The following is a 55,645-nucleotide window of genomic DNA, read 5'->3' on the forward strand; positions in this document are numbered from 1 at the left end:
CTCAAGGCTGGACGCACTGCCAAGCTGAAGCCGGTGGCGGTGACTGCGCAGGATCTCGCTTTCCTGCAATATACCGGCGGCACAACGGGCATTTCGAAGGGCGCGATGCTCAGCCATGCCAATGTGCTTTCCAATATCGCGCAGAACGCGGCCTGGCTGGAAAGCGCTTACATCAAGCGGCAACGGCCGGAAAAGCCGGTCTTCGTTTGCGCGCTGCCGCTGTATCATATCTACGCGCTGACGGTGAACGCGCTAATGGGCATGCAGCAGGGCGCGCAGAACGTTCTGATCACCAATCCGCGCGATATTGCAGCCTTTGCCAAGGAGTTGCGCCGTACCAAGTTCAACATCCTGCCTGGCCTCAACACGCTGTTCAACGCGCTGTTGAACAACAAGGACTTCCAGAAGCTCGACTTCTCGTCGCTGGTGCTGACCTTCGGCGGCGGCATGGCGGTGCAGCCATCCGTTGCCGAACGCTGGCAGAAGCTGACCGGATCGATGATCGCGGAGGGTTACGGCCTGTCGGAAACTTCACCGGTCGCTACCGCCAACCGCTTCGATGCCGACCAGTTTTCCGGCACGATCGGCCTGCCGCTGCCTTCGACCGAAGTCTCCATCCGCGACGAAAATGGCGTCGAGGTTGCACTCGGCGAAGTCGGCGAGATCTGCATTCGCGGACCGCAGGTCATGTCGGGCTATTGGAACCGGCCGGACGAAACCGCCAAGGTCATGACGGCGGACGGCTTCCTGAAGTCCGGCGATATCGGCTTCATGAACCCGCAGGGCTACACCAAGATCGTGGACCGCAAGAAGGACATGATCCTGGTTTCCGGCTTCAACGTTTATCCCAACGAGATCGAGGAAGTCGTCGCGCGCCATCCTAAGGTACTGGAAGTGGCTGCGATCGGCGTAACGGACGAGAAGTCCGGCGAAGTGCCGAAGCTGTTTGTGGTGAAGAAGGACGAGAGCCTCAGCGAAGAGGAGCTGCGGGAGTTCTGCCGCGAGAACCTGACGGGCTACAAGCGGCCGCGCCATTTCGAGTTCCGCCAGGACCTGCCGAAGACGGCTGTCGGCAAGATCCTGCGGCGCGATCTCAGGGATTGAAGACGCGTCCGTAGACACGAATTCCTCCGCGCCAAGATTACCCCCACCCGCGCCTGCCGCGCGACCTCCCCTCAAGGGAGAGGTTGGGCGTTTGGCTTTTTCGCCATATAGATTTGAAAAGAAATGCTGACCGCTAAGCAGCTGCCGGCCTAGGCGAGGCCTCACCGGCAGCATGAAGGCCACATTGCAGTAGAGGTTGCGAACTCGATTGCGGTTTCGGGAGCCATTCCCCTCCCCCTTGAGGGGAGGGGTTAGGGGTGGGGGTACTGAAGCGCCGAGCGTGTCATTACCCCCACCCGAACCTTCGGTTCGACCTCCCCTCAAGGGGGAGGTTGGCGGACAACCACTAGGAGTTCACGACCTTAGTCGTTTTCGCGCGCTTCCCGCTGCCGCATCGGCATGGAGTCGATCAGTTCGAACAGTGCGCCTGAGGTGACGGGCTTGGTGTCGCGCAGCTTTTCCTGGCCATCCTTGCCAAGGAGGATGACCGTGAAGCGCTCCTGATCGTCGACGCGAAAGCGACGGCGCAGGGCGTCGGCCGGCGGTAAGCCACCCTCCCCGCCATCTGAAACGATGCCGCCGACGATCGTCAGAACGGTTAGATCTCGGCTCTCCGCTTCCGCATGAACGGCGTGAAGGTCGTCCGTTTGATCGGCCACGCTCTGGTTCATCCGATCGCCGAACACCAGCACCACGCGCCGTTTCCAAAGAAACTTGCCCAACAGATCGCCGCTGTTTGCAGGCGGCGGCATGGCGGCGGCAGTTATGGCGATCGATGCGGCGGCAAGCAGATGCATCATCATGGCTGTTTGTTCCGTTCGGAGTCAGAATACTACAGCGGCTTGCCGACGCGTCACTAGGCCGGAAGGGCTAGACCAAGCCGGCTTCCAGTCCGATGCTGCCAGGCTGCTGTCAGGGATTTTCCTGCATATAGGCTGGCAGTTCGGCTACCGAACCTAGGATCACATCGGCAAGGCTGCCCAGCGTCTTACGCGACCCTGTGCCGCTGAGAACGCCAACCGCGAGACCAGCACCAGCCGCGCGCGCCATTTCCAGATCGTGACGGTTGTCGCCGACCATCGCCACTTCGCTGGGCCGCAACCCGTTCATGTCGGCAAAAGCGTGCAGCGCATCGGGCGCAGGCTTGGGGTTGGCCACCGCATCATATCCGTAAGCTGCCGCGAACATTTGCGCGATACCCAAAGCCAGCAGGGTCTTTTCCGCACCAAGTGTGGAATCGTTGGTGGCGACACCGAGCTTGATGCCGTTTTCGTGCAGGGTCGCCAGTGCTTCCTTCACGCCGTCGAGCGCGACCGCATGATTGGCGCCTTCCTGCGCCGTGAAACGGTCATAGCTGGCAACCAGCGCATGACGTTCTTCGGCGTCGGCTTCGGGATACCAAAGCTGGATGAGCTCGGCATTGGTGCCGGCGGCAAACACGGAGTCAGCCTTGAAGCAGCGATTTTCCGCGTCATAGCCGGCGACAGCCAGCAGGCGGTCGGCTTCCGCGCGATCACTGTCAGCGGCTTTCATCGCCATGTTTTCGGCAATTGCGCGCCACGTCGCTTCGAAGTCGATGAGGGTTCCGTCCTTGTCGAACAGGATCGCCTTGATTGCCATTCCCGAAGTCCTCAGCCGCGCAAGGCAGCGATAGCGGCAACGAGGCCGGCCGTGGAGGAGTCTCGATCGCCCGTATCCGCCTTGCCCTCGATTACCGGCTGCAAGGCGGTGGCGAGTTCCTTGCCAAGTTCCACGCCCCATTGGTCGAAGGCGTTAATGCAGAACAAAGCGGCTTCCACGAAGACGCGGTGCTCGTAAAGCGCGATCAGGCGACCGAGCGCATAGGGATCGAGAACCTTATGCACGATGGTGAGCGACGGCCGGTTGCCGGGGAAAACGCGGTGTGGCGCGAGCTTGGCGACCTCGGCAGCCGACACGCCCTTGGCGGTCAGCTGTGCCGTGGCTTCTTCCAGCGTGCGGCCGCGCATCAGAGCTTCCGACTGCGCCAGGCAGTTGGCGATCAACAGGTCCTGATGGGTCTTGAGATCCGGCTCGTGCGACTGGGCGGCGATGATGAACTCGACCGGAATGACATCCGTGCCCTGATGCAGCAGCTGGAAGAAAGCGTGCTGACCGTTGGTGCCGGGCTCGCCCCAGACCAGCGGCCCGGTCGGCGTTTCCACCGGCTCGCCGTCGCGGGTCACCTGCTTGCCGTTGGATTCCATATCGAGCTGCTGGAGATAGGCCGGCAGACGAAGCAGGCGCTGCTCGTAGGGGATCACCGCGCGGGCCGGGTATTCGCAGATCACGCGATGCCAATAGCCGATCAGGCCGAGCAGCATCGGCAGATTGCTTTCCACCGGCGCGTCGCGGAAATGCGTATCAAGCGCATAAGCGCCATCGAGAAAGCGGCGGAAGTTCTGCGGGCCGACGGCGATCATGATCGGCAGGCCGATTGCCGACCACAGGGAATAGCGGCCGCCGACCCAGTCCCAGAAGCCAAACACCCGGTTTTCCGGAATGCCGAAGCTCGCCACTTTGTCGAGCGCGGTGGACACGGCTGCGAAATGATCCGGCACGGCGTCTTCGCCGAGCGCCCCGGCGATCCAGCGCCGCGCGGTGGCGGCATTGGTCATGGTTTCGATCGTGGTGAAGGTTTTCGACGCCACGATCACCAGCGTGGAAGCGGGATCGAGGGTCTTCAGCGTGTCGTGAATATGCGCGCCATCGACATTGGACACGAAGTGAGCGCGCGGGCCGTCATGGTAAGGTGCCAGCGCCAACGTTGCCATGACCGGGCCAAGATCGGAACCGCCGATGCCGATATTGACGATGTCGGTGATCGGCTTGCCCGTCGCACCCTTGGCTGCGCCGCTACGAATTTGGTCGGCGAAGGCGCCCATGGCGTCCAGGACGGCGTTGACGTCCGGCAGCACATTCTTGCCATCGACGGTCACGGGATCGCTGCCGCCGTTGCGCAGGGCGGTATGGAGAACCGCGCGGCCTTCCGTTGTGTTGATGATGTCGCCGGCAAACATCGCATCGCGGCGCTCAGTCACGCCCGCAGCATCGGCCAGGTTGCGCAGAAGCTGCATCGTTTCCGTGGTCACGCCGCATTTGGACCAGTCGAGCAGCAGGTCTTCGAAGGATGCGGACAGGTCGGTGAAGCGGTTGGCGTCGTCGCCAAACAGCGCGCGCATGTCGGTAGGCAGGGTTTCGCGATGGCTGCGCAGGGCGGCGATCGCTTCGGCAACATGCGGCTTGGACATAAAACGCTCCTTGTTCGCATCGGAATGCAACATTTTGCATAGCGCGGCCTCGTGTCTTCGCGCCAGTTTTATCGCGATGCTTAGCAACCTATTCCTGCCGTTGAAGGACGCATCAAAAGAATTGGTGGCTCAGCGCATTGGTCCAGGGTTGATCCAGATCACCCCCTCCCATAGCGTCAGGATGGAGGGAATTTTCCATGTCGCATCGCAATGACGCCGCCCTGTGGTCGGGCCTGTTTCGTATTTCGGCCGATTCAGGCCAGACGCTGCAGGCGCAAATTCGTCAGGCGATCGTGGCGGCGATTCTCGACCGGCAGATCGCGGCGTCCATGCCGCTGCCGTCCTGCCGTATCCTCGCCGACAAGCTCGGCGTCGCGCGCGGCACGGTGGTGATCGCGTTTCAGCAGCTGGTTGACCAGGGCTTTCTCGTTGCGCGCGAACGGCGCGGGCATTTTGTCAATCCGCAGGTGCTGGCCACCCCCGGCAAGCCTGCAATGAAGACCGATATCGCGCCGGCCGGCCTGGACTGGAAGGCACGGCGGCGGGTGGCGGCCAGCGACATGCCGCGTCCGGCCAAGCGCGAAGACTGGATCGCCTCGACCTATCCGTTCGTGTACGGCCAATTCGATCCGAACCTGTTCCCGACCGCGGAATGGCGCGAATGCAACCGCATGGCGCTGGCCGTGCTCGAGATCCGCAACTGGGCGTCAGATGTTGTGGATCGCGACGATCCGCTGCTGATCGAGCAGATCCAAGCGCGTTTGCTGCCGCGCAAGGGCATCTTTGCCAATCCCGACGAGATCATCGTGACGCTCGGCGCGCAGAACGCGCTCTACATGCTGGCCACGCTCCTGATGGGCAAGGGCTCGCGGGTGGCGATGGAAAATCCCGGCTATCCCGATGCGCGCGCGATCTTCACGCTGGCCGGCGCGGCGATCGATCCGGTGCCGGTGGACAAGGATGGGCTGGTTGTTTCCGACATTCCACACGACAGCGGCTTCGTGTTCACCACGCCCAGCCATCATTGCCCGACCATGGTGCCGATGACGCCGGCGCGGCGGCAGGCGCTGATCGCCAGCGCGATCGCCAACGACCAGATCATCATCGAAGACGGGTACGACAGCCAGTTGGTGGACCAGTCGCCGCAGCAGGCTCTGAAGAGCTTGGATCGCAGCGGGCGCGTGGTTTATGTCGGCTCAATGTCGAAGACCTTGGCGCCCGGCTTGCGGCTTGGCTACATCGTGGCATCCGCCGATCTGATCGCCGAGTTGCGGGCCTTGCGGCGCTTCATGATGCGCCATCCGCCGGCCAACAACCAGCGCGCGGTGGCGCTGTTCCTGTCGCTCGGCCACCATGAAGCGCTGGTGCGGCGCATGTCGCATGCCTATGAGGAGCGCCGCCGCAGGCTGGTGCAGGCGACCTCCGCCTTCCTGCCGGAATGGCAGACGCATGATCCCGCCGGCGGCACGTCGCTGTGGCTGGAAGGGCCTTCGGACATCGACACGCGTGCGCTGGCTGAAGCAGCGGCGGCCCGGTCCGTGCTGGTGGAACCGGGCGAGCGCTTCTTTGTCGGCGAAAACAAGCCGAAGCGCTTCATGCGGCTCGGCATTTCCTCGATTGGGTTGCAGCAGATCGAGCCCGGAATCCGCGAACTCGCCGCTGCCGTCGGCCGCCGCTCGGTCGCGGCCTAGCGCAGGAAGGTTTCGTCGTAGGGCAGGCTTGTTCGCGCGCCATCCTCGAAGGTGACGGCGAGCGTGCCGCTCTCCGCTTCCACGCTGCGGACGGGGTTGTGCGTGTCGGCTAGCGGCGTGACGCCGAAGACTTGGCGCACGACCACATCGCTCTCGCCGAGTGGAAAGGCGGTGGGGATGCCTTGCCTTGTCAGCGCATTTTCACCCAGCGAAACCGCATGCCCGGACGCGCTTGCGCAGGCGTCTTCGATGCCGAGAACGCCGACGTGGCGGCTGTTCCAAGGGGCATAATCGCGGCCTCCGTTGGACATCCAGAGCATGGTCACCGGCAGGATATCCGGCTGTTTCAGGACGATCAGCATGTCCCTTTCGGCGTGACGGCTGATCGTGGTCCAGCCCAGCGCTGACCCTTCCGCTTCCGCGAGGGTGAGGAAGTCTTCATGACGTTCAGCAGGCGGATAGATGCGCAGATCGGCGGTGCCGCCATCGGCCAGTGGAAAGGCGGTGAGATCGGCTTGTGCGGGATAGGCCAAGGAGTAGCGGCCGCGCGAGGGGTCCGGCTCCAGAGGCGTGTCGGGCGTCAGCGCGAAGCGTTTGGGCGAGAAGCCGAGCAGACCACCGGCCTGCATCTGCGTCATCAAGTGATGCGACACGGAAATGCCGCCCTGCCCGCCAAGAAAGCGGTGTTCCTGATAGATGAAGGGGTGGCCGTCGCGCAGGGTGATGCGCTTTTCGACGGTGGCGCCGAACACTCGGCGGCTAAGCCGGAAGGTCGCGACACGCGCGCCCTCTGTCCGCTCATCCGCAACGAACGACCATGGCGCGTTGGCGGTCCAGCCGTGGCCGGGCGCTTCTTCCACGTCGTTGCGGGAAAAAGGCGCGCAAAGGAAGTCGCCGGACAGACGCGCGAGCCCGCTCGGCGTGCCTTCGGGCATGGCTTCGCCGCTGTCGATCCAGGGCGCGCGGTGCAGCGGGGTGAGCACGCGGCCGTCCTGCTCCACCTCGAGCGAAGCGATGTGGCCGTTGACGAGGTCGAGCACCAGCCTGACACCGGCAACCTCAACGCGATGATATCCGTCCTGACGCATGGCAGTCCTCCTCCGGCTGCCTTATGTGAACACGGCCGGCGCTGGCAAGAGAGTCGCGCCAAGCCGGAACCACTCAGCCCACCCCTACCTTAACGCGCATCGTCACCGCCCGAGGACGCTCCTTGATCCGCAAGAAAGTCAGGCCGCCGCGCAACCTCGTTCTGGTGATGGGCGACCAGCTGGATGGCCAGTCTGCGGCGTTCGATGGCTTCGACCCCGTCAACGACATCATCCTGATGATGGAGCTGCGCGAGGAAGCCGATAACATCCCCCAGAACAAGCGCCGCATCGCCTTCTTCTTCGCGGCCATGCGGCACTTCTGCGAAGAGCAGCGAGCGCTCGGCAGGACGGTGCTTTACTCGGAGCTGGACGAGCCCGGAAACGTCGGCAGCTTTGCCGGCGAGGTGCAGCGGCGTTTCTCGCAGATCAAGCCTGACGGCGCGGTGATCGTGCTCGAGCCCGGCGATTACCGGGTGCGCGAAAGCCTCGAAGCGCTCGATCTGCCGATCCAATTTCGCGAAGACCGACACTTCCTGTGTTCGCGCGAAGACTTCGTCGCCATGCGCGAAGAGCAGCCGACGATGATTCTCGAAACCTTCTACCGCGCCATGCGGGTGAAGCACGATATTCTTATGAACGGCGACAAGCCGGTCGGCGGCCAGTGGAATTTCGACAAGGATAACCGCAAGAGCTTTGGCCGCAACGGCCCGCCGCTGCTGCCGCCCAAACCCACCTTCAAGCCGGATGAAATCACTGGGGATGTGCTGGCGCTGGTGGAGCGCTGCTTTCCCGACAACCCCGGCTCATTGGCGCGCTTCGACTTGCCGGTGACGCGGGAGCACGCGTTGCAAGCGCTGGACGACTTCGTGCGCTACCGCCTGCCCGAGTTCGGCCGCTATCAGGATGCGATGGCGGGCGGACAGCCCTTCTTGTTCCATTCCGTTCTGTCCGGGCCGCTCAACCTGCATCTCCTCAACCCGCGCGAGGTATTAGATGCGGTTCTGGACAATCCGTCGAACGCGCCACTGAATGCCGTCGAAGGGTTCGTGCGGCAGGTGCTCGGTTGGCGTGAATGGGTGCGCGGAATCTATTGGCACCTCATGCCGGATTATGCCGAGCGAAACGCGCTCGACGCCGATCTGCCGGTGCCGCGCTTTTACTGGACCGGCGAGACGGACATGCGCTGTCTGGCGGAAGCCATCGGCCATACGATCCACCATGCCTACGCCCATCATATCGAGCGGCTGATGGTGCTTGGCCAGTTCTGCTTGCTGCTCGGCGTGCGGCCCTATGACGTGCATCGCTGGCATATGTCGATGTTCTGGGACGCGATCGACTGGGTGTCGTTGCCCAACACGCTGGGCATGAGCCAGCATGGCGATGGCGGCGTGATGGGCACCAAGCCTTACTGCGCATCCGGCGCTTACATCGACCGCATGAGCGACCATTGCGGGCGCTGCCGCTATGATCCGCAGCAGAGCATCGGCGACCGCGCCTGCCCCTTCACCACGCTTTATTGGGACTTTCTCGCCCGCCACCAGGAACGGCTCGCCGGCAATACCCGCATGCGTGGTCCCTTCATGAACCTCGCCCGCAAGGATCCTGAAGAGATGCAGCAGATCCGCGACCGCGCCGTCATGCTGCGCGAGACGCTGACGGCGGAAACGTTCCTGCCCGAGCCAGGTCAGGCGTAGCAGCGCGGGAAGGTGGAGATCGCGCGCGCGGCCGTGGCCACGCCGCGTTCGAGCGCGGATTCGATCGTGCTGTTTTCGCTCAAGCTTGCCAGGAACGCCGCATTGAACGTGTCGCCCGCGCCGACCGTGTCGATGACCGTCACTTCCGGCGCGCGGGCATTAATCATGTCGTCCTGTGTGTAGGCGGAGGCGCCATCCGGGCCACGCTTGATGATCAGCATCTGCTCGTCTCGAAGCGTCTTCACCAGCGTTTCGGCGGCGGCATCGAGATCAGCGAGACCAGTGAAGCCCTTGGCTTCCTCGGCATTGATCAGGGCGATGTCGGCGGCTTCAAGCCAGGTCTGGAAGGCGGCGCGATTGTCATCGGTCCAGCCTTCCACGGGCCAGCCGGGATCGATGGCTGTTCGCCAGCCCTTGGCTTTCAGGGCTTGCAGCAGGGTCACGGTGTCGGCGGCAATTGCCGGCATGAGGAAGCCGCCGGACAGGATGGCATAAGCGCGGCTGTGCGGCGCATCGGAGATATGGGCGAGTAGATCGTCCAGTTGCGCGCTTTGCAGATGGCCGGGCGTGGTGAAGAAGACCCGGTCGCCGCCTTTGTGGACGATGCCGACTGTCAGCGTCGTATCGGCCACATCGTCAATCCAGACACTGCTCGCCGGATCGAACTGTGCGCGCAGCCAAAGGCCGTTCGGATCTGTGCCGGTGGAGGCAATGAAGCGATGCGGAATGCGGAGGCCGGTCAGTGCCAGCGCGGTGTTGCCGGCCGAGCCGCCGGCGCGCTGTTCCGAGCGCTTCACCACCACTTCCGTGCCGATCGCCGGCCAGCCATCGACTTCGCCGAGAACGAGATCGACATTCGCATTGCCGAGCACGAGCAGCGCCGGCGTTGTCATGGCGCCTCGCCGTCCGTAACCTTCGACGAACGAAGAGGCGCGCCGAAGCCTTTACCGATCCGGGCGGCCGCAGCTTCGATCGCCAACCGCTGCACGGCAGGCAGCAGCGTGGAAACGGCGGCTAGACCGGTTTGTTCGGGCAAGGGGATCGTTATCGCGCCTTTTACCGGAGGCTGCGCACCGAAGTCGAACAGGATCGGCGTCAGGCCGTATGAGACAGCAGCTTCCGCAACCCGCGTGATCGCTGCCGCATCGGGGCCGACGGGCCGCGCCAGGATCAGCGCCATGTCTGGCCGCAGCATCTCCATCGGCCCATGCAGGAGCTGTCCGAGTTCCAGCGCCAGCGACGGCGTGCGCGCCAGTTCGGTGAAGGTTAGGGCTGCGGCTTCCAGCGCGCTATGCGGCTGGGCGCGACCGGACAGAACCAGAAGCGAGCAGGTTCGCAGGTGCTCGATGGCTTCCTTCGGCGGCGCGACGCCAAACGGATCGGCACTTTCCAGCACGTCAAGCAGAGGCTTTGTGTCCGCGCCGAGTTCACCGAGGATCGCCACATGCAGGCTGAGCGTGATGAGAATGCTGCGGGTGGCGGCAAAGGCCCGTTCGCGACCGCCCTGCCCGATCAAACACGGCATGGCGCGGCCCAGCGTCGAATCCGCGTTGAGCGTCAGACCGAAGTGATCGGTGCGGTCGGGGTTGCGATCGAGATAGGCGGCGATCTCGCCCGAGCCGCCGGATTGTGAGGTGAGCAGGGTCACGCGCGGTCGGGCAGGCAGCGGCGCGCGCATGGTTTCGGACAGGACTTCGGCGGTCGCGTCGATGCCGGCTTCGCGATAGCTGGCGAGCGCCATGCGGTTCGCCCAATGCGAAGCGCCCATGCCGAGCATCAGGAGCCGGCCGGTTTCGCGGATGCGGGTGGCGATCTCGGCGGCCTGGGCTTGCGCGCGCGCAAGGCTTTCGAGGCCGTCACGATACTGCCGCGCCATCTCGGCGCGAAGGGTGACGAGGCCCGGCAGTTCAGTCATGGGCACGCGCGACGACAGGCACATAGTCTTCGAGTTCGGGCGCCGGGAAATGCACGGTGCGGCCGGTTTCAGCCGAGAGATAAAGGCCCATCAGCATTTCCACCACGCCCAGACCGTCCTCGAAGGTTTCGATCGGCTTTTGACCGGTGCGGAAGCATTCAACCATGTGGCGGTTTTCGTCGGTATAACCGTAGATGCCGGCTTCGTCTTCGAGCACCGGCATCAGGCCCTGTTCGGCGTTCTGTTTTTCCACGAGGTCCTCGCCTTCCGAACCCGTGACCTGGCGGGACATGAAGATCTTGAGGCCGGTCGCAAGCGAGTTGAACTCCATCGCATATTCCGGCCCGAGCAGTTCGAGCTGAATGCGTAAGCCGGCGCCGACATAGGCCCAGGACGTCGAAGCTTCCACCATCAGTTCATTGCCGTCTTCGTCCGCGAAGGTCAGCGTGCCACGCGCAAAATCCTCTGACGGCCGGTTGCGGTAATCGACGCCGAACCGCTCGCGCAGCTGGTCGGCATAATGCGGTCGCGTCCATTTGAGATTGGCGACCTGGCCGTTTGCGCTTTTCAGCGTCAGCGAGGAACGCGGCGCGCCGGGGGCCGTCAGCAGATGGCGGCCGACTTCGACGGAATGGCACATCATATCCGACAACACGCCGCCGCCCTGTTTGTCGCCCTGCCAGAACCAGGGCTCGTGCGGACCCGAATGCTCTTCCGCCGCGCGCGCGAGATAGGGACGGCCGGTGGCCGAGGCTGCGCGGCGCCAGATGATCTCCTTGCCGCGCAGAACCGGCGTGCAGAAGACCTGATTTTCGAGATAGCCGTGATTGAGCCCGGCATCCTCCGCCAGTTGCAGCATTTCGCGCGCTTCGCGCACGGTGCGCGCCAGCGGCTTTTCGCAGGCGACGGCGAAGATGTTGGAACGACCAGCGGTGACCTCGGCATGAAGCACGCGCATCACATCGAGGCGGGTGTAGTTCGGCGACAGGATCCAGATCGCGTCGACATCATCGGCCCCGAACAGCGACTCCAGGCTGTCATGGGCGCGACAAGTGCCCAGGCCGAGTTCGTCGACCGCCCTGACCAAACGCTCGCGATTGTCAGCGCTGCGGCTGTAAACGCCGGTGACATCGACGTTGCGCACGCCGACCATCGCCTTGAGGTGGAAATGCGCGATAAAGCCGGTGCCGACGAAACCGACACGCAAACGGGGCTTCGGCAGGTCGGTCATGATCAGGCGCTCCTTAAGCGAACCAGCGGGCGGGGCGCGGCGGTGGAGCCGCGGATTTGCAGGGTTGTCGGCAGGATGAGTGGCGCTTCCGGCGCGCCCTTGCCTTCCAGAATGTCGAGCAGCACGGTCATGGCGGCGCGGCCGACTTCGGCGCGCGGCTGGCTGATCGTGGTGAGCGGCGGCTGGAAGGCTTCGCTGAGATAGATGTCGTCGAAGCCAACCACCGAGAGATCGCCGGGAACGGATAAACCAAGCTCATGCGCGGCGGCGATGGTGCCGAACGCCATTTCGTCGTTCGCGGCAAAGATCGCGGTGGGCGGCTGCGGCAAGCTCATTAGCGCGCGGCACAGACGCTTGCCTGAGCCGAGCAGATAATCGCCGCGCTGTTCGTAGTCGGCGGGTATGGCTAAGCCGGCCGCCTGCATGGCATCACGATAGCCGCCGAGGCGCAGCTCGGACATCTGCTCGGGCAGCGGGCCGGCGATGTGGGCAATGCGGGTATGGCCGAGGCTGATCAGGTGCTGCACGGCATCGCGGGCGGCGGCGCGGTTGTCGATCTGGATATGCGGCAGGCCTGATTTGTCGATCATTTCCAGCGCGACAACCACCGGCAGGTTTTCGGGCAGGCCTTCGCTGTAGCGTCCGGCCTGGGGGAGTTGTCCGGTGATCAAGACCATGCCGTCGGCCTGGCCGTCGCGCAGCATGTCGAAGAAGCCGGTTTCCCGCTCGGGGTCGTTCTCGGTGTTGCCCATGAGAACGGCATAGCCGGCCTCGCGCGCAGCGGCTTCCACGCCTTTCAGGACGTCGAGATAAAAGGGATTGCCGACATCGCGCACCACCATCAGCACGGCCTTGGAGCGGCGTGTGCGCAGGTTGCGGGCGCTGACGTTCGGGCGATAGTTCAGTGCTGCGGCTTCTTCGCGGATGCGCGAGCGCGTGGGTTCGGCCACCAAGCCGCTATCCGATAAAGCCCGCGACACGGTGGCCGGCGACACGCCGAGCTTGGCGGCGATGTCGATGATCTTGACGCGGCCGTTCATGCCTGGACCACCATAGGCAATCAGGCCCGCAGCGCCTTGCCCCGGCCATAAAACAGCATGAGCAGGAGAAGTGTGGCGCCGAACACCATCTGGCGGCCGGATTCATCGATGTTGACGGTGGTGAGAATGCTTTGCAGTACGGTCAGCAGGGTCGCGCCGGCCATCGTACCGGTATAACCGCCCTTGCCGCCCGACAAAGCCGTGCCGCCGAACACCACGGCGATGATCGAGGGCAGCATGTACTGCTCGCCCACATTGGCAAAGGACGACCCGGTATAGCCGAGAAGGCAGATGCCGGCGATCGCCGCGAACATGCCGGACAGAACGAACAAGAGGATGCGAGTGGTCTTCACGGGCATGCCGGCCATGAAGGCGGCCTGTTCGTTGGAGCCGATGGCATAGATGCGGTAGCCAAGCATGGTGCGGCCGAGCAAAAAGGCCATTGCGAGGCCGATCACGATCCACAGCCAGATGATGCCAGGAAGGCCGAGGAAGACAGGTTGCGTCACGAACTGCGACAGGCCGGGTGCGGCGCGTCCCGACGGGATGCCGTTACGGATCACGACCAGCAGGCCCTGCAACACGCCGAGCATGCCAAGCGTCATCACCAAGGGGGGAATGCGCAGAAGCGTGACGCCGATGCCGTTGATGGCGCCGACGATCGCGCCGGCGGCCAGGCAGCCGAGAATGGCGAGGACAATGCCGGAGTTCTCGCCCCCCATCAGGTTGCCGGCAATGATGGCGGCGAGCGAAACCACGCCACCAACGGAGAGGTCAATGCCTTCGCGTCCGCCGAGAATCACAAGGTTCTGCCCGGCCGCGACGATGCCCATGAGGGCCGCCACGATCAGGAGGCGCAGGATTTGCTGGCCGGAGGCAAAGCCGGGCGAGAGGTATTCGCCGAGCAGCAGCAGAGCGATGATCAGGGCGATTGCGATCAGCAGCGGCGCTTTAAGGATGTCCATGAAGGAGAAGCGCTTGGTCGCAGTCGGTTCAACGGTGCTCATCGACGCGCCCTCCGTCCTACGAGGATGCCGGCCATGAGCGCCATGAGAATGGCGACGCCCTGTACGAGGTTCTGCCATTCGGAGGGTGTGCCGACGAAGAAGACAAGCGAGCCGATCAGGCCGATGATCAGCGCGCCGATGACCGAACCTGTCACAGTGCCGAATCCACCTGCCAGTGCGGTGCCGCCAAGCACGACGGCCGCGACCGAGTTCAACGTCATCTTGCCGCCAACCAGCGGGTCGCCGCTGGCGGTATCGCCGGTGATGCAGAAGGCGGCGAGTGCGGCGAACAACCCGCAGAGCGCGTAGCCCTGAAGGCGGATGCGGGTGACCGGCAGGCCGCTTTGATAGGCTGCCTGCTGATCGTCACCGACGCTAAGCAGGCGCACGGCAAGCTTGGTGCGGGCGAGTACCACCAGCAGAACAGCCAGGATGATCACCGCATAAAGCACGAAGGGGATGTCGAGGATGCGGCCGCCATAGGTGCGCCAAAAGGCGGTGGGCGCGGGTGTGCCGGCGACTGGCATGACGTAGAGCGCCAGGCCGGTGAAGAAGATGGAGGTGGCGAAGGTCGCGACGATGGCCTGCAGCCGAAGCGCCGCCACCACGATGCCGTTGACGACGCCGCAGGCGAGCCCAACCGCGAGGCCGATGCCGAGACCGGCGATCACCGCGCCCGTATCGCCGCCGAGCGCGGTCATGGCGGTGATGATCGTGACGTTGACCAAGGACACGATCGCGCCGGCCGAGAGGTCAATGTCGCCGGCATAGATGACATAGGTTTGCGCCACCGCCAGCAGCATCAGCGCGAGATAGGTCTTCACCAAGCCGGTGATGCCGACAAAGGAGACGCTGCGCGGCTGGTAGACGCCGTTCAACACCAAGAGCGCGACGAGAATGATCAGCGCCGGTAGAAAGGGGAAGCGCTCGATGGCGCGCTTGAGGCCATGCGCTTGCCGTTTGTGAGGAGCAGCGACGAGATCGGTGGTCATGCTGCCTCTCCGGCTTCGTAAGCGGCCTGGTAAAGGTTGAAGCGTGTGCGTTGCTCGCCGGTCAGTTCGCGCGTGATGCGACCGCCGTTGAACACGAGAATGCGGTCGGCATTGCCCAACAGTTCCGCGTCTTCGGAGGAATAGAGCACGATCGCCATGCCTTCGGCGGCCAGCTTGCGGATGAGCTGGAACAGGTCGGTCTTTGCCGAGAGGTCGATGCCTTTGGTGGGGTCGTCGAGCAGAAGCACGTCGGGCCGGTCGATCAGCCAGCGCGCGATCACGATCTTCTGCTGGTTGCCGCCGGACAGCGAGCTGATCGGATGGTTAAAGGTTGCGAACTTGGTGCGCAGGGCTTCGAGTGCCGGCTTTGCCTTGGCCCTGAGCGCGGAGGGCGAAGCCAGCGCCAGACGCTGCTTGACGGCATGGATCGGCGTGACGTTTTCCAGGATCGGACGCCCGGAAATGACGCCATCGCGGCGTCGGTCACCCGAAACATAAGCGAGACCCCGGCCGATCGTGGCGCGCGGGCTGGAGGGGTTGAGCGTCGCTCCATTCAGCTGGACGCTGCCGGATGTGGGCGACGGCGCGCCGAACAGCGCGCGCAACACGGTCGACTGCCCCTGCCCGTGCAAGCCGCCAAGACCGAGGATTTCGCCGGCTGCAACATTGAACGAAACGTCGCGGAAGCCGGCGCCGGACAGGCCGCTCACTGCCAGCACCGTCTTGGCCGTGGCAGCGACAACAGTGGGCTGATGCGGTTCGGCTGCAACAAGCGTTTCCTCGCCGCCCACCATCAGCCGGATGACCTCGGCAGGATCGGTCTCGGCGATGCGCTTGGTGGCCACCGTTTCGCCGTCGCGTATCACCGTAACGCGGTCGCCGAGTGCGAAGATCTCGTCCATGCGATGCGAAATAAAGACGATGGAGCGGCCGTCATCTTTGAGACGTCGCAGGATTTCGAAGAAGCGGTCGACCTGTGCGCGGTCGAGTGCCGAGGTCGGTTCGTCGAAGATCAGAACCGGCGCTTCCGAAGACAGCGCCTTCATGATTTCCACCAACTGCCGCTGGTCGGGACGCAGGGTTTCCACCGTGGCGTCGGCATGGAAGTCGTCGCCGGTCACGCCCTGAAACAGGTCGATGTAGCGCTGCGCCTTGGCGTTCAACGCCCCACGGTTGACGAACAGGCCGCCGGGCAGGTCGGAAAGCAGGATGTTTTCGGCTACGCTGCGATGGGCCGCGAGGCTAAGTTCCTGGTAGAAGATGCCGATGCCGAGTTTTCGCGCGGCCTCCGGACCAGACACGGTCATCGGCCGGCCTTCCAGCAGAAGTTGACCGCCATCGGGGCGCACGCTGCCGGCCACGATCTTGCACAGCGTGGATTTGCCGGACCCGTTGGAGCCGATCAGCACATGCACTTCACCGGCCTCGACTTCGAGGTCGCCGCGACGCAGGGCCTTTGTGGCTCCATAGGTCTTGCTGACAGCTTTGGCGACGAGTCTGGCCAAGGAAGAAGTCCTTCAATCCGCTCGGAAATGAAACGTGCGGGGAGAACCGGCTCGCGTCAAAGCGAGCCGGAGTTTTGCCGTTGATGGCGGGACTTATTTGAACAGGGCTTCCGCGTCGGCGATCGAAAGCTGGTTCGTGTAGGAGTAATAGCCCGGCTTTCCTTCAAGCTGCTTGGCGGCATCAGCCAGGTTGGACTGGTCGATGAAGGGGATCTGCAGATACATGGCGTTCTTGTACTGCCCTGCCGTTGCCGGCTCCTTCAGCTCCTTGCCCTGCAGCATCAACACGGCGACGTTGAGCGCCGAAGCCATGGTGCCGGGAGGGTTCACAGTGGCACCCGAGTTCAGCTTGTCCTTGGTCCACAGGTCGATGAAGTCCTTGCGGATCTCACCGGTGGCGGCGATCTGGTCGGTCTTCTTGGCATCCATGATGGATTTCCAGGCACCTGCCGCCATGCCGTCCTGCACGAGCACGCCGTTGATGTCGGGATAGGTCGCGAGCAGGTTCTGCATGGCCTGCTGGCCCTGCGCCTGATCCCAGTTCGCGTTCACTTCGTTGACCAGCTTGATGTCGGGGTGCTTGGCCAGCACTTCCTTGTAGCCGGACACACGCAGCTCATTGGCAGGATGGCCCGCGACGCCGTTGATGGCGACGATGTTGCCCTTGCCGTTGAGCGTCTTCACCAGCCACTCAGCACCGGCAGCGCCATAGGCCTTGTGGTCGATGCCGACATAAAGCGCGTCGGGCGACGAGACTTCAGCATCGGTCGCGACAACCAGAATGCCGGCTTCCTTGGCCTGGGCGAAAACCGGGTCGAAGGCCGTCGGGCTGTTCGGGTTGATGATGATGGCGTTGACGCCTTCGGAGATGAAATTGCGGACATGGGCGATCTGGCCGGGCACGTCGACATTGGCGCTTTGCACGACAACCTCGACATTGACGCCCTTTTCCTTCCAGGCGGCGGCAGCGGCTTGCGCTTCCTCGATCATCTGAGTGCGCCATTCCGAACCGACCCAGCCGTTGGACAGGCCGATCTTGTAGTCTTCCGCCTGCGCCGCAAAGGCGGTGAGCGCGAGAGCAGCCACGGCGCCAAGCGCGCGTGCAAAAGTCATCTTCATTCTGTTCCTCCCAGGAGAATGCGTCGATAAGCTCACGATAAAGGCGAATGAAATCGATTTCAATCAGGCTTTTCATAGCAATGACGTGAAGGTTGAACCTCCGGCCGGCGGTGTCGTTGAGTGTGCCGGAGCTTCATCATGCGCATCGCAACCTTCAACATTAACAACATAAACAAGCGGCTGGAGAACCTGCTTGAGTGGCTGGAAGAGACGCAGCCCGATGTCGTTTGCTTGCAGGAACTCAAGGCCGAACAGAAGGCGTTTCCGCTTCAAGCGATCGAGGCAGCCGGCTACGGCGCGGTGTGGAAGGGGCAGCAGAGTTGGAACGGCGTGGCGATCCTGGCGCGCGGATCTCAACCGGTGATGACGCGCGACCATCTGCCCGGCGATAAGACGGATGATCAAAGCCGCTATATCGAGGCCGCGGTGCGCGGCGTGCTGGTGGCCTCGATCTATGCGCCGAACGGCAATCCGCAGCCGGGACCGAAATTCGACTACAAGCTCAAATGGCTGGAGCGGCTGCATCGCCATGCCACCGCCTTGCGCAAATCCGGCGCGCCGGTGGTGCTGGCGGGCGACTACAATGTCGCGCCAACCGAGATCGACATCTACCCGACGCGCTCGTGGGACGATGATGCGCTGATTCAACCGGAAAGCCGCGCGGCCTGGCGCAAGCTGGTCGGACGGAGTTGGACGGATGCGCTGCGGGTGCTGCATCCGGACGAGCGCATTTACACATTCTGGAGCTATCTGCGGAACCGCTACGAGCGTGATTCTGGTCTGCGGCTTGACCACTTCTTGCTGACGCCGGATCTTGCCGAGCAGCTGGTGGGCGCGGGTGTGGATCGAGAGGTGCGCGGGCAGCCGGAAGCCAGCGATCACGCGCCGGTGTGGATCGAACTCGATCGCTGAAGCGTCAGGCCCGTCAGTGCTCGGGGAAGTCGGTCTCGGACTTGGCTTCGCCGGCCGCCGTGCCGCGCCCTTGAGGAGCGCCACGCGTGGCATCCATGCCGGTGCCCGAGCCTGTATCGGGATCAGCGCCGGGACGGCGGATATGCGGGGCCGCTTCGATCACCAGCGGCTTCAAACCCTCGCCGCCCGCATCCAGCACCGCGAACAGCTTGGTGCGCATGCGCGGTTCCCAAAACTTGTTGATGTGGATCGCCACGCCTTCCGCGCCATCCTCCTTCGGCTGGCTTTCAAAGAAGGTCGCGATCTGGTTGGCCATATAGACCAGCTTCTGGTCGACATTCATGGTTCAGGCTCGCACCAGTTCGTGCGCATCATCGGTGACGCGCTCGGAATGGGTGAAGACGTCATATTCGTCGCCGCGCACCAGTGCGATCAGCGTCAGCCCAGCATCCTCGGCGGTGCGAATGGCGAGTGCGGTCGGCGCCGAAACGGCGATGATGAAGGGCGCACCGATGGCAGCGGTCTTTTGAACCATTTCCACCGAAACGCGGCTGGTGACCACCACAGCACCGCTGCTCCCGGCAACGCTCTGCCCAGCCAGGGCGCCGGCCAGCTTATCCAGCGCATTGTGCCGGCCGACATCTTCGCGCGCGGCCAGAATGCCCCTGCCCGGCTGGAAGAAGCCGGCCGCGTGGACCGCGCCCGTCTTCTTATGAAGTGCCTGATGTTCCGACAGCGCGCGCACGGCGTCCGTAATCTGCTTCGGCGAAAGCTCCAGCGTGCCATGGGTGCGCGGCACGCTGCGCATGGCTTCGTCGATCGACTCGATGCCACACAAGCCGCAACCGACCGGTCCGGCCAGGCGACGGCGGCGGGCCTGGAAGCGGGTGTTGGCCTGATCCTTCAGCCAAATCTGGATGTCGATGCCGGCGCCCGCATCCTCGACCTCGATGAAGTCGATCTCGTCCAGTTCTGCGATGATGCCTTCGGTCAGGCTGAACCCCCTGGCGAAGTCCTCGAGATCGGCCGGCGAGCCCATCATCACGGCATGGGTCGTACCGGCATAAGACAGCGCGATCGGCACTTCTTCCGGCACGAAGCGGTCGGCTTGGGCGCTGCCATTGCTACGCTGAGCGTAACGAGAAACGCTGGTGATGGCGGGACGCGTCATTCCTACTCCGCTGCTTCCAGATGGCCGGCGATGCGGCGCGAGCGCCGCGCCTGCTCGTCATATTCGACCTGCCAGTCCGACGGACCGTTGGAGGGCGAGATCTGCACGGCCGTCACCTTATATTCCGGGCAGTTGGTAGCCCAATCCGAATAGTCGGTGGTGATCACATTGGCCTGCGTCGTCGGATGGTGGAAGGTCGTATAAACGACGCCCGGCGACACGCGCGTGGTGATGGTCGCACGCAAAGTCGTGTCGCCCGAACGGCTCGACAGTTTCACCCAGTCATTGTCATGAATGCCGCGCTGTTCGGCGTCATGCGGATGGATTTCCAGCTTGTCCTCGGGGTGCCAGACCACATTGTCCGTGCGCCGCGTCTGCGCGCCGACATTGTATTGCGAGAGAATGCGCCCGGTGGTGAGCAGCAGCGGGAAACGTGGACCGGTGCGCTCGTCGGTGGCGACATATTCGGTGCGGATGAACTTGCCCTTGCCGCGTACGAAGCCATCGACATGCATGATCGGCGAACCGACCGGGAAGTGCTCGTTACAGGGCCACTGCACCGAACCGACCTGGTCGAGGTAGGGATAGTTGACGCCGGCAAAGGACGGCGTGGTGATTGCGATCTCGTCCATGATCTCTGATGGATGCGTGTACTCCCAGTCGAGCCCCATGGCGCGCGCGAGGTTCTGCGTCACTTCCCAGTCGGCATACCCGTTCTTTGGCGTCATGACCTTGCGCACGCGGTTGATGCGGCGCTCGGCATTGGTGAAGGTGCCGTCCTTTTCCAGGAAGGTCGAGCCCGGCAGGAAGACATGGGCGTAGTTGGCGGTTTCGTTGAGGAAAAGATCCTGCACCACCACGCATTCCATGGCAGCCAGACCCGCCGCGACATGCTTGGTGTCGGGATCGGATTGCAGGATGTCCTCGCCCTGGATGTACAGGCCCTTGAAGGAGCCTTCCACGGCGGCATCCAGCATGTTGGGGATGCGCAAACCGGGTTCCGACGAGATCGTCACGCCCCACATCTTTTCGAACACATCACGCGCGGCTTCGTCCGAAACATGGCGGTAGCCCGGCAGCTCGTGCGGGAAAGAGCCCATGTCGCAGGAGCCCTGCACATTGTTCTGGCCGCGCAGCGGGTTCACGCCCACACCGGGACGGCCGATATTTCCGGTGACCATGGCGAGGTTGGCAATCGCCATCACCGTGGTCGAGCCCTGGCTGTGCTCTGTGACGCCAAGGCCGTAATAGATCGCGCCGTTGCCACCGGTCGCAAACAGACGCGCGGCGCGGCGGATCTCGTCGGCCGGCACGCCGGTGTAGTCTTCGGTGGCTTCCGGGCTGTGGCGCTCTTCTGACACGAACTCGGCCCAGTCCTCAAATTCCGACCAGTCGCAGCGGTCGCGGATAAAACCTTCGTCCTGAAGCCCCTCGGTCACGATGACATGCGCCAGCGCAGTCATGACGGCGACATTGGTGCCGGGCTTGAGCGCCAGATGGTGAGCGGCCTTGATGTGCGGCGACTTCACGAGGTCGGTGCGGCGCGGATCGATCACGATCAGCTGCGCGCCCTGCCGCAGCCGCTTCTTCAGCCGCGAGCCGAACACAGGATGGCCGTCCGTCGGGTTGGCGCCGATCACCACGACCACGTCGCTGTGTTCCACGGAATCGAAGTTCTGCGTGCCGGCCGACGTGCCGAAGGCCTGGCCGAGGCCGTAGCCGGTCGGCGAATGGCAGACGCGGGCGCAGGTATCGACATTGTTGTTGCCGAAGCCGGCGCGGATCAGCTTCTGCATGAGGAAGGTCTCCTCGTTGGTGCAGCGCGACGATGTGATGCCGCCGACCGAGGCGCGGCCATACTGATATTGAAGGCGGCGGAACTCGGATGCCGTATAGTTGAGCGCCTCTTCCCAGGAGACTTCGCGCCAGGGATCGGTGATCTTTTCCCGGATCATCGGGTTGAGGATGCGGTCCTTGTGGGTGGAATAGCCGTAGGCAAAGCGGCCTTTGACGCAGGAATGGCCGCGATTGGCCTGGCCTTCCTTCCACGGCACCATGCGGATCAGCTCTTCGCCGCGCATCTCCGCCTTGAAGGAGCAGCCGACGCCGCAATAAGCGCAGGTGGTGACAGCCGAATGTTCGGGCTGGCCGATGGCGATCACCGACTTTTCCGTCAGCGTCGCCGTCGGGCAGGCCTGCACGCAGGCGCCGCAGGACACGCATTCGGAGTCGATGAAGAGTTCATGCGCGCTGGGCGACACACGTGAATCAAAGCCGCGTCCTTCGATGGTCAGCGCGAAGGTGCCCTGCACTTCCTGGCAGGCACGCACGCAGCGCGAACAAACGATGCATTTGGCGGGATCATAGGTGAAGTACGGGTTGGACTCATCCTTCGGCATCCACTTGGCGTTGATGCCGCTGTCCTGTTTGGCGCGAACGTGGTTGTCGCCTTCATAGCCGTAGCGAACATCGCGCAAGCCGACCGCGCCGGCCATATCTTGCAGCTCGCAATCGCCGTTCGCCGCGCAGGTCAAACAATCCAGCGGATGGTCGGAGATATAAAGCTCCATGACGCCCTTGCGGATGGTCTTCAGCCGCTCCGTCTGGGTATGGACGACCATGCCCTCGGCGGCCGGCGTGGTGCAGGAGGCCGGCGTGCCATTGCGGCCTTCCACCTCGACCAGGCACAAACGGCAGGAGCCAAAGGCGTCCACCATGTCGGTGGCGCAAAGCTTCGGCACCTGGATGCCGGCTTCCATCGAAGCGCGCATCACCGAGGTGCCTTCCGGCACGGTGATCTCACGGCCGTCGATGGTCAGCGTGATTGTCTTGTCTGACAGCGCGGCGGGTGTGCCGAAGTCGATTTCGTGGATCAGACCCATCGAAAAACCCTCCTCAAGCTTTCTCTGCACGAACATGCGCAACGATCGCGTTGGCATGTCCGTGGCCAAGGCCATGCTCGGCCTTCAGCCAGTTCACGACGTCCATGTGCTTCTGCTCCGACCGCTCGCGCGCCAGCGACAGCCAATGATCGATCGGCTTGCCATAGGTCTTCTCGATCGACGGAAAGTAGGAAGCCGGTCCCTTGACCTTCTCGGTGCTCATTCCGCTGCCTCCCGAAGTTCTTCCTCAGCCAACTCGGCGTTCGCGCGATCAATCCATGATGCAACCTCGGCTTCGAAAAACTGGCTTGAGCCGAGGGCAAGAAGCCGCGGTGTCGTGGATGCCTCGGTGAGGATGAGCCAAACGAGCTTACCGGAGCGAGTATCCGAGACGGTCGGAAAAGACCGATCATCCTTTTGGAACTCCAGACGGATTTGAAAGTCGTCTAGAAGGTCCTCTAACTTCTCCGCATCTTCGCCAAAGGAATGCGCGTAGGTGCAGTTTCCGAGACAGTCCTGCGCTTGGACATCGCTCATCGAACCGAGAATTTCGAGGGCGCCATCACCAGCAACAAGCTGATAAGGCCCTAGACTGGCAGCACGTTCCAGTTCCCGAAGCGTATGCGCACCCGAAATCGTAATGGCAGCTCTGCTCATTCCGCTGCCTCCCGCATCGGTGCCGGCGCAAAGTCTTCCGGAAAATGGGTCAGCGCGCTCATCACCGGATAGGGCGTGAAGCCGCCCAGTGCGCAAAGCGAACCGAACTTCATCGTGTTGCAAAGGTCTTCAACCAGCGCGAGGTTCCTTTCAGGCTCGATACCCGCGCGCACTTTATCGAGAACCTCCACGCCCCGGGTCGAGCCGATGCGGCAGGGGGTGCACTTGCCGCAGCTTTCAACCGCGCAGAATTCCATGGCAAAGCGCGCCTGGTTCAGCATGTCGGCGGTGTCGTCGAACACCACGATGCCGGCATGGCCGATCAGCCCGCCCTTGGCCGCAAAGGCTTCATAGTCGAATTGCGTGTCGAACAGGCCCTGCGGGAAATAAGCGCCGAGCGGGCCTCCCACCTGTACTGCCTTGATCGGCCGGCCGGTCGCAGTGCCGCCCGCGATGTCGTTGACGATCTCGCCCAGCGTCAGACCGAAAGCGGCTTCGAACAGCCCGCCGTAGCGGACATTGCCGGCAATCTGGATGGGGATCGTGCCGCGCGACCGGCCCATGCCGAAGTCGCGGTAGAAGGCACCGCCTTTGTCGAGGATAATCGGGACCGACGCCAGCGAGATCAGGTTGTTGATGACAGTGGGCTTACCGAACAGGCCCTGGATGGCAGGCAGCGGCGGCTTGGCGCGCACCACGCCGCGCTTACCTTCGAGGCTGTTCAACAGCGCCGTTTCCTCGCCGCAGACATAAGCGCCGGCGCCGACGCGCACTTCCATGTCGAACATGTTAGGCGAACCCAGCACGTTCCAGCCGAGCAGGCCGGCCTTGCGGGCGATCAAGATCGCTTCGTTGAGAACCTTGATGGCTTCGGGATATTCGGAGCGGATATAGACATAGCCATGCGTTGCGCCGGTCGCGATGCCGGCGATGATCATGCCTTCGATCAGCACGAAAGGATCGCCTTCGAGAATCATGCGATCCGCGAACGTACCGCTATCGCCCTCGTCGCCATTGCAGACGATGTATTTGTTGGCGGCCTTGGCATCATGCACGGTTTGCCACTTGATACCGGTCGGGAAACCGGCGCCGCCGCGTCCGCGCAGGCCGGACTCGGTGACCTGCTTGACGATGTCGAGCGGTGTCATGGCAAGCGAGTTGCGCAAGCCTGCCAGCCCACCATGCGCTTCATAGTCTTCCAGCGACAGAGGATCGATGATGCCGCAGCGCGCAAAGGTCAGCCGCTGCTGACGTTTAAGGAAGGGGATCTGCTCGGGATCGCCGAGGGCAAGCGGATGATCGCCGCCTTGGAGGAAACCGGCGGCAAAGAGCGAGTCGACGTCCTTCGCCGCGACAGGCCCATAGGCGACGCGGCCGGCCGGCGTTTCCACCTCAACCATCGGCTCCAGCCAGACCATGCCGCGTGAGCCGTTGCGGACGATGACAACATCAAGACTTTGCGCGGCAGCCGTGTCACGGATGGCCTTCGCTACCTTGTCGGCGCCCAATGCCAGGGCAAAGGAGTCGCGGGGAACGTAGACGCGGATTGTCATGCACGCACCTCCGTCACGATCTCGCGAAGCTTGTCTTCATCCAGCCTGCCGATCAGCTGTCCGTCCAGCATCGCGGCCGGCGCGCAGGCGCAGAGACCGAGGCAAAAAACCGGCTCCAGCGTCACGGCATTGTCTGATGATGTTTCGTGGAAGTTCAGCCCGAGAAGTTCCATGGCGCGCTCAACCATCGCCTCGCCGCCCATCGCCTGACAGGCTTCGGCGCGGCAGATTTTCAGGACATGCCGACCGGCCGGGTGTTTGCGGTAGTCATGATAGAAGGTGATGACGCCGTGGACATCGGCGCGCGACAGGTTCAGCGCATCGGCGACCACCGGCACCGTCTCGTCCGGCACATAGCCGAACTCGTCCTGAATGCCGTGAAGGATAAGCAGCAGCGCGCCGTCCTGGCCCTTGAAAGCGTCGACCACATCGGCCACGCGCTGCCTTGTCTCGGTACCTGCCGCCTGCATCATGTGCAGGGCCCTCCCTGGATCCGTTTTACCGCGAAGAAACAGATCAGCCGGCTTTATTCAATAAGCCGCTCCCGTTACGCGATAGAACAATTCTATCAGATGATCGGCAATTCCGCAGCCAGAAGCCGCGCTTCCTGCAACAACGCGGCAACGAGCGGTGTGTGCGGTTCGCGCTTCGGCACCACCAGACCGATGCGGTGGCTGACATCCGGCTCGGTGATCGGAATGGCGCGCAGCGTCGATGACAGGCCGAGCAGGGCCAGATCGAACGGCATCACCGACGCCCATTTGCCGGTCAGCACATGGGACAGAAGCGCGATGGTGGAGTTGGATTCCATCGTCGCCGACGGCTCGACGCCCGCTTCCGTCAGATGCTTATTGATGATCCGGCGGTTCTGCATTTCCGGCGTCATCAGGCAGAGCGGCAGGGTCGCGACCTCGGCCCAGCTGACGCTGTCGCGATCGGCAAACATCGTGTTGAAGGCGGTGATGAGCTGATAGCGCTCAGAATACAGCGGCAGGGTGGTGACGCGGCCAAGCGGCTCGTTGTCGACATAAGTCAGGCCGGCATCGGCTTCGAGATGGTCGAGATCGGCCAGCACCTCGACTGAAGTGCGCGACAGGATGGAAAAGGTGACGTGGGGATGGCGCTCGCGAAACGGCGTCGTCAGCCGCGCCACCATGGCGAGCGCCGTAGGAATCGCCGAAATGCGGAGATGACCGGACAGGCCGCGCCTGGCCGCGCGCATTTCCTCGCGCATGGTGCGGGCGTCACCTACGATGCGGCGCGCCCAGTCCAGCACGCGCTCGCCTTCCGGCGTCAGGCCCTGGAAGCGCGAGCCGCGCTGCACAAGGCTGACGCCGAGCTGTTCTTCCAGCTGCTTGATCGCCGCCGACAGCGTGGGCTGCGTCACGCCCGCTTCTTCCGCCGCCCGGCCGAAATGCTGGTGCCGCGCCAGCGTGATAAAGAATTCGAGCTTGTCGATCATGCCCGGACCCTAGCGGCTCAAACGGGATCAAGCCAGCGCGAGCCGCGACGATTCAGGCCGCTTCCAGCGCGGCAATGTCCAGCTTGATCATCTGCTGCATCGCCGCCATCACCCGCGCCGCCCGTTCGCGATCGGGCCCCGTCAACAGTTCGATCAACACACGCGGCGTTATCTGCCATGCAACGCCATATTTGTCCTGGATCCAGCCGCAAGCCATCGTCTCGCCGCCATGGGCCAAAATCTTCGACCAGTATTCGTCGATCTCTTCCTGATCGTCGCACAGGATCATGAAGGAGACGCTGGGGTTGAGCGGGTATTGCGTATTGCCGCCGTTGAGGATGTAGAACGGGTGACCCTCGATCTCGAAACCGATCGTGAGCACTTGCCCTTCGATCGTATGCGGCTCGCCGCCGCCCGGTGCGTACATGATCTCGCCCATTCTCGCATTGCGGAACGTAGCGACATAGAAGTTGGCGGCTTCCTCGGCCTGATCATTGAACCAGAGATAGGTTGAAAGCTTCTGCATGGTCTCCTCCTTTATTGTTTGCTGCACGAGGACGATCTGTGTCCGGCTTTTCCGACATCCTGCGCGCGCAACGGCGAGCTTACCGCTTGCCGTGCGGAAAGGCAGGGATTACCTCGGAGGTTCAAGCGCCCGACCAAGCCCAAGCCTGACCAAGGAACTCCCATGGCATTGAAGCTCAAGATCATCATCGGCAGCACGCGTCCCTCCCGGCTCGGGCCGAAGGTTGCGCAATGGTTCGAGGGAGCGGCCCGCGAGCATGGCAAGTTCGAGGTCGAACTGCTCGATCTCGCTGATTTCAACCTGCCGGTGTTCGACGAGCCGAAGCACCCGCGCATGCGCGACTACAGCCACGACCACACCAAGAAGTGGAGCGCGGCGATCGAGCCGGCCGACGCCTATGTGTTCGTAACGCCGGAATACAACTATTACCCGCCGTCCTCGCTGATCAACGCGCTCGATTATCTTGTTCTGGAATGGGGTCGTAAGCCAGCGGCTGTCGTGTCCTACGGCGGCATTTCCGGTGGGTTGCGCGCGACCGAAGCGCTGCGGCCGCTGCTGGCGACGCTCAACATGATGCCGATCCCGCAGGCCCTGCCCGTGCCGCTGTTCGGCACGATGATCGGTGAGGACGGCGTGTTCCGCCCGACCGATCCGATCGCGCAGGGCGTCAAGCCGATGCTGGACGAGCTGGCGATCTGGGCCGAGGGCCTTCAGGCAATGCGCCGCGCGCTTTCGTAGCAGCGTTTATCGCGCCCGACGGTTTGCGTCGGGCGCGATCTGCCTTATCTCGGGTAAACAGGCCCACCCGCTTACCTCCTCAGCAAGGCAGCCAGTCATGTCCGTTACAGAGCAGCAGGTCATCGATGTGCTCCGCACCGTCAAAGGTCCGGACTTCGAAGGCGACCTCGTTTCGCTCGGTCTCGTTTCCGAGATATTCATCGCCGATTCCAAGGTGTTCTTCTCGATCACCGTTCCGGCCGCCCGCGCCAAAGAGCTCGAGCCCCTGCGCACCGCAGCCGAGCGCGCGGTGAAAACCATTCCCGGTGTTGCCTCCGCCGTGGTTGTTCTCACGGCTGAAAAGAAGGGCGGCGGCATGGAAAACGCGCCGCCCCCGCCGCGTCCCACCGCACCGGCTCGGCCCCAACCCGCCGCGCCAGCCCGCCACCATGCGCCTTCCGGCCAGCAGCCGGGCCGGCGCGATGTGCCCGGCATTCGCTCGATCATCGCGGTGGCGTCCGGCAAGGGCGGCGTCGGCAAGTCCACCACTGCCGTCAACCTCGCGCTCGGGCTTCAGGCGCTCGGCCTCAAGGTCGGCGTGCTCGATGCCGATATCTACGGCCCCTCCATGCCGCGCCTGCTCGGTCTGTCCGGCAAGCCGGAAACGGTGGATGGCCGCACGATGAAGCCGCTGGAAGGGCACGGCCTCAAGGTCATGTCGATCGGCTTCCTGGTGGAAGAAGAAACGCCGATGATCTGGCGTGGGCCGATGGTGATGTCGGCGCTGACCCAGATGCTGCGTGAAGTCGCGTGGGGCGAGCTCGACGTGCTCGTGGTCGACATGCCGCCCGGCACCGGCGACGCGCAGCTGACCATGGCGCAGCAGGTGCCGCTGGCCGGCGCCGTGATCGTCTCGACCCCGCAGGACTTGGCGCTGATCGACGCGCGCAAGGGCTTGAACATGTTCAAGAAGGTCGACGTGCCGCTGCTCGGCATCATCGAGAATATGAGCTACTTCGTGGCCCCGGACACCGGCACGCGCTACGACATCTTCGGCCATGGGGGCGCGCAGCGGGAAGCCAACCGTCTCGGCGTACCCTTCCTCGGCGAAGTGCCGCTGGTGATGGCGATCCGCGAATTGTCGGATGCCGGCACGCCGATCACGGTTGCCGAACCGACGGGCCCCCAAGCGGAAGCCTACCGCGCCATCGCCGCCAAGGTGCTGCAGCAGATGGAAGCCAGCACGGCCGCTCAGGGGGCCGCTCCCGCGATCGTGTTCGAATAACCGGCTTGTCACCGTTAAAAATATGACAACTTAGCTCAACAAAGGAGTCGCGATTTGCGCGACTCTGCGTTAGTGAGCCGCAGTTGTTGGTTTTTGACCTTGGATATCCGGGGGTTCGGTTGCGCAGGTTCGTTCTTCTTTCGTTTGTTGGGTTGGCTCTTTGCGCCACCACGCCGATTGGTTTCGCTCAGGAGGCTGCACAGCCCGCGCCGGCTGCGCCGAGCCAACCGGCATCCCCGGCTCCGACGCAGGACGCGCCTTCGACGCCTGCACCGGCAGCTCCGGCACCAGCTCCGGCTCCGGCTCCGGCTCCATCCGCTGCCGCACCAGCTGCACCGGTTGCAAGCCCCGCACCTAGATCCGCTGAAGAAAACGCCGTCCCGCTCGCTCCGGTGAACGCTTCGTCGAATGCCACTGGTGCCGAAGCACCCGATGCGGCCCGCACCATCCCGCACAACCTGTCGCCCTGGGGCATGTTCATGGCGGCCGACATCGTCGTGAAGGCGGTTATGGTCGGTCTGGCCTTTGCTTCGCTCGTCACGTGGACGGTCTGGATCGCCAAGTCGCTCGAACTCGCCGGCGCACGCGTGCGGGCCCAAAAGGCCGTAAAGGCCATTCGCAGCGCCCGTACGCTGAGCGATGCAGCCAACGCCCTGCCGGAAGGCAAGGGCCCGGCTTCCGCCTTCGTCCATGCCGCGCGCCAGGAAGTTTCGGTGTCGTCCGATGCTGCCGGCGTCAACCATGGCGAGGGCCTGAAGGAGCGCGTTGCTTCCACCCTTGGACGCCTCGAAGCGCAGGCCGGCCGGCGCATGTCGCGCGGCACTGGCGTGCTCGCCACCATCGGCTCCACCGCGCCCTTCGTCGGCCTGTTCGGCACGGTCTGGGGCATCATGAATTCGTTCATCTCGATCAGTGAATCGCAGACCACCAATCTCGCCATCGTGGCGCCGGGTATCGCCGAAGCGCTGCTCGCCACCGCCATCGGCCTCGTGGCGGCTATTCCCGCCGTGGTGATCTACAACGTGTTCGCCCGCTCCATCACCGGCTATCGCCAGGTGCTGGCCGATGCCGCTGCCGGCGTTGAACGCCTGGTGAGCCGCGATCTCGATTTCCGCGCGCTGCCCCTGCGGGCCGCTGCAGAATAAAGGACTGAGCCATGGCTGGCGGCATTCGCGAAGGCGGCGGCGACGACCTTCAGGAAAATCATGAAATCAACGTCACGCCGTTTATCGACGTGATGCTGGTTCTCCTGATCATCTTCATGGTGGCGGCGCCGCTCGCCACCGTCGACATCAATGTCGACCTGCCGGGCTCAACGGCCTCGCCCACGCCGCGTCCGGACGAACCACTGTTCCTGACGCTCAAGCGTGATTTGACGCTGGCCGTCGGCAACGACCCTGTTCAGCGCGACAGCTTCGGCCCGTCGATCGATCGCCTGACCAGCGGCAACAAGGAAACGCGCGTTTATCTGCGCGCCGACCGTGCCGTGGATTACGGCCAGGTCATGGAGGTCATGAACCTCCTGCGCTCGTCCGGCTATCTGAAGGTCGCTCTGGTCGGCCTCGAAGGCGCGCCTTCGGCGGGTGCTGCATCCGGACCCTCCTCCGCAGCAGGAACCGCCCCGGCCGCGCAATGAGTTCTGCCGACGACATCAATTTCGGTCTGGGCGGTCCACCGGCCAAGCGCGAGCTTGCCATGTGGGGATCGGCTGCCCTCATCGTGCTGGCGGTTCACGCCGGCGGCGGCTGGTATCTGTCGCGTGCTCTGGAAGTACAGCAGCAGCCGGAAGCCGCCGAGGAGGCCATGATGGTCGACCTCACGCCGATGCTGGAATCCACGCCGGAATCGGTGGAAAGCGAACCCCTGACCGAAGAAGAGCCGACCGAAATGGCGGCCGCCGAAGAACCCGTCGAGGCGACCGAGCCGGACGCGCAGGAAGTCGTGCCGCAGGAAGAGCAGACGCCCGTCACGGAAGAAACGCCACCGGAAGAAACTGTTGCCGAGGATGTCACGCCGGTTGAACCCGAGCCGACGCCGATCGAGCCCGAACAAGTCGAACCGGAAGAAATCGAGCCGGAACAGGTTGAGCCCGAGCCGGTCGAACCGGATGTGGTGACGCAGGAAGTCATCGAAGAGCCGACCGTCGCGCTGCCTGACTCCGAAGTGCCATTGCCGGTTACCCGTCCTGAGCCACGCGAAGAACCGGTGCGTGAGCGTCCTGTTCGCCGTCAGCCAGTGCGCGAGCCTGTTCGCGAACGGCCGCGCCGCGAAGAACCGCCGCGTCGCGTCACGCAGGAAGCCCGGCCGCAGCCGCGCAGCCAAGCTTCAACGGAACAGCGTGCGTCCTCCGCGCCGCAAGTTTCGCCGGCCCGCTGGAACTCTCAGGTCGGCCGGCTCGTGCAGCGCTCGGCCCAGCGCGCCATCCGGCGCATCCGCGGCACCGGGACGGTGGTGATCTCGTTTTCGGTGGGCGGATCCGGCGCGGTCAGCAATGTCCGCGTGGCACGATCCTCCGGCAATCCCGAGATCGATGCCGCCGTGGTGGGCGCCGTGCGCGGCATTTCCGCCCCACCACCGCCCAGCGGCAGCCAGAGCGTGACGATCCCGGTTCTCAAGGATCGCTGACGCAACGTCTTGGTTGATAGGCAACAGCGCGCGCAACTTTGCCGCGCTGTTTGTCGTTGCTAAGCGCTGAAGCGCGGTTTCACCCGGATGGAAAAGAGCGGCACTTCTTCTCGCCGTTCAATCCGGAGCTGTCATGTCCCTGCTGTCGCGCGCCAAACTGCTGTTCCTGCTCATGCCCGCTATGCTCGGCCTGTCCGGCTGTTCTTCGCTGGGCGTGCTCAATGCGGTGCTTCTCAAGGATAGCGGCTCGACCCTGGCTGCGTCCGATGTCGCTTATGGCGGCGATGCGCGCCAGAAGCTCGATGTTTATGCGCCGAGTGATGAACCCGCCAACACCAAGCGCGATGTGGTGGTGTTTGTTTACGGCGGCTCATGGGACAACGGCTCGCGCAGCAACTATTCCTTTGCCGGTCGGGCCTTTGCCGCACAAGGCTATGTCACGGTGATCGGCGATTACCGGCTGGTGCCTGAGCATCCCTATCCGGATTTTGTTCAAGACACGGCGTCGGTCGTAGCCTGGGCGCATCGCAATGCCGCGCGCTTCGGCGGCGATCCGGAACGCATCTTTTTGGTCGGCCATTCCGCCGGCGCCTATAATGCCGCCATGGTCGCCTTTGCGCCAGACTTCCTCCAGGCGGCAGGCGTGTCGCCACGTGTGGTGAAGGGGTTCGCTGGGCTTGCTGGCCCGTATGACTTCGTGCCGCTCGATGCCGACGCCAGCGTCGCGGCGTTCGGTCATCTCAAGCCATCCGAACTGCGCTTGAGCCAGCCGGTCAATCGGATCACCAGCGGCACTTACGCGCCGCCTGCCTTCCTCGCCACCGGTGCGGACGACACGACCGTGCGCCCACGCAACACCGAACAGTTGGCCAAGGTTCTTCGCGACCATGGCCACCAGGTCGAAACCAAGATCTATCCCGATCTCGGCCATGCCGGATTGGTGCTGGCGCTGAGCCGGCCCCTACGCGGCAAGGCACCGGCGTTGGACGACGTCGTGGCTTTCTTCCGAGGGCTGTAGGCTCAAGCGTCGGCTCGATCAGCCAACGAAAGCGCGTTCCACGACGAAATCGGCTGGCGCGTTGTTGGCGCCTTCCACGAAGCCGGCTGCTTCCGCGATGTCCTTGACGTCGTTCAACATCGCCATCGAGCCGCAGATCATGATGCGGTCCGTTGCGCGGTCGAGCGGCGGGAGACCGAGATCTGTGAAGATCGTACCCTCGGTGAGCAGCTTGGTGATGCGGCCCATGCGCGGCGAGGTTTCGCGCGTCGTGGTGGCGTAATAATGCACGCGCCCCTCCACCAGCTCGCCGATCAGCGGATCTTCGCGCACGCCGGAAACCAGTTCATTGCCATAACGCAGATCGGCCACGTCGCGGCAGGTATTGGTGACGATGACCTCTTCGAACTTCTCGTAGGTTTCAGGATCGCGCAGCAGGCTGGCGAACGGTGCGAAGCCGGTTCCAGTGGCGATCATGTAGAGACGCTTGGCCGGGCTGAGCGCATCGAGAACCAGCGTTCCCGTCGACTTCTGACGCAGCAACACCGTGTCGCCCGGCTGGATCTTCTGGAGATGCTGGGTCAGTGGGCCATCAGGCACCTTGATCGAATAAAATTCCAGCTCTTCGTCCCAGGCAGGGCTGGCGACCGAATAAGCGCGGAAGATCGGCTTCGCGGCATTGGGCAGACCGATCATCGCAAACTCGCCTGAGCGGAAGCGGAACGTGGTCGGCCGCGTCATGCGGAACGAGAACAGGCTGTCCGTATAGTGGGTGACCGACGTGACGCGCTCTGCATAAACATTCGCGGGAATCGGGAAAGCCGTGGTCGTGGCGTCGAGCGCCAGGGCTGCGTTCTGCATGCATCCATCCAGTTGCTGGTCGGGTCGCGCACTGCGCGGAACGGCGACCGGAAAAGCCGCCTCTTTGCCTGCGGGGTGATTAAACCAAGATACCCCGGCGAGCAAGGTTTGCGCCCGGTCTGCCGTGCTAAATGTGAGCGGCAAGGTAAAGGATTGTTCCGCGTATCCATGCTTTGAAAGAACGCTGATCCGCGCACCCCTGCCCCGTGGAATAAACAACTCGCCGCCTTGCGCTTACCGCAGGGGTTGTCCACCTTGCATGCGCAACTGAGGAGTATCGTCATGACATCCGAGGCCCTGATCGTCATCGACCTGCAAAACGACTTCTGCCCCGGCGGCGCGCTGGCGGTTCAAGACGGCGACGCCATCGTGCCGTTGGTCAACACGCTGATTACGGAGGCCGATCATGTCGTGCTGACGCAGGACTGGCACCCGGCCGACCATTCCTCCTTCGCCTCATCGCACGAGGACAAAGCACCCTACGACACGATCCAGATGCCCTACGGTCCGCAAACGCTGTGGCCGGATCATTGCATCCAGGGCAGCGAAGGGGCCGGCTTCCATGCCGACCTCGACTGGACCAACGCCGAACTCGTGATCCGCAAGGGTTTTCGCGCCTCCGTCGACAGCTACTCTGCCTTCTTCGAGAACGATCATACGACGCCGACCGGTCTTGCCGGCTATCTTCGCGAGCGCGGGCTTACCACTCTCACTTTATGCGGTCTGGCGACGGATTTCTGCGTCGCTTATTCGGCGATCGACGCGGTGAAACAAGGCTTTGCCGTCCGAGTTCGTCTGGACGCTTGCCGCGGCATCGATCTCAGCGGCTCCATGGCCTTCATGATGGACGAAATGCGCGGCGCCGGCGTCGTGCTGGCCTAAACCAAAAGCGGCTTCCGGCTCGCCCGGCTTGCTTTTCTTTTGTTATCGAGAAGCTTAAACAAAGCCCGCAACTGCGGGGAGACGAAACCGTCATGGCACGAACAGACATCGCGCGACGGGTCTATAACCACACCTGGAAAGTCGACCCCATCATCCGCAGTCTGCTCGACACGGATTTCTACAAGCTCCTCATGCTGCAGATGATCTGGGCGCTGTACCCGGATGTCGACGCCACCTTCTCCCTGATCAACCGCACCAAGAAAGTGCGGCTGGCCGAGGTGATCGACGAAGGCGAGCTGCGCGAACAGCTCGACCATGCGCGCACCCGCACTTTGTCGAAAAAGGAGCTGATCTGGCTCGCGGGTAACACCTTTTACGGCCGCAAGCAGATCTTCCAGCCGGACTTCATCGCTTGGCTCGCCGACTTCCAGCTGCCGGACTACGAGCTGGCGCGCTCCAGCGACGGTCAATACGAGCTGACCTTCCACGGCAAGTGGAAGGAGACGACGCTGTGGGAGATCCCCGCACTCGCCATCATCAACGAGTTGCGCTCGCGCGCCGCACTGAAGGCCATGGGGCCCTTTGCGCTCGACGTGCTTTATGCGCGCGCCAAGGCCAAGACCTGGGACAAGGTGGAGCGCCTGCGCACTCTGCCGGACTTACGCATTTCCGACTTCGGCACGCGTCGCCGGCACTCGTTTTTGTGGCAGCGTTGGTGCGTGGAAGCGTTGAAGGAAGGCATCGGCGAGGCGTTTACCGGCACCTCCAACGTGCTGCTCGCCATGGATACCGATCTCGAAGCGCTTGGCACCAATGCGCATGAATTGCCGATGGTCGCGTCCGCGCTGACCACCAGCGACGAAGCGTTGAAGGCTGCGCCCTACAAGGTCCTACAGGACTGGAACACGCTCTACGGCGGCAACCTGCTGATCGTGCTTCCCGATGCCTATGGCACCGCCGCCTTCCTGCGCAACGCGCCGGACTGGGTCGCCGACTGGACCGGCTTCCGCCCCGACAGCGCCCCGCCGATCGAAGGCGGCGAAAAGATCCTGACCTGGTGGAAAGAACATGGCCGCGATCCGCGCGAAAAGCTGCTGATCTTTTCCGACGGGCTCGATGTCGACACGATCATCGACACCTACAAGCACTTCGAAGGCCGCGTGCGCATGTCCTTCGGCTGGGGCACCAACCTCACCAACGATTTCGAAGGCTGTCTGCCCGTCGACAGCGACCGCCTCGACCCGATTTCGCTGGTGTGCAAGGTCACGGAAGCCAATGGCCGACCAGCCGTGAAGCTTTCCGATAACCCCAACAAGGCCACGGGCGAGCCAAGCGAGATCGCACGCTATATCAAGCTGTTCGGCACGGAAGACCACGCGGCGAAGGCGGTAAAGGTGTGAGCTGTTCGCTTACGGCGCGATCAGCTCGACATCCGGAAAATAGGTTCGGTAGTGCCGGGGATCGCGCGTCAGCAGCGGAAGGCCTTCCACCTGGGCATGCGCGCCGATGAAGAAGTCCGGCAGAACACCCGTGCGCGTGCCACCGCGTTTGCGATAGGTCTGGAATGCCTTGCCGGCGAGGAAAAGGGCTGGCTTGGAAATAGCGACGATGTCTATTCCGGTCTCGCGAAGAAATTCGTCGATCTCGCCGATCTCACGATAGCCGACCGAAAGCTCTGCATAGATGACATCGTTGATGACCGGGCGACCGCGCAAAATCGCTTCGTCCAACTGACGATTGGACCATTCAAATTGTGGACTGTCCGTTACCAGGTCGAGCAAGACGTTGGTGTCTACCAGCGTATCGCTCATTCCTCACCGCGCGTCATGGCCATGATCTCATCCGTGCTGAGGCCAGCTGTTGCCGTGCCGCGCCATCGGGCAAAACGGCTTTCCCTAGGCAAACCGTCAGACTTCACCACCACAACCTTGCCGCCGGCGTCCGTCTCGAAATCCACCGCCATGCCCGGCGTGATCCCAAGCTGCTCGCGCACGGCTTCGGGCAGGCGCACCAGTCCGTCTTCTCTTACAATCTCCGACATCGCGGCCTCCGTGTTCCGCATCAAGGTAATGCGGAACACCAATCATCGCTAGCCTTGCGCTGTAAGTCAGTCCCGCGCGGGGATGTTCAGGCCCTTCTGACTGGCCGGCCGTTCTTCAGCGCGCGACACCCAGTCCTGCACATCGCGGAACGCCCCGAAGCCGAGTTCGTCGCCGGCCTTGTAGAACACGGTCAAGCCGCGCACCCACGGGAAGATGGCGATGTCGGCGATCGTATACTCGTCGCCCATGATCCACTGGCGACCCTCAAGGCGCTGTTCCAGCACGCCGAGCAGGCGCTTGGTTTCGTCGCGGTAGCGCTCCATCGGCCGCTTGTCTTCGATCGCCTTGCCGGCATGGGCGAAGAAGTAACCGAACTGGCCGAACATGGGTCCGATATGGCCGATCTGGAAGAAGGTCCATTGCAGCGTCTCGTAGCGCAGCGCGGGATCAGCGGGCAGAAGCTTGCCGGTCTTTTCGGCGAGATAAGTCAGGATCGCCCCGGACTCGAACAAGCCGAGCGGCTTTCCGCCCGGACCGTTCGGATCGATGATCGCCGGGATCTTACCGTTGGGGTTGAGCGCGAGAAACTCCGGCCCCCAAGTCTCGTTTTTGGTGATGTCGACCTTGTGCGCCTCGTAAGGCAAGCCGAGTTCTTCGAGCGCGATGGAAGCCTTTACGCCGTTCGGCGTTGGAAACGAATAAAGCTGGATACGGTCGGGATGCTGGGCTGGCCAGCGCTTGGCAATGGGAAAGTGAGAAAGATCGGTCATTGGGTAATCCTATGAGATCGGCAACGTTACCGACATAGGACTCACCGATGGCTTTTCACAGTGGGGCTCAAACCGCCTTGAGTGCGATCACGGCGTTGGTGCCGCCAAAGGCAAAGGCGTTCGACAGGGCGGCGCGAACAGGGCGCTCTTTGGCGACGTTGGGCGTGACATCGAGATCGCAGGCCGGATCGGCTTCGCGATAGCCAATGGTCGGCGGCACGATACTGTGGCGGATCGCCATGACGCAGGCGATCATCTCGAGCGCGCCCGAAGCGCCCAGCGCATGGCCGTGCATGGACTTGGTCGAGGAAATAGACAAGGCGCCCGCCGCGTCGCCGAACACGCGCTTGATGGCCTGCGTTTCGATCTGGTCGTTGGCTGATGTGCCGGTGCCATGCGCGTTGAGATAGTCGACGTCTTCAGGCGAAAGGCCGGCATCGCGCAAGCAAGCGGCCATCGCCGCTGCCGGACCATCCACCGTCGGCGCCACGATGTCGGACGCATCGGCAGACAGGCCGACGCCCGCCAATTCGGCAAGGATGGTCGCACCGCGCGCTTTGGCATGGTCCTCCGTTTCCAGAACCACCATGCCAGCGCCCTCGCCGATCACCAGGCCCTGGCGGTCGGCGGAAAAGGGACGGCAGACATCCGGCGACAGGACCCTGAGCGCTTCCCAGGATTTTAGAACGCCGAAAGACAGTGGCGCGTCGGTGCCGCCCGCAAGCATCACATCGGCGCGGCCAAGCAGAAGCTGGTCAAGCGCCGAGGCGAAAGCATGGTTCGAAGAAGAACAGGCCGACGTCACACCGAACACCGGGCCGCGCAGACCCAGTTCCATGGAGACCTGGCCGGCCGGCGCGCCGGGCATAATGCGCGGCACGGTGAAGATGTTGGTGCGCGGCTTCTTCTGGACGAGAACCGCATCGTAGTTCTCATCGGCCGTCTCGGCGCCGAAGACCCCGACGCCAACCGCTGCCCCGACGCGACGCGTGTTGCCTTCATCGATCACCAGGCCCGCTTGGGCGAAAGCCTGTTTTGCCGCAAGCACCGCCAGAAGGCTGAAGCGATCCATGGTGATCAATCTGCGCCGATCCAGGCCGTGATCGGGCATCGCCTTGATTTCGGCGCCGACCTTGACCTGCAGCGCCGACGTATCGACGTTTTCCAGCTGGCCGATGCCGGACCTGCCGGCTTTCATGGAAGACCAGATCGCATCGACATCGTTGCCGAGCGCACAAATGCCGCCGATGCCGGTAATGACGATACGCGGTCTTGCCATGGGATTGATCAGGCTTTCGCTTCAACGAGCTTGCGCACGGCAACGACGATGTCGCCGACATTGCGCAGGTTGTTCCAGGCTTCGGCCGTGTTCATCTCGACATGGATGCCGTATTCGTCCTCGATATCGAAGATGATTTCCGTCAGTTCCAGAGAATGGATGCCGAGCGAGGTCAACTCGCTTTCGGGCGTGACGCTGCCAGGTTCAAGCTCGCCATGGCGCTCGATCTTCGCAATGATGTCGTTGGCAAGCGCGTCAGCCATTGAAGCCCATCCACCCGTTTGACCGCGCTCGCGTAAACCGCAGCGCCGGTTCATGATGCGGCTTCGAAGATCGTTTGTGCCGCTTGTTCACCGGTATAGGAGACGTGCAGGCTGCAACGCAACCGTGCAATCCGGTCCCCGGCATGCGCAGCGCTTACCCTTTTCCTAAAGCTGAGGCAAAGCGTTACCAGCAACAACCATAATCCCGGTATTTTATTGCGCAGGCTTGGCGGCAGCGTAGATGACGGCCTTGCTGTCGCTGAACTCCACCGCCACGACATCGCGCAGGAGGACCTGCCGCGAGTTTAGGGCGTGATACAGCATCGCGCTGCCCTCGATTTCCTGCCGCAGACGCTGGATATCCGCATCGCGCTCCGTCAGCTTTGCCTGGATAGCGTCGGGCGGTCCGCCTTCCGTTGATGCGCTGTCAGCCAGAAACACGATCTCGACCTGATCCAGCGTCGTCGTCTTGCGGACGGTCGAAATGTTGTCGGCGGATTTGTCGATCGCGGCAATGACCTTGCCGGGATCGGCGGCCGCCTGCGTTTCTTCCTCACGCACGGGCGTACCCACGATGGCCTCGATCGTTTCAGGGCTTTCCAACCCTTGCGCCACGGCGGCCTCCGTATTCAGGAGCGCAAGAAGGGCGGCTGTTGAAGCCAGTATCTGGGCGTGGCGCACCATGGGATGGGACCTAGTTCTTGGGTCGTGCTATAAGGGCTGAATATCCCCAACGACGACCAGGTGGGTTGGTTGCGAGGGAGGTCCATCACGAGACCTCGGGGCCTTAAGTGGGAGGGTGCTATGGCAAAACAAGTGTTTGGAGGCGGCTGCCAGTGCGGCGCCGTACGTTACGAAACGACGGTCGATCTCGATCAGGCGATCAGTTGCAACTGTTCACGCTGCGGCCGGCTCGGGTTGATCTTGTCCTTTTCACCCGTTGAAGAGTTCCAGCTGCAATCGGGCGAAGACGCTCTTGGCGAGTACCAGTTCAACCAGCACCGGATCCGGCACCGGTTCTGCAAGACCTGCGGCGTGCAGTCCTTCGCCATCGGCACAGGTCCTGATGGCCGCCAAATGGCTGCCATCAATGTGCGCTGCCTCGATGGGATCGACGTTCATACGCTGCATCCCAAACAGGTGGATGGCCGCAGCTTCTGACCGTTGCTTTTTTGGCGGTCCCTGATGGTGAGGCGCTGCCTTGGCGGCGCCATTCTTGTGTTGCAACGGCAGCCTGATGACGGGTCATGAGGTCGGTTCTTGAAGAAGCTGCTTGCTGGCCTGCTGGGGCTGATCCTGCTGTTCGTGATCGCGGGAGCCGTGGGCACGTTCATTCCCGTGCCTTTTGCCACTGAACCACTCAGCAACCGCATCGAGCCCACGCCGCAGCGCATCCTGGTTCTGTCCAATCCGATTCATACCGACATCGCCATCAAGCTCGATCCGTATCTGATCGCCCAATTCGGCTTCCTGGAGGAAGCCGGTGTTCTCCTGCAGCATCCTGATGCGCAGTGGCTGATCTTCGGGTGGGGCGGGCGCTCGTTTTACCTGGAAACACCTACCTGGGCCGACCTCAAACCCATGCCGGTGCTGCGCGCGCTGACCGTCGACCAATCGGTGATGCATGTCGATCTGGCCGGCGCCATCGATGAAACGCAAGACTGGGTCACGCCACTCACCATCGACAACGAAGAGCTGCGCTATCTGCTGGAATTCATCGATGCCAGTTTTGCCCGCACCGACGGCAAGGTCAAAGCCGTCGGCAGTTATGGCGAGTTCGACCGCTTCTTCGAGGCCAACGGCTCCTTCAACGCGCTGTTCGGGTGCAACACCTGGACGGCGGAAGCGTTACGGATGGCCGGTTTGAAAACCGGTCTGTGGAACCCGCTGCCGCAAAGTCTGGCGCTGTCGCTCAGGCTCTTCAACCCCGACAATACAAGCGAAGCCCTGACCGAGGCGCTAAAGCTGCCGCACAATCCCGCCTCATTTTAAACAATCTGGGAACTCGTTTCGCCGCTGCCACGTTTGCGATGCAGCAACAATCAAGGCGGGGCAGCGGACGAGTATGGCGGGTACAGGGACGGCGGCGGCCAAATTCGAAGAACGGGCGTCCGAACCGGGGCGCGGGCGCAACGCTGAAACGCCGCTGCAGATTCCGGCCAAGGGCTGGATGGATATTGGCTGGCGCATCTATGCTTCCGTCATGGAAGATAGAATTCTGCTGATCGCAGCCGGCGCGACGTTCTATCTGCTTCTGGCGCTGTTTCCCGCGCTTGCCGCCTTCGTGTCGGTTTATGGCTTCGTGGCCGATCCGCGCACGGTGGCCGATCAGGTCGCCTATCTCGGCGGCATGCTGCCGCAAGGCTCGATCGACATGATCAAGACGCAGTTGCAGTCTCTGACCACGCAGGAAGCAAGCTCGCTGTCACTCAGCTTCATCTTCGGTCTGTTGATCGCGCTTTGGAGCGCCAACAACGGCGTGAAAGCCTTGTTCGACGCCATGAACGTGGCTTACCGCCAGAATGAAACGCGGTCGTTCTTCAGGCTCAACCTCATCTCCTTCTTGTTCACGCTCGGCGCGATCATTATCGGCATTTCGATGATCACGATGGTTGGTGTCGTGCCCGCGGTTCTGGCCTTCCTGCATATCGACAGCTGGACGGAAACGATCGTCAAGGTTTTGCGCTGGCCGGTGATTTTCCTGCTGATCGGCACCGGCATCACGCTGATCTATCGCTACGGCCCTGATCGCCAGCCGGCCAAGCTTCATTGGCTGACCTGGGGTGCAGGCATCGCCACGGTCGTGTGGCTCATCACGTCCGCCCTGTTCTCCTGGTATCTCGAAAACTTCGCCGACTATAATGCGACCTACGGCACGCTTGGCGCGGTGATCGGCTTCATGACCTGGACCTGGATTTCCTGCATCATCCTCATCGTCGGCGCCGAGATCAACGGAGAAATGGAGCATCAGACGGTAGTGGACACCACGACCGGCGCTCCCAAGCCGATGGGCACACGCGGCGCCGTGATGGCCGACTCCGTCGGCGTCGCGTCGGACGAAAAGCCGGCAAGCTGATCCTCAGCGCAACACCTCAACGAGCGTCCTTACGACCAGATCGGCAGGACGCTTTCGCGCAAGCACCCGGTCGATGTTCGGCCGATCATTCGATGCGATCCAGGCCAGCCCCTCTGCATCGGACTTGCCGTGGATGTGCCACCGTTCGACAAGACGAGCTTCCAGCACATCCACCGGCACATCCAGCATCATCGTGAAGTCGAACAGCGTGCCTAGGGCCGACCACGGTTCTTCGTCGAGCAGCAAATAATTGCCTTCAACCAGAATGAAGCGCGTGTCGGCGTTGATGATGTCAGCGCCAGCGCGTGACAATTCTATCGAGCGATCGAAAACGGGGATGGCGATCTCTGGCTCGTCGTGGGCGCGGATGCGTCTCAACAGAGCCTGAAAGCCGCCGAAGTCGAAGGTTTCCGGTGCGCCCTTGCGCGATCGCAGACCGCGTTTTTCCAACACCGTATCGTCGTAATGGAAACCGTCCATCGGCACGACCACCGCTTCACCGGGGGGCAGCAGCGTCACCAGTTCGGCTGCCAGCGTCGACTTGCCCGAACCGGGTGGCCCGGCAATGGCTGCGATGAACCGTTTGCGTCCATGCGCCCGGCGAAAGATCTGCGATGCGATGGCGCCGCGTTCCGACATGGCTGTTTCTCCTCCGAGACCCCTCGATTAAGAAGAAGCGGGGCAGCGAAAGCAAGATGGGGCATAGTCCGGCCGTTTGGTAGCTCTGTCATCCGCGCGTCATGACAAGCCTCTTATGAGGCCCCATTGTCTTATCCTCGGGGTTTCCTCATGCCGCGCAAAACCATTCTCGCACCGCTCGCAGCCTCGCTGCTCCTTGCCACCAGCCTTTCGGCCGGCGCCGAGCCCTTCTTCGACCGTATTGCCACCATGATGGTGCGCGACAACCTGCCCGAGGGCGGCAAGGGCGTGAAGGAAGCGGTTGCCGAGATCATCTCGGCCAGCGAAGACGGCATGACGCTGGTTTATACCGATGCGCCCGGCAAGCAGGTCGGCATCATCGACCTGACCCATCCCGCCAATCCCAAGCCGATGGGCACGGTTGCCGTGGGTGGCGAGCCGACTTCGGTCAAGATCGTCGGCGGCACGGCCTATGTCGCCGTCGACCAGACGGAAGACTTCACCAAGCCCGCCGGCAAGCTGGTGGCCGTCGACATCGCCACCAAGACAGCGTCCAAGGAATGCGAACTGCCGGGCCAGCCGGATTCGGTTGCAGCCTCCGCCAAGGGCGAGTTCCTGGCGATCGCCATGGAAAACCAGCGCAACGAAGAAACCAATGACGGCGCCCTGCCGCAGCTGCCAGCCGGCAGCCTTGTGACGGTGAAGCTCGGCGATGCGCTCGATTGCGCCGCGATAAACGACATCAGCCTGACCGGTCTCGACGGTATCGTTGTCCCGGAAGATCCGGAGCCGGAATTCGTCGATATCAACGACAAGGGCGAGATCGCGCTGACCCTGCAGGAAAACAATGCGGTTCTCATCATCGACGGCAACACCGGCAAGTTGTTGAGCCATTTCGATGCCGGCACCGTCAGCCTCGACCAGATCGACACCAAGAAGGACGGCGTCATCGACCTGTCCGGCTCGATGAAGGATGTGCCGCGCGAACCAGACGGCATCGCCTGGATCGGCAATGACCGCCTGCTCACCGCCAATGAAGGCGACTGGAAGGGCGGTACCCGCGGCTTCACCATCTTCAACCATGACGGCACTGTTGCCTTCGATGCTGGCAACACGCTCGAGCATGAACTCGTATCGCTCGGCCATTACCCGGAAAAGCGCAACAAGAAGGGCATCGAGATCGAAGGCGTCGCTGTCGGCAAATACGGCGAGGACGAGCTGCTCTTCGTCGGCTCCGAGCGCGCATCGGTGATCGCGGTTTATCGCGACAACGGCAACACGCCGGAACGCCTCCAGGTGCTGCCGGGCGGCATCGGGCCGGAAGGCCTGCTGGCGATCCCCCAGCGCAACCTGTTCGTGGCCGCGACCGAAACCGACGTCACCGAAGAAGGCGGCATCGGCGGTCAGGTCGTGATCTACGAACGCGCCGATCGCCCGGCGCCCGCTTACCCGACCATCCGCTCCGAAAAGGGCGCAAACGGCCTGCCGATTGCCTGGGGCGCCTTGTCTGGCCTCGCTGCCGACGCGACGAAGCCCGGCCAGCTTTATGCCGTGACCGACAGCGCTTACGGCACCGCCCCGCGCATCCTGACGATCGACGCTGCCCAAAAGCCGGCGCGCATCACGGCTGAACTCACCGTGACACGTGACAACAAGCCGGCCGCCGATCTCGACCTTGAAGGCGTCGCGATCGCGAAGGAAGGGGGCTTCTGGCTGGCCTCCGAAGGCAACACCAAGGAGCGCAAGAACCTGCTGCTTCATGTCGATGCCAAGGGCACGATCACCCAGGAAATCGAGCTTCCGGCCGATGTCGCCGCAACCGCCACATCATCGGGCTTCGAAGGCGTGACCGTCACCGGCGAAGGCGACGATCAGCTGATCTGGCTAGCGCAGCAGCGGCCGTGGAAGGGTGATGCCGAAGACGAGGTCAAGCTGTTCGCCTACAAGCCGGCATCGAAGGAATGGGGCGCGGTGCGCTACAAGCTCGATCCGAAGGGCGCCGGCTGGGTCGGCCTGTCCGAGATCACCGCTGTTGGCGACCGCGTCATCCTGATCGAGCGCGACAACCTGCTCGGTGCCGCCGCCAAGCTGAAGAAGCTCTATTCGGTCGCCCTTGCCGACATGAAGCCGGCTCCGCTCGGCCAAGACCTGCCGCTGGTCAAGAAGATCGAGTTGCACGACTTCTTAGCCGAGCTGCAGGCTCCGAAGGGTTATGTGCTCGACAAGATCGAAGGCTTCACGATCGACGCCGATGGCGAGGCCTTTGCCGTCACCGACAATGACGGCGTGGACGATTCTTCTGGCGAAACGCAGTTCCTGCGTCTCGGCAAGCTCTAAACAGAACACCGGCGTCGGGCTGCTGCAACGCGGCCCGACGCTGCTCTTTAGGTAAGGTCTTGCTTACGGGGCCGCAGGCTCAGCACCATCTGGCGCCCGATCTCGGCCGGCGACAGTCTGGAGTCGGCGCGATACCAGGTTGGCATCCAGTTCAAGGCGCCCAGAAAGTTCAGGCGAAACAGGCTGCGGTCGATCTCAGACGGCAGGTCCAGCGCTTCCACCAAGCCGGCGATCACCGTCTCATAACGATCGCGTTGCGCCACCAGCGTTTCCCGCAAGCCCTTCAGCGATTCCGAATAGTAAGGCGACACGATCACCGGCACTTCCGAGGAGTCGAGCAAGTCGGTGCAATGCGCCACGGCCGCCGCTTCCAGCCGGTTCCAGGGATCATCGACGCCCTCAATTGCATCGAGAACGGCCTGCGTGATCTTCTCCATGCCCGCGCCATGCACGGCCACGAAGATGTCTTCCTTGGACGCAAAGTGATAATAGATCGAGCCGCCGAGAATGCCGGTGGCCGACGCGATATCGCGGATCGTGGTCGCCTCGAAGCCGCGCGTGCCGAACAGGCGTGCGGCTTCCTGCATGATCTGGCGGCGACGGGCGCCGGTGCTGGCATCGTCCTCAGCCGCCTTCTCACCCCGGCTGTCGCGCGGCGCACGTTTGCCGTCCTTTGCCTTGGCGGCGATGCGGGTCGTTTTCTGCGGAAGCGAGGTCATTTCAAACGAATTAGCCGAGATAGTCCGGCGGTGCGAGTTCTTCTTGCATGAACGTTTGTTTGTCGCAGTACGCGTCCTCCCTCCTCGCGATAGAGCTTCCGTGATCGTGGGAACGGCTCCTGCCTCGCTCCGTTGAACCCGAAGTTCACCCAAGGAAGCGTTTCATGACCTTAACGATTTCTCGCCGCACCACTCTGGCCCTCGGCGCCGCCGCAGCCGCCAGCACTCTGTTCAAGCCGCATGTTGCGCGCGCCGCGGCACCTTTTGAACAACCCAAGCTGCCCTTCGCCGAAGACGCGCTGGCGCCGCAGATCTCCGCCCGCACCGTGGCGCTGCATTATGGCAAGCACCACAAGGGCTATTACACCAAGCTCAACGAGCTGGTGCCCAACACGCCTTATGCCGACATGACCTTGGAAGAGGTCGTGAAGCAGTCCAAGGCCAAGGGTGACGACGCGATCTTCAACCAGGCGGGACAGGCCTGGAACCACGAATTCTACTGGCAGCAATTCGCCGGGGGTCCAACCAAGCCCAATGCTGCTCTGGAAGAAGCCGCGACGCGCGATTTCGGTGGCGTGTCTGGCATGAACGAGGCGATTGTGGCGCAGGCCGACAAGGTGTTCGGCACCGGCTGGGTGTGGCTGGTGAAGGACGGCGACAAGCTGGCAGTGCGCGGCTACCAGGATGCCGGCAATCCCGTGCCGGACGGCTTGAAGCCGCTGCTCGGCATCGATGTGTGGGAACACGCTTATTATCTAGACTACGAGAACCGCAAGGCGGACCACATCAAGACCGTTCTCGCCGATCGCGTGAACTGGAAGTGGGTCGGCGAACAGTTCGCCTGACGCAATCCGAGCCGGCACACTCACAGCGAGCCGCCGGCTCTTTTCTCGCTGCCGTGAATGCAGCCATCAAACCGGAGTTCAGCTTACCGAATGGACGTTCTTCGCATCCTGCTCGCCATTATCCTGCCGCCGGTCGGCGTCTTCATGCAGGTCGGCATCGGCCTGCATTTCTGGCTGAACATCCTCTTGACGCTCTGCGGCTATGTTCCGGGCATCATCCACGCGGTGTGGGTGATCCTGCGCAAATAGAAAACGCGGCGCCGACTTCAGCGCCGCAGCTGTTTTATGCGGCCTCTGCAACGCGCTCGCGGAAATGGGCAATCGTATCGCGCAAGCCTTTTTCGAGCGGCACGGTCGGCTCCCAGCCGAGCAGCGCCTTGGCGCGGCTGATATCCGGACGGCGCCGTGTCGGATCATCCACCGGCAGCGGCTTGAACACGGTTTGGCTCGCTGTCTTGGTCTGCTCGACCACGAGCTTCGCCAGTTCGTTGATGGTGAACTCGCCGGGATTGCCGATATTGACCGGCGCCTTCGGGTTCTCGGCTACCGTCATCAGCGCCATCATGCCCGCAATCAGGTCCGACACGTAACAGAAGGAGCGCGTCTGCTCTCCCGTGCCGTAGATGGTCAGCGGCTCGCCGCGTAGCGCCTGCACCACGAGGTTGGACACGATGCGCCCGTCGTCCGGGTCCATGCGCGGGCCATAGGTGTTGAAGATGCGCATCACCCGCACATCGGCGCGGCCCAAGCGCAGGAAGTCGAAGCAGAGCGACTCGGCGGCACGCTTGCCTTCGTCGTAACAGGCGCGCGGCCCCGTGCAGTTGACGTTGCCGTGGTAGTCCTCGGCCTGCGGATGCCGGTCGGGATCACCATAGACCTCGCTGGTGGACGCCTGCAGGAAGCTGGCGCCCTTGGCTTCGGCAAGCGTCAGCAGGTTCAGCGTGCCCTGCACCGATGTCATCATCGTGTGGATCGGATCAGCCTGATAGCGCGGCGGCGAAGCTGCACAGGCCAGGTTGTAGACGAAATGAAGATCGTCCTTGATGTCGAGCGGCTCGCATACATCCTGCTTGATGAAGCGGAAGTTCGGATTGTTCTCGAGATGCGCGATGTTGCGCATCGAGCCGGTCAGCAGGCTGTCCACGCAGATCACCTGCATGCCCTGCTCCAACAGGCGATCGCACAGATGCGAGCCGAGGAAGCCCGCACCGCCTGTCACCAAAGCCGTTTTGCCGGACTGCGCTTCCTGAACCATTATGCCAATTCCTTAGTCGGCTCAGAACGCGCAGCCTTTGCGGCGCCGTCCTGTAGATAATTCGCCAGTTCGGCCGCGCGGGCGTGGCCCGTATGCCCAGCCAGAACCCGGGCCTTCGCGGCATCCGCCATAGCGCGCCGCCGCTCTTCGGACAGGCCGGTCAGGATTTGAACGACCTCGTCACTCGTTCTCGCGATCTCGATCGCTTCGCCCAACGGCAGCAGATCACCCAAGCCTTCCCAGAAGTCGCTGATGATGGCTGTGCCACAAGCGGCGGCTTCGAACAGGCGCACGCTCGGCGACCAGCCGGCGGCGATCATATCCGCGCGCGTGACGTTCAGCGTGAAGCGCTGGCGGCTGTAGAAGGACGGGTGTTCGGCCGGCGGCAGATGGTCGATGCGTTCGACATTCTCCGGCCAGTCGATCGTGTCGGGATATTGCGGACCGGCCACAACGAATTTGAGGTGCGGCAGGCGGCGCGCCGGCTCGATCAGCAGCTTTTCAAGGGTGGGCTGACGGTCGTCGCTATAGGTGCCGAGATAGCCGAGATCCCAGACCGGCGCTTCGCCGGTATTCTGGTAGCACGTGTCATCGACGGAGCAATATAGCGCCTCGGCCCGCCGTGCGCCGAACTCCCCTTCCAGCTGGCGCAGCGTGGGACCGCCGGTGAAGGAGAAGTAGATGTCGAAGAATGGCACCTGCCGTGCGGCCAGGTATTCCTCGTCGCCCTTTTTCAGCCGAGCAACGGTGATCGGCGTGTCGATATCGTAGAAGGCAAGCTGCTTCGGGTTCAGCGCGTGAACGGCATCGATAACCTTTGGCCCTTCCGGCACATAAGAGCCGATGATCACGGCGTCGGCCTCCCTGATCCGCTCGCCGAAGCGGCTGATCAGTTCGTCCACCGTGTCGTAATAATGCAGCTCGCAGAAATCCGGCGACGGCAAATCGCGATGGGCGGCGTACCAGGGCACATCGCGCTCCAGGAAGGTGACGCGGTGGCCAAGCGCTTCCAGCCCCCGCAGCATGCCCCGATAGGTCGTGGCATGGCCGTTGCCCCAAGATGACGACAGCGACAGGCCGATGATGACGATGTCGAGCGCATCACTCATTCCGCCGCCTCCCTGCCCTTGGCGCGGAAGTCGCGGAAGATCGCATCCGCTTCTGCAGCGCGGTCGGCATAGGTATGATCGCGCAGTACACGCGCCAGACCCGCTTTGCCGATTTGGTTGGCGCGCTCGGGCGTCAGCCCGGACAGGATGTCGGCGACGTCCTTGCCGTCGCGTGCAACCAGCACTTCTTCGTCCGGCTTCAGGAAGAAGTCGACGCCGAGCCAGGCATCGGTGATCAAACAGGCGCCGGCGCCGCAGGCTTCAAATACGCGGGTCGCGGGCGAAAAGCCCATATCGGCCATGGAATCGCGGCTGATGTTCAGCACGGCCTTCGGCGTGACGTTGAAGGCGTTGTGGTCGCGCGTGCCGACATGGCCGATATAATCGATATTGCCCGCCATCGGCTTGTCGCTCCAGCCGGACCCGCCGAGAATGAAGCGCTGCTCCGGCAAGCCAGCGGCGGGGTTCAGGAAGAAGCTTTCCACCCGCGCTTCGCGATCCGGCAAGCGGTTGCCGAGGAAAGCAAGATCGGCGGTGAAACGCGGGTCGTGATCGACCGGATGATGCGTTTGCGGATCCAGCGCATTGTAGATCGGAATGCAGCGCTTGGCGCCGATCGCGGTATAGGCATTCACCACGGGATCGCCACCGCCATAGGTCAGCACCGCATCGATTTCATTGAGCGCCTTCAGTTGCGGATGATCGGGATTGGCGCGCAGCTCGGCTAGCGTCGCCGGCGCATCGACATCCCAGAAGATCTTCATCGCGTCCGGCCGTGCCGCGCGCAGCACTTCGTCCAGCAGGCGATTGTCCTCGAAGCCAACGCCGCTCGTCTTCACGACGATGTCGGCATCCGCAGCCTTTGCTGCCTCAGTGCGCAAGGCCTCGACGGTGCCGTCATACACCACGACCTTGCACCATTCCGGCGGTTCGATGTCGCGGTTCTTCTGCCGGTCGTAAACATCCGGCTCGTAAAAGGTGATGTCGTAGCCACATGCGGCGAGATTGCGCAGCAGACCGCGATAATAAGTGGCCGCACCGTTCCAATAGGATGACAGCAGGCTCGAGCCGTAGAATGCGATCTTCACGCTGCGGTCTCCTTAGGCGAGGTGGCGCTGGTGTTGATGCCGAGACCGGAGAGGATCGCGAGCAGTTCGTCGACCCGGTGGCGGCAGGTGTGGCGGTTGCGGATGGTTTCTAGACCGGACGCCGAAATCTCGGCGCGCTGCTCCGGGTCAGCCAGTAATTTCCGGATTTTTTCGGTCATTTCCGCGCTGTTTTCGGCAAAAAGGAAGTCTTTTCCGGCGCGAAACAGCCCTTCTGCGTCGTTCCACGGCGCAGAAATCAGCGGAATTCCACAAGCCAAAGCCTCGAACATCCGGATCGTCGGAATGCCCGGCAGCGACTCCACATAAGGCCGGCGCGGGATGTGCATGGTCAGTTTCGCTTGCGCGAAAGCTATCGGCACATCGGCATTGGCGATCCAGCCGCCATAGCTCAGACCGGCTTTGTCCAACGATTTCAACGCGCTTTCCGGATAGCGAACCCCGCGGACGGTGCCTTTCAGCTTCAGCCTGGCAGCCGGTTCTGTTAGGAAGGACGCGATCTCAGCCGTGCGCTCGTCGTCGCCCCAATTGCCGATCCAGATCAGGTCCTCGGTCTTCTCGACCTCGGGATGCGGCTTAAACAGCCGATCATCCGCCGCCTCGTGCCAAGTGAAAACCCGCCTGCCCCAACCGGCCTTCAGGTAGCGCTCCCGCAGCGTTTCGCCGAAAGCCAGAACAGCATCGTAACCGCTGAGATCGAGGCCGCCGATGTCGCTCTCGGCCGATACGGCGCGGTGATGCGTGTCGTGGAAGATCAGCGTGAAACGCCCGCCATCCCGGCGCGCCTTGCCTATGCGCGCGACCAGCGCGGGGTCGGTCCATTCATGCACCAGCACGAGATCGGCCTGATCGAGCGCTGCTTCATGGTCGAAACCGGCATCATATTGCTCGGACTGGAGCGTCGGGAAATCCTGGCGGAAGCGCGTGACAGCCGCCTCGCCTTGATCCTTTAGAAGGTTCTCGCGGCTCCAGGCACCGATCGGCTCCAGCGCCTTGGCTTCATAGCCGCGTTCGACCAGATCGCGCATGACGCCGCGCAGGAAATGGGCGTTGCCGTGGTTCCAGTCGGACACGAGGGAGTGAGTATAAAGAAGAAATCGCATCAATCAGCTCGATAAAACCAGGCGCTGCTCAGCCGGCGCGCGAACAGCGTCATAGATCTGCAGCATGGCTTGCGCCTGTGCTTGGAGGGAATAGCGTTTGGCGCGCTGCAAGGCCTTACGGCCCATGTCGCGGCGCAGCGTTTCGCTTGCGATCAGCTTCTGCAGCGCTTCCACGAAGGAGGCGGGATCGCGCGGTGAGGCAAACAAAGCGGCCCCATCCCACAGTTCGCGATAGGTCGGGATATCTGCAAGCACCAGCGGCGTGGCGGTGGAGGCCGCTTCTAACGGGGCGAGGCCGAAGGGTTCATAGACCGAAGGCGACACGAAGATGCCGGCGCTGCTCATCAAGTGCTGCATTTCCGCTGCCGGCACGGTGCCAAGATGTTCGCTATGCTGCATGCTGATACTCTGACCGTTCGGTCCCTTCAGCGATCCCGCAAGCAGTACCGGCCATGGAAGATGTTCGGCGACGTCATCGAGCACCGCGCCGTTCTTGCCTTCGTCCCACCACCGACCGGCGGCGAAGACAAAAGGCTGGCGCTGCGCGATCTCGGGGCCAGCCTGCGAGGCGTTGTAAACGACCGAAAGGCCTTTGATCGGCCCGTAGCATTGCTCCAGCGCATCGGCATGGCTGCGACTTGGCGCGAGCACGACATCGGCGGCATCGAAGCCTTGGCGGTTGAAGCGCTTCTGCCAGGCCCATTGGGCAGGCACGTCTTCTCCGCGAACGGCATGCATCCAGGTGACAACGCAGGAATGCGACATCGTCACGATCGGGCAATCGAGCTTCAAGCCGCAGGCTTGCGATGGTGCGTTCAGATGAAGAAGGTCGATGCCTTCGTTTCTGACCAGCCGCTCCAGAAGAGCGGGCAAATCGGCCAAATCCTCCGGCCCTTCGGCCAGCCAGTCGAGCTGGGCATCTTCCCAGATCAGCTTACCCAGCTGTTCGGCTTCCGCGCGTTGGGCGGGCGACGGATGCGGGCCGAGACCAACGAAGGTGAAGTGGACACCGGATGATTGCAGGCCGGCCGCGAGATCCATGGCGTAGCGCCATACGCCGCCGACGGCATCCACCGTGATCAAGACGCGCGCTGGATGCGGCCCGTTCGAGGCTGTCTTGATCTCCGATCCTTCGCCCCTCGCGCGATCCGCTGCTTTCACGCCGACAACACCTGATGGCTTGGCTGCTGCTTCGAGGCTCGACCGGCTACACGATTTTCCGCCAGCCAGCGGGCGAGATCCGCCAGACCGTCCTTCCAGCCGACCTTCGCTTCCCAACCGATCGCCTGTTTGATCTTGCGCGTATCGGCCACGAAATAGAACTGGTCGCCCTTACGCCAGTCAGCATGCTCGAGCTGCATGTTGCGGCCGGTCAGATGGGAAATCTCGCTCAACACAGTGCGCAGGCTGACGCTGTTTTGTGGGCCACCGCCGAGGTTGAAGGCCTGACCGGAAACCTGGTCGATATGGTCGAGAACGCCGCGATAGGCTGCAACGCAATCGCTGACATGCAGGATATCGCGCACCTGCTTGCCGTCGCCATAGATCGAAACCTGTTCGCCACGCAGGGCCTTGAGCAGGAAATGCGCCACCCAGCCCTGATCTTCGGTGCCGAACTGGCGCGGACCATAAATGCAGCTCATGCGCAGCACGGCGGTGGGCAGACCGTAGGACTTGGCATAATCCAGCACATACTGGTCCGCCACGCCCTTGGAGCAACCATACGGCGTGCAGAAATCCAGCGGCCGACTTTCGCTGACGCCGTGATCGCCGATCGCCTCGTCGGCAGGATGGTAGCGCTCGTCGCCTTCCACCATCTTCATGTCTTCAAGGCCGCCATAAACCTTGTTGGTGCTGGCAAAGATCACCGGTACGCGGCGCCCCGTGGCGCGAATGGCTTCAAGGATGTTCAGTGTTCCGCGCGCATTGACCTCAAAGTCATCAACCGGATCAACCAGGCTGGTGGTGACAGCAGTTTGGGCGGCAAGGTGGAAGACGGCGCTCGCCTTGCTCACAACCGGCAGAAGCGCTGCCGTATCGCGTATATCGACACGTGCAGCTTGAACGCGATCACCATAGGTAGAGGTTAGCCAAGCAAGATTCTCTTCGACGCCGGGGCGGCTGAGATTGTCGAGAATCGTGACGTGCTGGCCTTCACGCAGAAAGCTTTCTGCCAGGTTCGATCCGATGAAGCCGCTGCCGCCAACGATGACGACTGTCTGACCGCCTCCGACGATCCCAGGTCCTGCCACGCTTCAAGCTCCCCTATTGCCGCTGCTTCGCGTCATCTACGACACCAATCCCCGCTCTTCCAACTCCTTCTTCATCTGCGCGCCGCGGTCGACCGCACCCGTCACGCTGACCCATTCGGCCAGCTCGCCGAGCGTGTCCTGCAAACGATATTTCGGCTCGAAACCGAGGAGTTCGCGCGCTGCCGTAATATCGGCGAAGCAGTTGCGGATGTCGCCTGACCGCGTCTTGTGCAGGATGTCGGGTTTCAGTTCCGGCACACCCATGGCTTCAGCCAAAAGGGTGGCGACTTCCTCGATCGTGTAGGCATTGCCACTGCCGACATTGATGACGTGGCCGTTGGCCTTCGGGGCTTCCAGCGCAAGGCGGAAGGCGCGGGCGACGTCTCGCACATGCACGAAATCGCGGCGCTGCTGACCGTCTTCGAAAATCATCGGCGGCTGATTGTTGGCGAGGCGCGAGGCGAAGTTGGCGAGAACGCCGGTATAGGGATTGGACAGCGCCTGTCCCGGGCCGAACACGTTAAACAGACGCAGTGCAATCGCTTCGACATTGTAAGCCTGACCGTAGATCAGGACTTCGCGTTCCTGCGCGAACTTGGTCAGCGCATAGATGGAAGCGAGATCGACTGGCTTGTCTTCGGACGTGGCGACCGGGGTTAGAACAGCGCCATCAGTTGTCACAGGATTCCACTGGCTGGCCTTCACGCGCTCGGCCTGGCGGCGCACGGCACCGTGCAGCTTGCCGTCCGGGCTCTGGTAGAAACCTTCGCCGTAAACGCTCATGGACGATGCCACGATGATGCGCTTGATCGGCTTGCCGATCATCTTTTCAAGCAGAACGGCGGTGCCGAGATCATTGGCGCTGACATAGCGGGCGATCTCATACATGGACTGGCCGACACCAACTTCGGCCGCCAGATGGATGACGCTTTCCACGCCTTCGAGCGCCTGCTCGACTGCCTTGGCATCGGTCATCTCGGCCTTGATGAAGTCGACACGCGGATCAAGCTCGGGGGCGACGCCGCCGTGAACCTGCTCGATCAGCCCGTCGAGAATGCGGACTTCGTGGCCCTTTGCCAGAAGCTCTTCAACCACATACCGCCCGATGAAGCCGCAGCCTCCCGTCACCAATACCTTCTGCACGTGCACGTCGCTCCTTCGTGGCCTGAGCTTCCACAACTAGGAAGAAGGCAAATTGTTCATAGCTGCCGCGATGGCTCTGCAGCCCTCAGGAAAGTTCAACACGTTGATGAACAAAGCCCTCGTTCCCTAGTTTAGAGCATTCATAAGAGCTGGGAAGGTTGCGGTGCAAATCTGCTGGCAAGGCCGGCAGGAGCTTGTTGAAGCGGGAGACGGTAAGGGGCGCAGCCGGCTCGTTCAGCCAAATGGCAGCTATGAGTTGGACAAGTCTGGTTTGAAGTACAAGTTGCATCATAGGCGCTACAACCTTGGATGCTGAAGGACAGTGCATGAGGCTTTCGATCATCGGCGCGGGCTATGTCGGACTGACAACAGGCGCCTGCTTGGCAGAACTTGGCCATCACGTGATCTGCATCGACATGAACGAAGAGCGGGTGGCGAGGCTGCGGGACGGTGAGGTGCCGATCTACGAGCCTGATCTTCATGATTTGATGACATCCAATATCGGAGCCGGCCGTCTCTTCTTTAGCGCCGATACTGCGACAAGCGTTGCCGATGCTGATGCCGTCTTCATCGCGGTCGGGACGCCGTCTCTTGTTGATGGCGATATCGACCTGTCCTTCGTTCAGGAAGCGGCGCGCGGCATTGCCAAGGTGATCAAGCCGAACTGCGTGGTAGTGGTGAAATCGACCGTTGTCGTCGGCACCTGCAAGGCGTTGCGCGAGATCATTGCGGAAGAACGCGGTGCACTGGATTTCTCGATCGCTTCCAATCCCGAATTCTTACGCGAAGGCACGGCTGTCAGCGACTTCCTCGAGCCGGAGCGTGTGGTGTTCGGATCGGACGATCCGCGTGCCTGCGCGGTCTTGGAACAGATCTACAAGCCGCTGGCCGATCGCGGCGTAACCGTGATGCGCACCAGCAACGCCAATGCCGAGTTGATCAAGTACTCCGCCAACGCCTTTCTGGCCTTGAAGATCGGCTTCATCAACGATGTCGCCAACCTCTGCGAACAGGTCGGCGGGGATGTTTCGGCGGTGGCTGCGGGCATTGGGCTGGACAGCCGCATCGGGTCTGCCTTTCTGTCGGCTGGTCCGGGCTTTGGCGGTTCGTGCTTTCCCAAGGACACCCGCGCTTTCGCCGCCACCGGCCGCAAGCACGACGCGCCGCAAGGGCTGATCGAAACGCTGATCGAGGGTAACGAGGCGCGCTCGCAGATGCTGGCGGAACGCGTGCTGGCGGAGCTTGGATCCGATGCTGATGGTGCGACGATTGCGGTGCTCGGCTTGGCGTTCAAGGCCAACACCGACGATACACGGGAATCGCCAAGCCTTGCCCTTATCCCCTGGCTGCAGAAAGCCGGCTGCCGCATCAAGGCGCATGACCCGAAGGCGATGATGGAAGCCGCCAAGCAGCTCGACGACATTTCCTTCTGCGAAGACGCTTATGACGCCGCGAAGGATTCCGACGGCGTGATCGTGCTGACGGAATGGGACGAGTATCGCCGGCTCGATCTTGCCAGGCT

Annotated in this window: 56 protein-coding genes (2 of these 56 only partly in view); 19 read left to right on the top strand and 37 right to left on the bottom strand. The window is 62.8% G+C overall.

Annotated features, from left to right (window positions below; all coding sequences use genetic code 11):
* Positions 1-1,104: the 3' portion of a long-chain-fatty-acid--CoA ligase gene (locus IE166_RS20680; protein ID WP_385966164.1), read on the top strand. Its footprint begins 744 nt before the window's first position; the window shows 1,104 of its 1,848 coding nt (coding positions 745-1,848); its start codon lies beyond the left edge, outside the window; its stop codon occupies positions 1,102-1,104.
* A gap of 362 nt (positions 1,105-1,466) precedes the next feature.
* Here the strand turns inward: IE166_RS20680 and IE166_RS12055 are convergent, their stop codons facing one another.
* The 3 genes from IE166_RS12055 to pgi all read right to left on the bottom strand — a co-directional run bounded on the left by IE166_RS12055 (position 1,467) and on the right by pgi (position 4,373).
* Positions 1,467-1,907: a DUF4174 domain-containing protein gene (locus tag IE166_RS12055; protein ID WP_189504150.1), complete on the bottom strand. Its 441-nt coding sequence runs from the start codon at positions 1,905-1,907 to the stop codon at positions 1,467-1,469.
* A 109-nt stretch (positions 1,908-2,016) separates the two neighbouring features.
* Positions 2,017-2,724, bottom strand: a complete 708-nt coding sequence (locus tag IE166_RS12060; protein ID WP_189504152.1) for an HAD family hydrolase — start codon at positions 2,722-2,724, stop codon at positions 2,017-2,019.
* Between the two features lie 11 nt (positions 2,725-2,735).
* Positions 2,736-4,373 carry a glucose-6-phosphate isomerase gene (gene pgi, locus IE166_RS12065; protein WP_189504154.1) on the bottom strand — a complete coding sequence of 546 codons (1,638 nt, stop codon included), beginning with the start codon at positions 4,371-4,373 and terminating at the stop codon, positions 2,736-2,738.
* A 197-nt stretch (positions 4,374-4,570) separates the two neighbouring features.
* Between pgi and pdxR the strand changes: the two genes are divergently transcribed.
* Positions 4,571-6,064 carry a MocR-like pyridoxine biosynthesis transcription factor PdxR gene (gene pdxR / locus IE166_RS12070; protein ID WP_189504156.1) on the top strand — a complete coding sequence of 498 codons (1,494 nt, stop codon included), beginning with the start codon at positions 4,571-4,573 and terminating at the stop codon, positions 6,062-6,064.
* Here pdxR and IE166_RS12075 read toward each other — a convergent pair.
* Entirely contained in the window at positions 6,061-7,152 is a 1,092-nt protein-coding gene (locus IE166_RS12075; protein WP_189504158.1) for a hypothetical protein, read from the bottom strand. The two genes, pdxR and IE166_RS12075, sit on opposite strands and share 4 nt — an antisense overlap.
* Positions 7,153-7,274: 122 nt before the next feature.
* On the opposite strand from IE166_RS12075, the gene IE166_RS12080 reads away from it, so the two are divergent.
* A complete protein-coding gene (locus IE166_RS12080; protein ID WP_308430524.1) occupies positions 7,275-8,846 on the top strand; it encodes a cryptochrome/photolyase family protein in 1,572 nt (523 codons plus the stop codon).
* On the opposite strand, the gene IE166_RS12085 is transcribed toward IE166_RS12080, so the two are convergent.
* The 8 genes from IE166_RS12085 to IE166_RS12120 all read right to left on the bottom strand — a co-directional run bounded on the left by IE166_RS12085 (position 8,837) and on the right by IE166_RS12120 (position 17,655).
* Complete coding sequence (locus tag IE166_RS12085; protein ID WP_189504160.1) at positions 8,837-9,739, bottom strand: carbohydrate kinase family protein; 903 nt, start codon at positions 9,737-9,739, stop codon at positions 8,837-8,839. The genes IE166_RS12080 and IE166_RS12085 overlap by 10 nt on opposite strands.
* Positions 9,736-10,761: an SIS domain-containing protein gene (locus IE166_RS12090; protein WP_189504162.1), complete on the bottom strand. Its 1,026-nt coding sequence runs from the start codon at positions 10,759-10,761 to the stop codon at positions 9,736-9,738. Before IE166_RS12090 ends, IE166_RS12085 begins: the two co-directional genes overlap by 4 nt.
* On the bottom strand, positions 10,754-11,992 hold the full coding sequence (locus tag IE166_RS12095; protein ID WP_189504164.1) for a Gfo/Idh/MocA family protein: 1,239 nt from the start codon (positions 11,990-11,992) through the stop codon (positions 10,754-10,756). Before IE166_RS12095 ends, IE166_RS12090 begins: the two co-directional genes overlap by 8 nt.
* A 2-nt stretch (positions 11,993-11,994) precedes the next feature.
* Positions 11,995-13,032 carry a LacI family DNA-binding transcriptional regulator gene (locus IE166_RS12100; RefSeq protein ID WP_189504166.1) on the bottom strand — a complete coding sequence of 346 codons (1,038 nt, stop codon included), beginning with the start codon at positions 13,030-13,032 and terminating at the stop codon, positions 11,995-11,997.
* A gap of 20 nt (positions 13,033-13,052) precedes the next feature.
* Entirely contained in the window at positions 13,053-13,997 is a 945-nt protein-coding gene (locus IE166_RS12105; protein ID WP_189505899.1) for an ABC transporter permease, read from the bottom strand.
* Positions 13,998-14,035: 38 nt separating this feature from the next.
* Positions 14,036-15,031 (bottom strand): ABC transporter permease, encoded by a 996-nt coding sequence (locus IE166_RS12110; protein WP_189504168.1) that lies wholly within the window; start codon positions 15,029-15,031, stop codon positions 14,036-14,038.
* Positions 15,028-16,536 (bottom strand): sugar ABC transporter ATP-binding protein, encoded by a 1,509-nt coding sequence (locus IE166_RS12115; RefSeq protein ID WP_189504170.1) that lies wholly within the window; start codon positions 16,534-16,536, stop codon positions 15,028-15,030. Before IE166_RS12115 ends, IE166_RS12110 begins: the two co-directional genes overlap by 4 nt.
* A gap of 93 nt (positions 16,537-16,629) precedes the next feature.
* On the bottom strand, positions 16,630-17,655 hold the full coding sequence (locus IE166_RS12120) for an ABC transporter substrate-binding protein (RefSeq protein WP_189504172.1): 1,026 nt from the start codon (positions 17,653-17,655) through the stop codon (positions 16,630-16,632).
* 138 nt (positions 17,656-17,793) lie between these two features.
* Here IE166_RS12120 and xth point away from each other — a divergent pair, with 138 nt between their 5' ends.
* On the top strand, positions 17,794-18,567 hold the full coding sequence (gene xth / locus IE166_RS12125) for an exodeoxyribonuclease III (RefSeq protein ID WP_189504174.1): 774 nt from the start codon (positions 17,794-17,796) through the stop codon (positions 18,565-18,567).
* Positions 18,568-18,580: 13 nt separating this feature from the next.
* Here the strand turns inward: xth and IE166_RS12130 are convergent, their stop codons facing one another.
* The 9 genes from IE166_RS12130 to IE166_RS12170 all read right to left on the bottom strand — a co-directional run bounded on the left by IE166_RS12130 (position 18,581) and on the right by IE166_RS12170 (position 26,818).
* On the bottom strand, positions 18,581-18,910 hold the full coding sequence (locus IE166_RS12130; protein WP_189504176.1) for a formate dehydrogenase subunit delta: 330 nt from the start codon (positions 18,908-18,910) through the stop codon (positions 18,581-18,583).
* Positions 18,911-18,913: 3 nt separating this feature from the next.
* Positions 18,914-19,738, bottom strand: a complete 825-nt coding sequence (fdhD, locus tag IE166_RS12135) for a formate dehydrogenase accessory sulfurtransferase FdhD (RefSeq protein WP_189504178.1) — start codon at positions 19,736-19,738, stop codon at positions 18,914-18,916.
* Between the two features lie 2 nt (positions 19,739-19,740).
* Positions 19,741-22,620 carry a formate dehydrogenase subunit alpha gene (fdhF, locus tag IE166_RS12140; RefSeq protein WP_189504180.1) on the bottom strand — a complete coding sequence of 960 codons (2,880 nt, stop codon included), beginning with the start codon at positions 22,618-22,620 and terminating at the stop codon, positions 19,741-19,743.
* A 13-nt stretch (positions 22,621-22,633) separates the two neighbouring features.
* The gene (locus IE166_RS12145; protein WP_189504182.1) at positions 22,634-22,843 is read right to left on the bottom strand and encodes a DUF4287 domain-containing protein; all 210 of its coding nucleotides are present in this window, start codon (positions 22,841-22,843) and stop codon (positions 22,634-22,636) included.
* Complete coding sequence (locus tag IE166_RS12150; protein ID WP_189504184.1) at positions 22,840-23,157, bottom strand: hypothetical protein; 318 nt, start codon at positions 23,155-23,157, stop codon at positions 22,840-22,842. The genes IE166_RS12145 and IE166_RS12150 overlap by 4 nt, the downstream gene beginning before the upstream one ends.
* Positions 23,158-23,273: 116 nt before the next feature.
* Complete coding sequence (locus IE166_RS12155) at positions 23,274-24,830, bottom strand: formate dehydrogenase beta subunit (protein WP_189504186.1); 1,557 nt, start codon at positions 24,828-24,830, stop codon at positions 23,274-23,276.
* Positions 24,827-25,300: a formate dehydrogenase subunit gamma gene (locus IE166_RS12160; protein WP_189505901.1), complete on the bottom strand. Its 474-nt coding sequence runs from the start codon at positions 25,298-25,300 to the stop codon at positions 24,827-24,829. The genes IE166_RS12155 and IE166_RS12160 overlap by 4 nt, the downstream gene beginning before the upstream one ends.
* Before the next feature lie 98 nt (positions 25,301-25,398).
* Positions 25,399-26,292 carry a LysR family transcriptional regulator gene (locus tag IE166_RS12165; RefSeq protein WP_189504188.1) on the bottom strand — a complete coding sequence of 298 codons (894 nt, stop codon included), beginning with the start codon at positions 26,290-26,292 and terminating at the stop codon, positions 25,399-25,401.
* A 52-nt stretch (positions 26,293-26,344) separates the two neighbouring features.
* A complete protein-coding gene (locus tag IE166_RS12170) occupies positions 26,345-26,818 on the bottom strand; it encodes a VOC family protein (protein ID WP_189504190.1) in 474 nt (157 codons plus the stop codon).
* Positions 26,819-26,980: 162 nt separating this feature from the next.
* Between IE166_RS12170 and IE166_RS12175 the strand changes: the two genes are divergently transcribed.
* From IE166_RS12175 to IE166_RS12200, 6 genes are all read left to right on the top strand, one after another.
* Positions 26,981-27,556: an NADPH-dependent FMN reductase gene (locus IE166_RS12175; protein ID WP_189504192.1), complete on the top strand. Its 576-nt coding sequence runs from the start codon at positions 26,981-26,983 to the stop codon at positions 27,554-27,556.
* Positions 27,557-27,653: 97 nt separating this feature from the next.
* Positions 27,654-28,820, top strand: coding sequence for an Mrp/NBP35 family ATP-binding protein (locus tag IE166_RS12180; protein WP_189504194.1), 1,167 nt, complete (start codon positions 27,654-27,656; stop codon positions 28,818-28,820).
* 152 nt (positions 28,821-28,972) lie between these two features.
* On the top strand, positions 28,973-29,965 hold the full coding sequence (gene exbB, locus IE166_RS12185) for a tonB-system energizer ExbB (RefSeq protein ID WP_385966160.1): 993 nt from the start codon (positions 28,973-28,975) through the stop codon (positions 29,963-29,965).
* 11 nt (positions 29,966-29,976) lie between these two features.
* On the top strand, positions 29,977-30,456 hold the full coding sequence (gene exbD / locus IE166_RS12190; protein ID WP_189504198.1) for a TonB system transport protein ExbD: 480 nt from the start codon (positions 29,977-29,979) through the stop codon (positions 30,454-30,456).
* Positions 30,453-31,445, top strand: coding sequence for an energy transducer TonB family protein (locus IE166_RS12195; protein ID WP_189504200.1), 993 nt, complete (start codon positions 30,453-30,455; stop codon positions 31,443-31,445). Before exbD ends, IE166_RS12195 begins: the two co-directional genes overlap by 4 nt.
* A 133-nt stretch (positions 31,446-31,578) precedes the next feature.
* The gene (locus IE166_RS12200; RefSeq protein WP_189504202.1) at positions 31,579-32,463 is read left to right on the top strand and encodes an alpha/beta hydrolase; all 885 of its coding nucleotides are present in this window, start codon (positions 31,579-31,581) and stop codon (positions 32,461-32,463) included.
* 18 nt (positions 32,464-32,481) lie between these two features.
* Here the strand turns inward: IE166_RS12200 and IE166_RS12205 are convergent, their stop codons facing one another.
* Positions 32,482-33,303: a ferredoxin--NADP reductase gene (locus tag IE166_RS12205; RefSeq protein ID WP_189504203.1), complete on the bottom strand. Its 822-nt coding sequence runs from the start codon at positions 33,301-33,303 to the stop codon at positions 32,482-32,484.
* 282 nt (positions 33,304-33,585) lie between these two features.
* Between IE166_RS12205 and pncA the strand changes: the two genes are divergently transcribed.
* Positions 33,586-34,185, top strand: a complete 600-nt coding sequence (gene pncA, locus IE166_RS12210; RefSeq protein WP_189504205.1) for a bifunctional nicotinamidase/pyrazinamidase — start codon at positions 33,586-33,588, stop codon at positions 34,183-34,185.
* Positions 34,186-34,277: 92 nt separating this feature from the next.
* Entirely contained in the window at positions 34,278-35,585 is a 1,308-nt protein-coding gene (gene pncB / locus IE166_RS12215) for a nicotinate phosphoribosyltransferase (protein ID WP_189504207.1), read from the top strand.
* Between the two features lie 9 nt (positions 35,586-35,594).
* Here pncB and IE166_RS12220 read toward each other — a convergent pair whose 3' ends face one another.
* The 6 genes from IE166_RS12220 to IE166_RS12245 all read right to left on the bottom strand — a co-directional run bounded on the left by IE166_RS12220 (position 35,595) and on the right by IE166_RS12245 (position 39,223).
* Entirely contained in the window at positions 35,595-35,996 is a 402-nt protein-coding gene (locus tag IE166_RS12220; protein WP_189504208.1) for a type II toxin-antitoxin system VapC family toxin, read from the bottom strand.
* Positions 35,993-36,226 carry an AbrB/MazE/SpoVT family DNA-binding domain-containing protein gene (locus tag IE166_RS12225; protein WP_189504210.1) on the bottom strand — a complete coding sequence of 78 codons (234 nt, stop codon included), beginning with the start codon at positions 36,224-36,226 and terminating at the stop codon, positions 35,993-35,995. The genes IE166_RS12220 and IE166_RS12225 overlap by 4 nt, the downstream gene beginning before the upstream one ends.
* A 66-nt stretch (positions 36,227-36,292) precedes the next feature.
* Positions 36,293-36,997 (bottom strand): glutathione S-transferase N-terminal domain-containing protein, encoded by a 705-nt coding sequence (locus IE166_RS12230; RefSeq protein ID WP_189504213.1) that lies wholly within the window; start codon positions 36,995-36,997, stop codon positions 36,293-36,295.
* 67 nt (positions 36,998-37,064) lie between these two features.
* Entirely contained in the window at positions 37,065-38,276 is a 1,212-nt protein-coding gene (locus IE166_RS12235; protein WP_189504214.1) for a beta-ketoacyl-[acyl-carrier-protein] synthase family protein, read from the bottom strand.
* An 8-nt stretch (positions 38,277-38,284) separates the two neighbouring features.
* Positions 38,285-38,539 carry an acyl carrier protein gene (locus IE166_RS12240; RefSeq protein WP_189504216.1) on the bottom strand — a complete coding sequence of 85 codons (255 nt, stop codon included), beginning with the start codon at positions 38,537-38,539 and terminating at the stop codon, positions 38,285-38,287.
* 213 nt (positions 38,540-38,752) lie between these two features.
* Positions 38,753-39,223 (bottom strand): hypothetical protein, encoded by a 471-nt coding sequence (locus tag IE166_RS12245; RefSeq protein ID WP_189504218.1) that lies wholly within the window; start codon positions 39,221-39,223, stop codon positions 38,753-38,755.
* 120 nt (positions 39,224-39,343) lie between these two features.
* Between IE166_RS12245 and IE166_RS12250 the strand changes: the two genes are divergently transcribed.
* The 3 genes from IE166_RS12250 to IE166_RS12260 all read left to right on the top strand — a co-directional run bounded on the left by IE166_RS12250 (position 39,344) and on the right by IE166_RS12260 (position 41,615).
* On the top strand, positions 39,344-39,700 hold the full coding sequence (locus IE166_RS12250; RefSeq protein WP_189504220.1) for a GFA family protein: 357 nt from the start codon (positions 39,344-39,346) through the stop codon (positions 39,698-39,700).
* A gap of 99 nt (positions 39,701-39,799) precedes the next feature.
* On the top strand, positions 39,800-40,531 hold the full coding sequence (locus IE166_RS12255; RefSeq protein WP_189504222.1) for a TIGR02117 family protein: 732 nt from the start codon (positions 39,800-39,802) through the stop codon (positions 40,529-40,531).
* A gap of 73 nt (positions 40,532-40,604) precedes the next feature.
* On the top strand, positions 40,605-41,615 hold the full coding sequence (locus IE166_RS12260; protein WP_189504225.1) for a YihY/virulence factor BrkB family protein: 1,011 nt from the start codon (positions 40,605-40,607) through the stop codon (positions 41,613-41,615).
* A 3-nt stretch (positions 41,616-41,618) separates the two neighbouring features.
* Here the strand turns inward: IE166_RS12260 and IE166_RS12265 are convergent, their stop codons facing one another.
* Complete coding sequence (locus tag IE166_RS12265; protein WP_189504227.1) at positions 41,619-42,254, bottom strand: nucleoside triphosphate hydrolase; 636 nt, start codon at positions 42,252-42,254, stop codon at positions 41,619-41,621.
* A 150-nt stretch (positions 42,255-42,404) separates the two neighbouring features.
* On the opposite strand from IE166_RS12265, the gene IE166_RS12270 reads away from it, so the two are divergent.
* Complete coding sequence (locus IE166_RS12270) at positions 42,405-44,591, top strand: esterase-like activity of phytase family protein (RefSeq protein ID WP_189504229.1); 2,187 nt, start codon at positions 42,405-42,407, stop codon at positions 44,589-44,591.
* A gap of 47 nt (positions 44,592-44,638) precedes the next feature.
* Here IE166_RS12270 and IE166_RS12275 read toward each other — a convergent pair whose 3' ends face one another.
* Positions 44,639-45,310, bottom strand: a complete 672-nt coding sequence (locus tag IE166_RS12275; protein WP_189504231.1) for a TetR/AcrR family transcriptional regulator — start codon at positions 45,308-45,310, stop codon at positions 44,639-44,641.
* Positions 45,311-45,474: 164 nt separating this feature from the next.
* Here IE166_RS12275 and IE166_RS12280 point away from each other — a divergent pair, with 164 nt between their 5' ends.
* Both IE166_RS12280 and IE166_RS12285 read left to right on the top strand, forming a co-directional pair.
* Positions 45,475-46,155 carry a superoxide dismutase gene (locus IE166_RS12280; protein ID WP_189504232.1) on the top strand — a complete coding sequence of 227 codons (681 nt, stop codon included), beginning with the start codon at positions 45,475-45,477 and terminating at the stop codon, positions 46,153-46,155.
* Between the two features lie 90 nt (positions 46,156-46,245).
* The gene (locus tag IE166_RS12285) at positions 46,246-46,404 is read left to right on the top strand and encodes a YqaE/Pmp3 family membrane protein (RefSeq protein WP_189504234.1); all 159 of its coding nucleotides are present in this window, start codon (positions 46,246-46,248) and stop codon (positions 46,402-46,404) included.
* Positions 46,405-46,438: 34 nt separating this feature from the next.
* On the opposite strand, the gene IE166_RS12290 is transcribed toward IE166_RS12285, so the two are convergent.
* The 7 genes from IE166_RS12290 to IE166_RS12320 are packed head-to-tail and all read right to left on the bottom strand — an operon-like array spanning position 46,439 to position 54,123.
* Positions 46,439-47,410 (bottom strand): UDP-glucuronic acid decarboxylase family protein, encoded by a 972-nt coding sequence (locus tag IE166_RS12290; RefSeq protein ID WP_189504236.1) that lies wholly within the window; start codon positions 47,408-47,410, stop codon positions 46,439-46,441.
* Positions 47,410-48,519: a CgeB family protein gene (locus tag IE166_RS12295; protein WP_189504238.1), complete on the bottom strand. Its 1,110-nt coding sequence runs from the start codon at positions 48,517-48,519 to the stop codon at positions 47,410-47,412. Before IE166_RS12295 ends, IE166_RS12290 begins: the two co-directional genes overlap by 1 nt.
* Positions 48,516-49,607, bottom strand: a complete 1,092-nt coding sequence (locus IE166_RS12300) for a CgeB family protein (protein WP_189504240.1) — start codon at positions 49,605-49,607, stop codon at positions 48,516-48,518. Before IE166_RS12300 ends, IE166_RS12295 begins: the two co-directional genes overlap by 4 nt.
* Positions 49,604-50,728 carry a CgeB family protein gene (locus IE166_RS12305; protein ID WP_189504242.1) on the bottom strand — a complete coding sequence of 375 codons (1,125 nt, stop codon included), beginning with the start codon at positions 50,726-50,728 and terminating at the stop codon, positions 49,604-49,606. Before IE166_RS12305 ends, IE166_RS12300 begins: the two co-directional genes overlap by 4 nt.
* 3 nt (positions 50,729-50,731) lie before the next feature.
* Complete coding sequence (locus IE166_RS12310) at positions 50,732-51,889, bottom strand: glycosyltransferase family 4 protein (RefSeq protein WP_385965782.1); 1,158 nt, start codon at positions 51,887-51,889, stop codon at positions 50,732-50,734.
* Entirely contained in the window at positions 51,886-52,980 is a 1,095-nt protein-coding gene (locus tag IE166_RS12315) for an NAD-dependent epimerase/dehydratase family protein (RefSeq protein ID WP_189504244.1), read from the bottom strand. Before IE166_RS12315 ends, IE166_RS12310 begins: the two co-directional genes overlap by 4 nt.
* Before the next feature lie 36 nt (positions 52,981-53,016).
* On the bottom strand, positions 53,017-54,123 hold the full coding sequence (locus IE166_RS12320; protein WP_189504246.1) for an NAD-dependent epimerase/dehydratase family protein: 1,107 nt from the start codon (positions 54,121-54,123) through the stop codon (positions 53,017-53,019).
* Between the two features lie 326 nt (positions 54,124-54,449).
* Here IE166_RS12320 and IE166_RS12325 point away from each other — a divergent pair, with 326 nt between their 5' ends.
* Positions 54,450-55,645 carry the 5' portion of a UDP-glucose dehydrogenase family protein gene (locus tag IE166_RS12325; RefSeq protein WP_189504248.1) on the top strand. The gene runs 196 nt beyond the window's last position, so the window shows 1,196 of its 1,392 coding nt (coding positions 1-1,196); its start codon is at positions 54,450-54,452; the stop codon falls past the right edge of the window.

The organism is Tianweitania populi (assembly GCF_014652875.1).
GTDB lineage: Bacteria > Pseudomonadota > Alphaproteobacteria > Rhizobiales > Rhizobiaceae > Tianweitania > Tianweitania populi.

What these genes read in the sequence shown, in the direction of transcription:
- IE166_RS12055 (WP_189504150.1), bottom strand. Translation starts at nt 1,907, where the DNA reads ATGATGATGCATCTGCTTGCCGCCGCATCGATCGCCATAACTGCCGCC.
- IE166_RS12060 (WP_189504152.1), bottom strand. Translation starts at nt 2,724, where the DNA reads ATGGCAATCAAGGCGATCCTGTTCGACAAGGACGGAACCCTCATCGAC.
- pgi (WP_189504154.1), bottom strand. Translation starts at nt 4,373, where the DNA reads ATGTCCAAGCCGCATGTTGCCGAAGCGATCGCCGCCCTGCGCAGCCAT.
- pdxR (WP_189504156.1), top strand. Translation starts at nt 4,571, where the DNA reads ATGTCGCATCGCAATGACGCCGCCCTGTGGTCGGGCCTGTTTCGTATT.
- IE166_RS12075 (WP_189504158.1), bottom strand. Translation starts at nt 7,152, where the DNA reads ATGCGTCAGGACGGATATCATCGCGTTGAGGTTGCCGGTGTCAGGCTG.
- IE166_RS12085 (WP_189504160.1), bottom strand. Translation starts at nt 9,739, where the DNA reads ATGACAACGCCGGCGCTGCTCGTGCTCGGCAATGCGAATGTCGATCTC.
- IE166_RS12090 (WP_189504162.1), bottom strand. Translation starts at nt 10,761, where the DNA reads ATGACTGAACTGCCGGGCCTCGTCACCCTTCGCGCCGAGATGGCGCGG.
- IE166_RS12095 (WP_189504164.1), bottom strand. Translation starts at nt 11,992, where the DNA reads ATGACCGACCTGCCGAAGCCCCGTTTGCGTGTCGGTTTCGTCGGCACC.
- IE166_RS12100 (WP_189504166.1), bottom strand. Translation starts at nt 13,032, where the DNA reads ATGAACGGCCGCGTCAAGATCATCGACATCGCCGCCAAGCTCGGCGTG.
- IE166_RS12105 (WP_189505899.1), bottom strand. Translation starts at nt 13,997, where the DNA reads ATGGACATCCTTAAAGCGCCGCTGCTGATCGCAATCGCCCTGATCATC.
- IE166_RS12110 (WP_189504168.1), bottom strand. Translation starts at nt 15,031, where the DNA reads ATGACCACCGATCTCGTCGCTGCTCCTCACAAACGGCAAGCGCATGGC.
- IE166_RS12120 (WP_189504172.1), bottom strand. Translation starts at nt 17,655, where the DNA reads ATGAAGATGACTTTTGCACGCGCGCTTGGCGCCGTGGCTGCTCTCGCG.
- xth (WP_189504174.1), top strand. Translation starts at nt 17,794, where the DNA reads ATGCGCATCGCAACCTTCAACATTAACAACATAAACAAGCGGCTGGAG.
- IE166_RS12130 (WP_189504176.1), bottom strand. Translation starts at nt 18,910, where the DNA reads ATGAATGTCGACCAGAAGCTGGTCTATATGGCCAACCAGATCGCGACC.
- fdhD (WP_189504178.1), bottom strand. Translation starts at nt 19,738, where the DNA reads ATGACGCGTCCCGCCATCACCAGCGTTTCTCGTTACGCTCAGCGTAGC.
- fdhF (WP_189504180.1), bottom strand. Translation starts at nt 22,620, where the DNA reads ATGGGTCTGATCCACGAAATCGACTTCGGCACACCCGCCGCGCTGTCA.
- IE166_RS12145 (WP_189504182.1), bottom strand. Translation starts at nt 22,843, where the DNA reads ATGAGCACCGAGAAGGTCAAGGGACCGGCTTCCTACTTTCCGTCGATC.
- IE166_RS12150 (WP_189504184.1), bottom strand. Translation starts at nt 23,157, where the DNA reads ATGAGCGATGTCCAAGCGCAGGACTGTCTCGGAAACTGCACCTACGCG.
- IE166_RS12155 (WP_189504186.1), bottom strand. Translation starts at nt 24,830, where the DNA reads ATGACAATCCGCGTCTACGTTCCCCGCGACTCCTTTGCCCTGGCATTG.
- IE166_RS12160 (WP_189505901.1), bottom strand. Translation starts at nt 25,300, where the DNA reads ATGCAGGCGGCAGGTACCGAGACAAGGCAGCGCGTGGCCGATGTGGTC.
- IE166_RS12165 (WP_189504188.1), bottom strand. Translation starts at nt 26,292, where the DNA reads ATGATCGACAAGCTCGAATTCTTTATCACGCTGGCGCGGCACCAGCAT.
- IE166_RS12170 (WP_189504190.1), bottom strand. Translation starts at nt 26,818, where the DNA reads ATGCAGAAGCTTTCAACCTATCTCTGGTTCAATGATCAGGCCGAGGAA.
- IE166_RS12175 (WP_189504192.1), top strand. Translation starts at nt 26,981, where the DNA reads ATGGCATTGAAGCTCAAGATCATCATCGGCAGCACGCGTCCCTCCCGG.
- IE166_RS12180 (WP_189504194.1), top strand. Translation starts at nt 27,654, where the DNA reads ATGTCCGTTACAGAGCAGCAGGTCATCGATGTGCTCCGCACCGTCAAA.
- exbD (WP_189504198.1), top strand. Translation starts at nt 29,977, where the DNA reads ATGGCTGGCGGCATTCGCGAAGGCGGCGGCGACGACCTTCAGGAAAAT.
- IE166_RS12195 (WP_189504200.1), top strand. Translation starts at nt 30,453, where the DNA reads ATGAGTTCTGCCGACGACATCAATTTCGGTCTGGGCGGTCCACCGGCC.
- IE166_RS12200 (WP_189504202.1), top strand. Translation starts at nt 31,579, where the DNA reads ATGTCCCTGCTGTCGCGCGCCAAACTGCTGTTCCTGCTCATGCCCGCT.
- IE166_RS12205 (WP_189504203.1), bottom strand. Translation starts at nt 33,303, where the DNA reads ATGCAGAACGCAGCCCTGGCGCTCGACGCCACGACCACGGCTTTCCCG.
- pncA (WP_189504205.1), top strand. Translation starts at nt 33,586, where the DNA reads ATGACATCCGAGGCCCTGATCGTCATCGACCTGCAAAACGACTTCTGC.
- pncB (WP_189504207.1), top strand. Translation starts at nt 34,278, where the DNA reads ATGGCACGAACAGACATCGCGCGACGGGTCTATAACCACACCTGGAAA.
- IE166_RS12220 (WP_189504208.1), bottom strand. Translation starts at nt 35,996, where the DNA reads ATGAGCGATACGCTGGTAGACACCAACGTCTTGCTCGACCTGGTAACG.
- IE166_RS12225 (WP_189504210.1), bottom strand. Translation starts at nt 36,226, where the DNA reads ATGTCGGAGATTGTAAGAGAAGACGGACTGGTGCGCCTGCCCGAAGCC.
- IE166_RS12230 (WP_189504213.1), bottom strand. Translation starts at nt 36,997, where the DNA reads ATGACCGATCTTTCTCACTTTCCCATTGCCAAGCGCTGGCCAGCCCAG.
- IE166_RS12235 (WP_189504214.1), bottom strand. Translation starts at nt 38,276, where the DNA reads ATGGCAAGACCGCGTATCGTCATTACCGGCATCGGCGGCATTTGTGCG.
- IE166_RS12240 (WP_189504216.1), bottom strand. Translation starts at nt 38,539, where the DNA reads ATGGCTGACGCGCTTGCCAACGACATCATTGCGAAGATCGAGCGCCAT.
- IE166_RS12245 (WP_189504218.1), bottom strand. Translation starts at nt 39,223, where the DNA reads ATGGTGCGCCACGCCCAGATACTGGCTTCAACAGCCGCCCTTCTTGCG.
- IE166_RS12250 (WP_189504220.1), top strand. Translation starts at nt 39,344, where the DNA reads ATGGCAAAACAAGTGTTTGGAGGCGGCTGCCAGTGCGGCGCCGTACGT.
- IE166_RS12260 (WP_189504225.1), top strand. Translation starts at nt 40,605, where the DNA reads ATGGCGGGTACAGGGACGGCGGCGGCCAAATTCGAAGAACGGGCGTCC.
- IE166_RS12265 (WP_189504227.1), bottom strand. Translation starts at nt 42,254, where the DNA reads ATGTCGGAACGCGGCGCCATCGCATCGCAGATCTTTCGCCGGGCGCAT.
- IE166_RS12270 (WP_189504229.1), top strand. Translation starts at nt 42,405, where the DNA reads ATGCCGCGCAAAACCATTCTCGCACCGCTCGCAGCCTCGCTGCTCCTT.
- IE166_RS12275 (WP_189504231.1), bottom strand. Translation starts at nt 45,310, where the DNA reads ATGACCTCGCTTCCGCAGAAAACGACCCGCATCGCCGCCAAGGCAAAG.
- IE166_RS12280 (WP_189504232.1), top strand. Translation starts at nt 45,475, where the DNA reads ATGACCTTAACGATTTCTCGCCGCACCACTCTGGCCCTCGGCGCCGCC.
- IE166_RS12285 (WP_189504234.1), top strand. Translation starts at nt 46,246, where the DNA reads ATGGACGTTCTTCGCATCCTGCTCGCCATTATCCTGCCGCCGGTCGGC.
- IE166_RS12290 (WP_189504236.1), bottom strand. Translation starts at nt 47,410, where the DNA reads ATGGTTCAGGAAGCGCAGTCCGGCAAAACGGCTTTGGTGACAGGCGGT.
- IE166_RS12295 (WP_189504238.1), bottom strand. Translation starts at nt 48,519, where the DNA reads ATGAGTGATGCGCTCGACATCGTCATCATCGGCCTGTCGCTGTCGTCA.
- IE166_RS12305 (WP_189504242.1), bottom strand. Translation starts at nt 50,728, where the DNA reads ATGCGATTTCTTCTTTATACTCACTCCCTCGTGTCCGACTGGAACCAC.